Origin of the sequence: Streptomyces sp. NPDC001194, assembly GCF_042896985.1 — a bacterium.
Taxonomy (GTDB): domain Bacteria; phylum Actinomycetota; class Actinomycetes; order Streptomycetales; family Streptomycetaceae; genus Streptomyces.
This window is the reverse complement of sequence record NZ_JBIAXU010000001.1, coordinates 281507-338352: the sequence shown is the minus strand read 5'-3', so window position 1 is coordinate 338352 and position 56846 is coordinate 281507. Positions and strand designations below refer to the sequence as shown.

The window sequence follows — 56846 nt, the reverse complement described above, 5'->3', positions numbered from 1 at the left end:
TTGCGGCGGCTGTACGCGTACACCCCGAGGGCCCCCGCCGCGCCGACGACCACCACCGGGAGCACGTAGTCCCCGGCCCCGCCGCCCTCGTCCGGGCCGCCTCCGGGGTTCGCGACGCCGGGGGTGACGGCCGGCACGGGTACGGGCTTGCCGTCGAGCACGGCCCCGTACCCGTCGGCGGCGCCGATCGCGGCCCCCGCCCAGTCGTTCTGCCGCAGCGCGGGCTCGATGGCGGTACGGGCGACGTCCGCGAGCTGCGCCTGCGTGAAACCGGAGTCGACATCGGCCGAATAGGCGTACTGGCGGGCCCCGGTCGCCACCGCCAGCAGCACGTCGTCCTGGCCGAGGCCGTTCTTCTGGGCGGTGGCGTCCGCCCAGCTCTGCGCGGAACGCCCGGAGAAATCGTGCACGTACGTCACGAAGAGCTGGATCCGGTGGCCCGCGTACAGCCGCTCCAGCGCGGCGGTGACGGCGGCCGTCCGGTCGCCGAGGGCGCCCACGCGGTCGGTGATCTGCCCCTGCTGTGACAGCGTGACGGGATCCTCGGCCCGGGCGGCCGGCGCCCCGGCCACCCCCCAGCCGCCGAGCCCCAGCAGAGCGGCGGCCAGGACGAGCCCGGCCCGTACGGTTATCCCGGCGGTGGTGCGTCGCTTCGACCTGCTCCTGGGCGGCATCACATTTGGGAGGGTATGGGCCCTTCCACCCAGCCGCACCCGGAGCGGACGGCGCCCCTACGGGAGTGCGTACGCCGACAGTTCCGGGCGGGCGAGGACCAGGTGGTCGCCGGTCAGCAGGACCTCCCCCGGACCGGATGCCGGCGGCTCCCACCGGCGGCGCTGTTTGCCGGTGGCAGGGTCCAGGACGGCGACGAAGGGCTCGGCGGAGCGGTTCAGGAGGCCGCGCCGGCCCCCTTCGGGCACCTGGACGTACAGCCCGCCCGGGCGCAGGCCCAGCAGTTCGATCGCGCGCGGCGCCGAGTCCCGCCGGGTCAGCGCCCGCTGCCAGCGCAGCGCCCCCGACCGCGCGTCGAGCGAGCACACCAGGTCCCCCTGGCCCGGGCGGTACGCCGTCACGTACACCGCCCCGCGCTCGACCAGCAGCCGCGGCGCCGGGGCGCCCGGGGCGAACCGCCACAGCTCCCGCCCGGTGGCGCGGTCCAAGGCGCGCAGGTGCCCGCCGTCCAGCACGTGGACCGCAGGCGAGTCGCCGGACGTGCGGTGGGCGGTCTCCGGGCCCCGCAGCCGGGACCACAGCCGCCGCCCGGACGGCAGGTGCAGGGCCTGGACCCGCCCGGCGTCCGCGAGGACCAGGCAGTCCCCCTCCGCCGCCAGGGACCGGGTGGCGGGCGGCAGGGAGCGCCGCCACTCCACCTCGCCCGTCGTCGCGCGCAGTACGGTCAGCTCGCCCCGCGCGTCGTGCACGAGCACCGGCCCGGCGTTGCGCAGCAGCCCGTCCCGCGGCAGGTCCCGCCACCAGCGCACCCGACCGTCGCGCGGCTCCCGCGCCACGATCCGCATCCCCGGCTCGCCGGTCCGCTCCACGACGACGTACACCGTGGCGGCGTCGGCCACGCAGTACACCCGTACGTCCCGCCCGGCCCCGGGCAGCGGCGGCGCGGCCGCGCCCTCGTCGGCGTACGCCGTCCAGCGGACCGCGCCCGCTTCGGCCCGTACGCAGCCCACCTCGGCGCCCGACCGCCACACCAGGGCGTCCCCGGCCCGGTACAGGGCGTCCGGGCGGACCCCCTGCCGCCAGCGGAGGTCGCCGCCTGCCGCCGGCCGGGGCGCCGCGAGGGGCTCGGCGAGCGCCGTGGCCCCGGCCGGCGGCGGGCTCCCGGTGCCGGCCGCCGGCCCGGACAGCCAGGGCGTACCGGCCCCGGCCACGCAGTCCCGGGCGACCAGCGCCAGCGCCCGGGCCCGGTCGGCCGGCCCGGGCAGGGCGCGGGCCGCCGCGGCGCGTTCGCGGGCCCGTGCCGGGTCGAGCGCCGGCGCGGCGGCCCGGGCCACCCGCTCGCGGGCCGCCGCGAGGGAGGCCAGGGCATGGCCGGCCTTGTCGTCGCCGGCCGTCTCCGGGCTGTCGCGCAGCAGGGCGCCGGCCAGCGTGCGCAGACGCTCCGCCTCGACCTGGCCGAGCCGGCCGCTCACGTCCTGCCCGGCCGCCTCCTCGCGCAGCCACGCGGCCCGCTCCCGCAGCACCTCGGGCAGCGCCGCCTCGGCCTGCTCCAGCGCGCGGGCCCCGCCCGCCGGATCCCCGGCCCCGGCCCGGTCCTCGGCCACCTGGCACAGCGCCAGCAGGCGGGCCCCGGCGGAGCCGATCCGCCCGCTCAGGCGCAGGGCCGTCTCCAGGTCCCGCGGGGCGACGGCCAGCACCGTGTCGTACGTGGCCGCCGCGCGCTGTCCCGGGTCCCGGATCAGGGACAGCCGGTGCTCGGCCTCCTCGGGCCGCGCCGCCACGAGGGCCGCCTCGATCCGGGCGCGGAGCCCGCCCGGCGCGGGGCGTCCGCCGAGGTGGTACCCGGCGATCTGGGAGGCCTGCTCGGGGGCCACCTTGACCAGTTCCTCCGCCAGCGCGCGCAGCGGAGCTTCCCGCCGGGAGCCGGAGACCGTGAACAGCGCCTGCTGCGCGTCGGTCAGCAGCCGCCGGGCCCGCGCCGGGGCGTGCGGGGCGGTGGCCCGGGCCAGCGCCGTCAGCAGCCGGGCCACGCGGGCCCCGTCGCCCCCGCCGTCCGTCCATGCCGCGGTCTCGGCTTCGGCGAGCAGCGAGGCCGCGAGCTCCGCGTCGAAGCGGGCCGCGGCGTCCGCGGCGACGGCCAGCACCTCGACGCGGGCGTCGTCGGCGCCGCGCAGCTGCCGCAGGGCGTCCTCCGCCTCGCCGAGCAGCCCCCGTACCAACTCCCGCACTCCGCAGGCCACGCCCGCGCCCGTCGCGGCGGCGCCCACCCGCTCGGCGGCCGGCCCGGCGCCGGAGCCGGAAACGGGCCCCGGAGCCCGACCGGCCCCCGCGCCGGTCCCGTGCACCTGCTCCGGACCGGCCTCGGGCCCTGGTCCGGGCGCCTGCCCGGCGCCGGCCTCCGGCCGGGCTCCCGGCGCCCGGCCGGCCCCGTCCCCCGGGTCTGGTCGCGGCGTTGCGCCGTCCCGGCCCTCCGGGCCCGTACCCGACCCCCGCTCGGCCCCGGCCTCGACCCCGGCCCCGCCCTCGGCGTCGACCCTGGCCCCGCCATCGCCGTACATCCCCCGGAGGGCCTTGCCCACGGCCTCCGCCGACTCCGGCCGGTCCGCCGGGTCCTTCGCCAGCAGGGCCAGCACCAGCCGGTCCAGCTCCACCGGGACCGGCGCCCCCGCCTCGCGCAGCGGGACCGGCGCCTCGGCGACGTGCCGGTGCATCAGCACGTACGGGGACTCGGCCTGCCCGAACGGCGGCGCCCCGCTCACCAGCGCGTACAGCACGCACCCCAGCGCGTACAGATCGCTCCGGGCACCCACCCGCTCGCCCCGCCACTGCTCCGGCGCCATGTACGCGGGGGTGCCGATGATCCGCCCCGTCACCGTCCAGCCCGCGGTCGCGTCCGCGGAGTGCGCGATCCCGAAGTCGCATATCTTGATCCGCGCACCCGGCAGCAGGAACAGGTTGCCCGGCTTCAGGTCCCGGTGGACCACCGCCTGTCCGTGTGCGACGGCCAGCGCCTGCGCCGTCTGCGCGGCCAGGTCCACCGCGAGGTCCACGGCGAGCCCGCCGTCCCGCGCCAGCACCGTGGCCAGGTCCTCTCCGGACAGGAGCTCCATGACGATGAACAGCCGGCCGTCCTGCTGTCCCACGTCGTGCACCACGGTGATCCCGGGGTGCTGGAGCCGCGCCCCGATCGTGGCCTCGCGTCTGAACCGCGCGACCACCTCGTCGTTCGTGACCGCCTCCAGCAGCACCTTGACCGCCACGGACCGGTCCAGCAGCAGGTCGTGCCCGCGCCACACCTCGCCCATGCCGCCCTGGCCGAGCCGCTGCTCCAGCCGGTACCGGCCGGCCAGTTCATCCCCCACCCGCACCGCAGAGCCCCCTGACATCACGTCATGCGACGTTTTCCCAGGGGGCATTGTGTCCTGCCGAGTGAACGGCCGGGGGTGCTACAGACCGGCACGCCTGCGGATCTTGGCGCCCAGCCACACCAGCGGGTCGTACTTGCGGTCCACCGCCCGCTCCTTCAGCGGGATCAGCGCGTTGTCGGTGATCTTGATGCCCTCGGGGCAGACCTCCGTACAGCACTTGGTGATGTTGCAGTAGCCGAGCCCGTGCTCCTCCTGGGCGGTGCGCTTGCGGTCCAGGCCCGCCTCGTCCGCCGCGTCCAGGGGGTGCATGTCCAGCTCCGCGACCCGCATCAGGAAGCGGGGACCGGCGAAGGCGGGCTTGTTCTCCTCGTGGTCGCGCACCACGTGGCAGGTGTCCTGGCACAGGAAGCACTCGATGCACTTCCTGAACTCCTGCGAGCGCTCCACGTCCACCTGCTGCATCCGGTACTCGCCCGCGGCCACCCCCTGCGGCGGCACGAAGGCCGGGACCTCGCGCGCCTTCTCGTAGTTGAAGGACACGTCCGTCACCAGGTCGCGGACCACCGGGAAGGCGCGCAGCGGCGTGACCGTGATCGTCTCGGACCGCTCGAAGGTGGACATGCGGGTCATGCACATCAGCCGCGGCCGGCCGTTGATCTCGGCACTGCACGAGCCGCACTTGCCCGCCTTGCAGTTCCAGCGCACCGCGAGGTCCGAGGCCTGCGTGGCCTGCAGCCGGTGGACGATGTCCAGGACCACCTCGCCGTCGTGCACCTCGACGGTGAAGTCCCTGAGGGATCCGCCCTCCGCGTCGCCCCGCCAGATCCGGAAGCTCGCGTCGTACGTACTCATTCGTACAGCTCCTCTTCGGCGAGGTACTTGACCAGCTCTTCCTTCTCGAAGAGCGCGAGCAGGTCGGGGCGGACGGGTTCGGTACGGGTGCGGACGAGGACGATCCGGTCGGCTGCGGGGTCCTCGGGCGCCGGCTCCACCGGACGGCACAGCAGGTTCACCGGACGCCAGGCGCGCTCCATCGACGGGCAGTCCTCCCGGGTGTGCCCGCCGCGGCTCTCGGTGCGCTCCAGGGCCGCGCGGGCCACGCACTCGCTGACCAGCAGCATGTTCCGCAGGTCCAGGGCGAGGTGCCAGCCCGGGTTGAACTGGCGGTGCCCCTCGACCCCGGCCCGGGCCGCCCGTACGCGCAGACCCGCCAGCTTCTCCAGGGCCTCGGCCATCTCGCCCTCGCGGCGGATGATCCCGACCAGGTCGTTCATGGTCGTCTGGAGCTCCTGGTGGAGCGTGTACGGGTTCTCCGCGCCCTCGGCGGCGTGGAACGGTGCCAGCGCCTCCGTCGCGGCCGCGTCGATCTCCGCCTGGGAGACCGCGGGCGGTGCGCCGGCGAGGCCCTCGGCGTACTCCGCCGCGTGCAGCCCGGCCCGCCGGCCGAACACCAGCAGGTCGGAGAGGGAGTTCCCGCCCAGCCGGTTCGAGCCGTGCATGCCGCCCGCGACCTCACCCGCCGCGAACAGGCCGGGGACGCCCACGGTCGCGGCGGTGTCGGAGTCCACCGCGATCCCGCCCATCACGTAGTGGCAGGTCGGGCCGACCTCCATCGGCTCGGCGGTGATGTCCACGTCCGCCAGCTCCTTGAACTGGTGGTACATGGAGGGCAGCCGCCGTTTGATCCGCTCGGCCGGCATCCGGGTGGACACGTCGAGGAACACCCCGCCGTGCGGGGAGCCGCGGCCGGCCTTGACCTCGGAATTGATGGCCCGGGCCACCTCGTCGCGGGGGAGCAGCTCGGGCGGGCGCCGGTTGTGGTCGGGGTCCTCGTACCAGCGGTCGCCCTCCTCCTCGGACTCCGCGTACTTCTCCTTGAAGACGTCCGGGACGTAGTCGAACATGAACCGCTTGCCCTCGCTGTTGCGCAGCACCCCGCCGTCGCCGCGCACCGACTCGGTGACGAGGATGCCCTTGACCGAGGGCGGCCAGACCATGCCGGTCGGGTGGAACTGCACGAACTCCATGTTCAACAGGGGCGCCCCGGCGAGCAGGGCCAGCGCGTGGCCGTCGCCGGTGTACTCCCAGGAATTGGAGGTGGTCTTGAAGGACTTGCCGATCCCGCCCGTGGCCAGGACCACGGCCGGGGCCTCCAGGACGAAGAACCGGCCGGACTCGCGCTCGTAGCAGAAGGCCCCCGAGACCCTCTCCCCGCCGTTCGGACCGCGATCCTTCAGCACCCTGGTGACCGTGCACTCCTGGAAGACCTTGAGCCGGGCCTCGTAGTCCCCGAACTCCTTGAAGTCCTCCTGCTGGAGCTGGACGATCTTCTGCTGGAGGGTGCGGATCAGCTCCAGGCCGGTCCGGTCGCCCACGTGAGCGAGGCGCGGGTACTCGTGCCCGCCGAAGTTGCGCTGGGAGATCCTCCCGTCCGGGGTGCGGTCGAACAGCGCCCCCCAGGTCTCCAGCTCCCAGACCCGGTCCGGGGCCTCCTTCGCGTGGAGTTCCGCCATCCGCCACTGGTTCAGGAACTTGCCCCCGCGCATGGTGTCGCGGAAGTGCACCTGCCAGTTGTCGCCCCCGTTGACGTTGCCCATGGAGGCGGCGATCCCGCCCTCCGCCATCACCGTATGGGCCTTGCCGAACAGGGACTTGCAGATCACGGCCGTACGCCTGCCCCGCTCGCGGGCCTCGATCGCGGCCCGCAGCCCGGCGCCGCCCGCGCCGACCACGACCACGTCCCACTGCTGCCGGTCGACTTGAGCCATCTCAGAAGAACCTCGGATCGGTGAAGGTGCCGCTGGCCAGCAGGTACACGTAGAAATCGCACAGGGCCACGCTGATCAGGGAGGCCCACGCGAGCTGCATGTGACGGGTGTTGAGCCGACTGACCCAGCCCCACAGCCGGTAGCGCACCGGGTGCTTGGAGAAGTGGCGCAGGCGGCCGCCCATGATGTGCCGGCAGGAGTGGCAGGAGAGCGTGTAGGCCCAGATCAGCGCGATGTTGACGAGGAACAGCAGCGTCCCGAGGCCCATGTGGCCCCACGCGTACCGGTCATCGCGGAAGGTCAGCACCGTGTCGTAGGTGAGGATGCCGGCGACCGGCAGCGCCGCGTAGAAGAAGTACCGGTGGATGTTCTGGAGGATCAGCGGGAAGCGGGTCTCGCCGGTGTACTTCGCGTGCGGCTCGGCGACGGCGCAGGCGGGCGGCGAGGCCCAGAAGCCCCGGTAGTACGCCTTGCGGTAGTAGTAGCAGGTCAGCCGGAAGCCGAGCGGGAAGACCAGGATCAGCAGCGCGGGGGACAGGCCCCACCAGCTGCCGAACAGGTCGAGGTTCGGGCCGCCGCGCATCTCCCGGCAGTTCTCCGCGAGACACGGGGAGTAGAACGGGGAGACGTACGGGGCCGCGTAGTAGTCGGCGTTGGCGAAGGCCCGCCACGTCGAGTAGACGATGAAGGCGAGCAGCCCGGCCGCGGTGACGGCGGGGGCCAGCCACCACCGGTCGGTGCGCAGGTGCCGGGCGGCGATGGCGGCCCGGGAGGCGTCGTGGACGCCGGTCAGCTGCCGGGGTGGTTCCGTGCCTGTGGCCAAAGGGGACTCCGGGTGGAGTGATGAGGGGTGCCCCACGGGGCCCGGCCGCGGACGGCCGGGCGGGGCGGGGCGCTGGGGTGGCGCGGGGGTGCGGGTGCTGCACGGGGGCCCGGGTGCGCGGCTGCGCCCGCCGGGCCGGGTCTCAGGGCGCCCGTCGGTCGCGGGCGCCGAGACCCTCGTCGTCGGCGTCCTTCCACAGCGAGCTGTCGTACGGGGTGTCCGGGACCAGGACCATCCCCTCCTGCCGTGGGGCCCGCGGGGTGGCCGGAGCCTGCCGGGCCGCGTCCTCGACGTCCCGCTCCAGCCGTTCCACCGAGCGGACCAGCTCGTTCAGATTGCGCCGTACGGCCGTCAAATCGTCCTGCAGGGACATGACTTGCCCTCACTTCCGCTGGTTGCGGTGGCAACGCTCATGTGCGCCTGCGAGTGTCGCGCCTCCCGTCCCCGGTTGTGAAGGGACGTGCAGCGATTGCGGGCGCGCAGGCGCGATCCGTGCGCCCTCCCCGCTCCCGGTTCGGTCCCCCTTACGAGCGAACGGCCGTCAGCGGTGCAAGCCGGATTGGTCCGCACGGGTGGGGTTCGCGGCGTGGCGAGGGTCGGCTGCGGGAGGTGCGGCGAGCTGTGGATTTCAGTGTGTTGCGGCACCCAGTGTGATCAGCTCCATATACCGCCAAACGTGATCAAGCTGCCCCTTTCGCGCCCCGCCCCGGAGGTACCACCCATGTCCCAGAGAAGGCGCAGGTCCTTGGCGCTGCTGACCTCGGGAGTCCTCGCACTGCCGCTGCTCGCGGGCTGCGGCTCTGGTGACGACGAGGGCGGCCCGGTGGCCGCCGGACAGGACATCGCGGCGACGGCCCGCGACAAGGTCGCCGACGGCGGAGTGCTGCGCTGGGCCGTGGACTCCCTCCCGGACACCCTGAACACCTTCCAGGCCGACGCGGACGCCACCACCAACCGGATCGCCGGGGCCGTGCTGCCGCAGCTGTTCGTCCTGGACGAGAAGGGCCGGCCGGTCGCCAACCCGGACTACCTGGAGAAGGCCGAGGTCGTCGAGCGGGAGCCCAAGCAGGTCGTCCTGTACAAGCTGAACCAGCAGGCGGTGTGGAGCGACGGCCGCGAGATCGGCGCCGCCGACTTCGTGGCGCAGTGGCGGGCCCTGAACGGCAAGGACTCGGCGTACTGGACGGCCCGCAACGCCGGGTACGACCGGATCGAGAAGATCGAGCGCGGCAAGACCGACCTGGAGGTCAAGGTCACCTTCGCCAAGCCGTACACCGACTGGCGCTCCCTCTTCTCCCCGCTCTATCCCAAGCAGGTCACCGGCACCCCGGACGCCTTCAACGAGGGCGCCCGCGGCACCATCAAGGTCACCGCCGGTCCGTTCAACCTCGGGGCCATGGACAAGAAGGCCGGCACCGCCGCGCTGACCCGAAACGCCCGCTGGTGGGGCCGGCCGGCCAAGCTGGACTCGCTGGTGCTGACCGCCGTGCCGCGGGCCCAGCGCCCGGCGGCGCTGGCCGCCGGCAAGGTGGACCTGGCGGAGGTCGACCGCGCGGGCGCCGACCGGATCGCGCTGGCCCACCGGGACGCGGCGCACGGCCCGGGCACGGGCGGGGCCCCGGCGCAGGGCCCCGACGCGGCGGTGACCCCGGCGCAGGCCACGCTCTCGTGGGCGCACGCGTACGGCTCCGACGAGGGCAAGGCGGCCACGGAGCGCGAGACGCGGGCGCAGAACGCCGAGGCGGCCGCGAAGTACGCGGACGAGCAGTCGGCCCTGCGGACCTTCACGGTCCGCAAGTCCCTGGAGCCGGCCTACACGCAGCTCGCCATGAACGGGGCCTCCGGCCCGCTGGCGGACGAGCGGGTCCGGCGGGCGGTGGCCCGGGCCCTGGACCGCAAGGAATTGGCCGAGATCGTACTGAAGCCCCTGGGCCTGCCGGCGAAGCCGGTCGGCAGCCACGTGGCGCTGGCCGGGCAGCGGGCGTACGCCGACAACAGCGACGCGCTCGGCGGCAAGGACCTCCAGGCGGCCCAGGCCCTGCTCGCGGACGCGGGCTGGCGCCGGGGCGGCAAGATCACCGAGCCGGCCGGCGCGAAGGCCGGCCCGGAGTCGGAGGAGGGCCAGGACGACTCGAAGACCCCGTCGGGCCCGGGCACCGGCAACGACGGCCTGTACATCGTGGGCGAGACCGACGGGAGCAACGGGGACGGGCTGGACCGGGGGCTCCCGGTGGTGAAGTCCGCGATCAAGACGGGTGCGGAAACGTCTCCCCAGGGCAAGCGGGGCGAGCGGATCGACCCGTCCGACCAGGAGGCCGAGGCCGCCGAAGGAGACGCCCGGGACGACGCCAAGCGCGGCCCCGCCCGCGACGGCGAGGCGCCCGGTCCCGGCAAGGCCGCCAGCGCCTCCCCGGCGCCGGCCCCGGCCAAGCAGACCCGTACCTCCGGGAACATGCTCGCCAAGGACGGCAAGGCCCTCAACCTGCGCTTCGTCCTCCCGGCCGGCCCCGGCTCGGAGGCCCTGCGCTCGGTCGGCGAGCGGATCGCCCAGATGCTCAAGAAGGTCGGTGTGAACACCGAGGTGACCAAGGTCGCCGACGAGAGCTTCTTCAAGGACCACGTGGCCTCGGGCCAGTACGACCTGGCGCTCTACTCCTGGCCCGCGACGGCCTACCCGGCCACCGACGCCCGTCCCATCTTCGCCAAGCCGGAGCCGGCCGCCGACGGCTCGCTCCTCGTCGAACAGAACTACACCCGCGTCGGCACCGACCACATCGACCAGCTCTTCGACCAGGCGCTCGGCGAGCTCGACGAGGAGGCCTCGCGCGACCTGATGCGCAAGGCGGACGCCCGGATCTGGGCCGCGGCCGGGTCCATCCCGCTCTATCAGCGCCCCGAGCTGGTGGCCGTCAAGCCGAACCTGGCCAACGCCGGCGCCTTCGGCCTCGGCACCCCCCGCTTCCAGGACATCGGCTGGAAGAAGCCGGCGGCCGCGAAGGAAGAACCGAAGAAGATGAAGTGACAAAACGGGGCCGGACAGGTTGAGCTTCGGCTCCCAAGCTCAGATGTGACTCAAGTCGCTTGCCCGCCGGAACTCCGGCGGGCAAGGTCGTTCCATACCCGTTGACCCGCGGCAATACCCGCACCATCCTCGGCCGGGACCCCCCCACCCCGTACCCGGCCTTGCTCAGCCTTCCGGCCTCTTGACAGACCCCCCGGCGGGCGGTTCCCGCCACGCGACGTACGATGGGGTAAGGCCGTGGCAGGTTTTCCGCCCGGTCGAGGCGCGCGTGCCGGACCGTACGCGCCGCCATCCACGATCCCGGGAGAAGCGCCGAAGTGCCCACGCGCCACGACATCCGTAACGTCGCCATCGTCGCCCACGTCGACCATGGCAAGACGACCATCGTCGATGCCATGCTCAAGCAGGCCGGTGCCTTCGCCGCCCACCAGCACCTCGACGACCGCATGATGGACTCGAACGACCTGGAGCGTGAGAAGGGCATCACGATCCTCGCCAAGAACACGGCGGTGAAGTACCACCCCAAGGACGGCGGGGCCCCGATCACGATCAACATCATCGACACCCCCGGCCACGCCGACTTCGGTGGCGAGGTCGAGCGCGGTCTGTCGATGGTCGACGCCGTCGTCCTGCTGGTGGACGCCTCCGAGGGTCCGCTGCCCCAGACCCGCTTCGTCCTGCGCAAGGCCCTGCAGGCGAAGATGCCGGTCATCCTCTGCATCAACAAGACCGACCGCCCGGACTCCCGGATCGACGACGTCGTCAACGAGACGTACGACCTCTTCCTGGACCTGGACGCGGACGAGGACCAGATCGAGTTCCCGATCGTCTACGCCTGCGGCCGTGACGGCGTGGCGTCGCTGACCAAGCCGGAGGACGGCACCGTCCCCGCGGACAGCGACAGCCTGGAGCCGTTCTTCTCCACCATCCTGGAGCACGTCCCCGCCCCGGTGTACGACGACGAGGCGCCCCTGCAGGCCCACGTCACCAACCTGGACGCCGACAACTTCCTCGGCCGCATCGCGCTGCTCCGCGTCGAGCAGGGCGAGCTGCGCAAGGGCCAGACCGTCACCTGGATCAAGCGTGACGGCACCCAGTCGAACGTCCGCATCACCGAGCTGATGATGACCGAGGCGCTCACCCGCAAGCCGGCCGAGGTGGCGGGCCCGGGTGACATCTGCGCGGTCGCCGGTATCCCCGACATCATGATCGGCGAGACCCTGGCCGACCCGGAGAACCCGATCGCGCTCCCGCTGATCTCGGTCGACGAGCCGGCGATCTCCATGACCATCGGTACGAACACCTCCCCGATGGTCGGCCGCGGCGGCAGCGGCAAGGGCGCGGACGCCAAGTCCGCGGTCAAGGACCGCAAGGTCACCGCCCGCCAGGTCAAGGACCGCCTCGACCGCGAGCTCATCGGCAACGTCTCCCTCCGCGTGCTCGACACCGAGCGCCCGGACGCCTGGGAGGTCCAGGGCCGCGGTGAGCTCGCGCTCGCCATCCTGGTCGAGCAGATGCGCCGCGAGGGCTTCGAGCTGACCATCGGCAAGCCGCAGGTCGTCACGCAGGAGATCGACGGCAAGACCCACGAGCCGGTCGAGCGCATGACCATCGACGTGCCCGAGGAGCACATGGGCGCCGTCACGCAGCTCATGGGCGTCCGCAAGGGCCGCATGGACAACATGTCGAACCACGGCTCCGGCTGGGTCCGCATGGAGTTCGTCGTCCCGTCCCGCGGCCTCATCGGCTTCCGCACGGAGTTCCTGACCAACACCCGCGGTACGGGTATCGCCCACTCGATCCACGAGGGCCACGAGCCGTGGTTCGGCCAGCTGGTCACCCGTAACAACGGCTCCCTGGTCGCCGACCGCGCCGGTTCGGTCACGCCGTTCGCGATGATCAACCTGCAGGAGCGCGGCGTCCTGTTCACCGACCCCGGCACCGAGGTGTACGAGGGCATGATCGTCGGCGAGAACTCGCGCTCCGACGACATGGACGTGAACATCACCAAGGAGAAGAAGCTCACGAACATGCGTGCGGCTTCGGCGGACAACACGGAGAACGTGATCCCGCCGCGCAAGCTCTCCCTGGAGCAGTCCCTGGAGTTCTGCCGCGACGACGAGTGCGTCGAGGTCACCCCGGAGGCCGTCCGCATCCGCAAGGTCGTCCTGGACCAGAAGGAGCGCTCGCGCACCGCGTCGCGCGCCAAGTCCGCGAAGTAACGGCAAGTCGGCCCGGCCGGGCCGACGTTCCGTCCGCAACCCCTTCACCACGGTTCCGTGGGGGAGGGGTTGTTGGCGTTTGTCAACCGGATTGTTGCGTTCCAGTGTCCACGGTGTCCGTATACCGACCGTGACACTCCGGAAGATGAACTAACAGTCCGTTTCGCACGTGTCTGTCTCCTATCTGTTTGTCCGGATTTCGGGTTTTCGCCATGAGGTGATGTTGTGAAAACGAGACCAGTTAAGTGTGGTTTACGGTCAAGGCGTCCCTGAGGATGGCTCCATTGAGCTCGGGTCAATGGGTCACACGCTGTGGGGAGCGTCGACTCACGAGCACACTCGGGGCACTGTTCAACTCGCCGTCAGGGGTGTCGGCGAAACGTCCATGTGTCCCGCACATCAAACAGTGGACTCATGAGGAGGAAACCCATGCGCGGTGCCAAGAGCGCCAAGTGGGTAGCGGGCGCGATTGTCGTCGCCCTGGCTGCGACCGCCTGCGGTGGCAACGACAAGGGCGACGCCGCCGGCAAGGGTGAGGTTGACCCGAACGGCATCTACTCCGTCGAGGTGGGCGAGCCCGAGAAGCTCCTCCAGCCGGCCGACACGATGGAGTCGAACGGCTCGATCGTCATGTCCGGGCTGTTCTCGCAGCTCGTCGACTACGACGCCGACGGCAAGCTGACCATGGTCAACGCCGAGTCGGTCGAGTCCAAGGACAGCAAGCTCTGGACCGTCAAGCTCAAGCCGGGCTGGACCTTCCACGACGGCACCAAGGTGACCGCCGAGTCGTACGTCAAGGCCTGGAACTGGGCCGCGAACATCAACAACAAGCAGGGCAACGCGTCCTGGTTCGCGGACATCAAGGGCTTCGACGCGCTCCACCCCGAGGCCGAGGGCGCCAAGCCCACCGCCGAGGCGCTGGAGGGCCTGAAGGTCGTCGACGAGAACACCTTCACCATCGAGCTCGGCAACGCCGTTCCGTACTTCGCGTACAAGCTCGGCTACGAGGTCTTCTCCCCGCTGCCCGAGTCCTTCTACAAGGACCCGAAGGCCGCCGGTGAGAAGCCGGTCGGCAACGGCCCGTACAAGTTCAAGTCGTGGGAGCACAAGAAGCAGATCGAGCTCACGCGCTTCGACGACTACAAGGGCGAGAACAAGGCGAAGAACGGTGGTGTGATTCTCAAGAACTACTCCACCCTCGAGACCGCCTACGAGGACCTGAAGTCGGGCAACGTCGACGTCCTGCGTCAGATCGGCCCGAAGGACCTCCCGGTCTACCGCAACGACCTCGGCGACCGCGCCGTGGACCAGGCGTACTCCGCGATCCAGACCCTGGCCATCGCCTTCTACGCCGACCAGTGGAAGACCCCGAAGCCGGTCGACCCGAAGGTCCTGCAGGGCCTGTCGATGGCGATCGACCGCGACACCATCACCAAGACGGTGCTCCAGGGCACCCGCGAGCCGGCCACGGGCTGGGTCGCCAAGGGCGTCCTCGGCTACACGCCGAACGCCACCGGTGACGTCACCAAGTACAACCCGGCCAAGGCCAAGGAGCTCATCACCGCCGGTGGTGGCGTTCCGAACAACGAGATCTCCATCCAGTTCAACTCGGATGGCGGTCACAAGGAATGGGTCGACGCTGTCTGCAACAGCATCACCCAGGCCACCGGCGTCAAGTGCACCGGCGACGCCAAGCCGGACTTCCAGGCCGACCTCCAGGCCCGCAAGTCCAAGCAGGTCAAGTCGATCTACCGCTCCGGCTGGGTCCTCGACTACCCGGTGAACGCCAACTTCATCAGCGACCTGTTCCGCACGGGCGCGGGCGGCAACCAGGGCGGCTTCTCGAACCCCGACCTGGACGCCAAGATCGCCGCTGCCGACACGGCCGCGTCGCTCGACGAGTCGGTGAAGGCGTACCAGGCCGTTGAGAAGGACCTGGTCAACTACATGCCCTCGATCCCGCTCTGGTACTACAAGGTCAACGCGGGCTTCTCGGAGAAGGTCCAGAACGTGAAGTACGCCCAGGACGGCGACCCGATCCTCGAAGGCGTCGAGGTCAAGAAGTAAGTCCCACAGCGTAATTCCGCTCGACGGATGTGGGCCGGCGGGGAGCCGGCCCACATCCGGGCCTAAATGCAGAGCCCGGGGGGCCCTTTCGCGACGCAGTGACGATCCCGTCACGTGCGTGCGTGGCGAAAGGGCCCGTCCGGCTGCCTCTGCCGCATCTTCTACGGAGGCATGATGGGGCGCTATGTCGCACGACGACTGCTCCAGATGATCCCGGTCTTCTTCGGGACGACCCTGCTCATCTTCTTGATGGTTTACAGCCTGCCCGGCGACCCCGTGGCCGGACTCTTCGGTGACAAGGGCACAGACCCCGCCACGCTGGCCGCACTCCGGCACGAGCACGGGCTGGACCTGCCGATCATGCAGCAGTACTGGAACTACATCTCGGACATCCTGTTCCACTTCGACTTCGGCAAGCAGATCCGAAGCGGACGTGAGATCACGGACGTCCTCAGCAGCGCCTTCCCGGTCACGCTCCGCCTGGCCCTGCTGGCCTTCGCCATCGAGATGGTCGTGGGCCTCGGCCTCGGCATCGTCGCCGGCCTCAAGGCCGGCAAGCTGGCGGACAACCTGGTGCTGATCCTCACGCTGCTGATCATCTCGATGCCGGTCTTCGTGCTCGGCTTCATCATCAAGACGGTGTTCGCCTTCCAGCTCGGCTGGATCGAACCCAACGTCAGCAACAACGAGACCTGGGGCGAACTGCTGACGCCGGCCATCGTGCTCGGCTCGCTGTCCCTCGCCTACGTGGCCCGTCTGACCCGCACCTCGATGGCCGAGAACCTGCGCGCCGACTACGTGCGCACCGCCGTCGCCAAGGGTCTCCCGAAGCGCCGCGTCATCGGTGTGCACCTGATGCGCAACTCGATGATCCCCGTCGTGACCTTCCTGGGTACCGACATCGGCGCCCTCATGGGCGGCGCCGTCGTCACCGAGGGCATCTTCAACGTCAAGGGCGTCGGTGGTCTGATCTACGACTCGATCATCCGTCGCGAAGGCCTGACCGTCGTCGGTGTCGTCACCGTCCTCGTCGTGGTCTACCTCGTCGCCAGCCTTCTCGTCGACCTCCTCTACGCGGTCCTGGACCCGAGGATCCGGTATGCCTGACATGACCAAGACCGAAGCCCTGTCGACCGAGGGCGCTGTCGCCCCCGTCGACGCGATCGCACCCGTCACCCACGAGAAGCCCCGCAGTCTGTGGGGCGACGCCTGGGCCGACCTGCGCCGCAACCCGTACTTCCTCGTGTCGTCGGTGCTGATCTTCGTACTCCTGCTGATCGCCGCCTTCCCGGGCCTGTTCACCAGCGCCGACCCCACCAAGGGCGACCTGGTCCACCACTTCCTGACCAAGCCGGAGCTGGGCAGCATAGGTTCGCCCGACTGGTTCGGTTACGACGGCCAGGGCCGCAGCGTGTACGCCCGCCTGATCTACGGCACCCGTGCCTCGATCATCGTCGCCGTCGCGGTGACGCTGATCGTGACGGTCATCGGATCGATCACGGGCATGATCTCCGGCTACTTCGGTGGCGCCACGGACGCGATCATCTCCCGCATCACCGACATCTTCTTCGGCATCCCGTTCCTGCTCGGCTCGATGGTCGTCCTCCAGGCCTTCACCAAGCGCACGGTGTGGACGGTCGTCTTCGCCCTGGCCTTCCTGGGCTGGACCCAGATCACCCGCGTCATGCGCGGTTCGGTGATCACCGTGAAGCAGGCCGACTACGTGCACGCCGCGAAGGCGCTGGGCGCCGGCACCGTCCGGATCCTGTTCCGGCACGTCCTGCCGAACGCCATGGCGCCGGTGATCGTGGTCTCCACGATCGCGCTCGGCGGCTACGTCGGCGCCGAGGCGACCCTGTCCTACCTGGGTCTGGGCCTCGCGTCCCCGACCATCTCGTGGGGTGTGGACATCTCCGCCGGTGCCGCCCAGATCCGCGTGGCCGAGCACATCCTGCTCTACCCCTCGCTGATGCTCAGCGTGACCGTGCTCGCCTTCATCATGCTCGGCGAAGCGGTCCGCAACGCCCTCGACCCCAAGCTGCGCTGAGGAGGGCGTACGTGATCACCATGGACAACACCAGCACCGTTCCCTCCCCGCGTGACGGGAACCCGCAGACCCCGCTCCTCGAAGTGCGCGACCTGCACGTCGAGTTCCACACCCGCGACGGCGTGGCCAAGGCCGTCAACGGCGTCAACTACAGCGTGAGCGCCGGCGAGACCCTCGCCGTCCTCGGCGAGTCCGGCTCGGGCAAGTCCGTGACGGCGCAGGCCATCATGGGCATCCTCGACATGCCCCCCGGCAAGATCCCGCAGGGCGAGATCCTCTTCCGCGGTCAGGACATGCTCAAGATGAGCTTCGAGGAGCGGCGCAAGCTGCGCGGCCGGAAGATCGCCATGATCTTCCAGGACGCCCTCTCCTCCCTGAACCCGGTGCTCTCCGTCGGCTACCAGCTGGGCGAGATGTTCCGCGTCCACCAGGGCCTGTCGAAGAAGGAAGCCCGCCTCAAGGCCATCGAGCTGATGGACAAGGTCAAGATCCCGGCGGCGAAGGAGCGTGTGGACGACTACCCGCACCACTTCTCCGGCGGTATGCGCCAGCGCATCATGATCGCCATGGCGATCGCGCTGGAGCCGGACCTGATCATCGCGGACGAGCCGACCACGGCTCTCGACGTGACCGTCCAGGCCCAGGTCATGGACCTGCTCGCGGAGCTCCAGCGCGAGCTCAACATGGGCCTGATCCTGATCACCCACGACCTCGGCGTCGTCGCCGACGTCGCGGACAAGATCGCGGTCATGTACGCCGGCCGGATCGTCGAGACGGCCCCGGTGCACGAGATCTACAAGCGCCCGGCGCACCCGTACACCCGCGGTCTGCTGGACTCGATCCCGCGCCTGGACCAGAAGGGCCAGGACCTCTTCGCGATCAAGGGTCTGCCGCCCAACCTCCTGCGGCTGCCGACCGGCTGCTCGTTCAACCCGCGCTGCACCGTTGCGCAGGACATCTGCCGTACCGACGTGCCCCTGCTCCAGGTGGTCAGCGAGCAGGACGGCTCCGAGCTGCCCGGCCGCGCCAGCGCCTGCCACTTCTGGAAGGAGCAGCTCCATGGCTGAGCTCACCAAGACCGCCCCCCAGGGCGAGCCGATCCTCCAGGTCCGCAACCTGGTCAAGCACTTCCCGCTGACCCAGGGCATCCTGTTCAAGAAGCAGGTCGGCGCGGTCAAGGCCGTCGACGGCATCAGCTTCGACCTGTACCAGGGCGAGACGCTGGGCATCGTCGGTGAGTCCGGCTGTGGCAAGTCCACCGTCGCCAAGCTGCTGATGAACCTGGAGCGGGCCACCGCGGGCGAGGTCTTCTACAAGGGCCAGGACATCACCAAGCTGTCCGGGCGCGCGCTGAAGGCCGTCCGCCGCAACATCCAGATGGTGTTCCAGGACCCGTACACCTCGCTGAACCCGCGCATGACGGTCGGCGACATCATCGGGGAGACCTACGAGATCCACCCCGAGGTGGCTCCCAAGGGCGACCGGCGCCGCAAGGTCCAGGAGCTCCTGGACGTCGTGGGCCTCAACCCGGAGTACATCAACCGGTACCCGCACCAGTTCTCCGGCGGCCAGCGCCAGCGCATCGGCATCGCCCGCGGCCTCGCGCTCAACCCGGAGATCATCATCTGCGACGAGCCGGTCTCCGCGCTCGACGTGTCGGTGCAGGCGCAGGTCATCAACCTGATGGAGAAGCTGCAGCAGGAGTTCAACCTCTCCTACATCTTCATCGCGCACGACCTCTCGATCGTCCGGCACATCTCGGACCGCGTGGGCGTCATGTACCTGGGCAAGCTGGCCGAGATCGGCACCGACACCCAGATCTACGACCACCCCACGCACCCGTACACCCAGGCGCTGCTGTCGGCCGTCCCCGTCCCGGACCCGGAGGCCCGCGAGGGCCGCGAGCGGATCATCCTCACCGGTGACGTCCCCTCCCCGGCCAACCCGCCGTCGGGCTGCCGCTTCCGCACCCGCTGCTGGAAGGCCGAGGAGCGCTGCTCCACGGAGGAGCCGCTGCTGGCGATCCCGACGCGCTTCCAGGGCGTGAACACCCTGGCCGCGCACGAGTCGGCGTGCCACTTCGCGGAGGAGAAGGCCGTCCTGGCCGTCTGATCCCGCCGGAACGGCAGGAGGGGGCCCAGCCGATCGCGGCTGGGCCCCGTCCGTTTTTCCCGCCCCATCGAAAGCGACTCCCGAGGAGACACCACCCATGCGCACAGCGAGCGCCCAGTGGATCGTCGGTGCCGTCGTCGTGGCGATGGCCGCCACGGCGTGCAGCGCCGGTGAGGACACGGAGGCCGGCCGCACCGGCGGGCACATCACCGTGGTCCTCGGAGAGCCGCAGCACGGGCTGGTGGGGCAGGAGACGGCCGAGACCGAGGGCGCGGAAGTCCTCCACGCCCTCTTCACCGGCCTGGTCACGTACGACACGAAGACCAACGAGCCCAAGCTGGCGATCGCCGAGTCCGTCGACACCACGGACTCGAAGACCTGGACGATCAGGATCAAGGACGGGTACACCTTCCACAACGGCGAGAAGGTCGACGCGCAGTCCTTCGTCCGGGCCTGGAACTGGGGTGCCAACCAGGAGAACACCGCCGAGGCGATGGGCTTCTTCTCGAAGATCGAGGGCTCGGAGGAGCTGGCCCCGGGCAAGGGCAGGACGCCCACCGCCAAGGAGCTCAAAGGCCTGCGGGTCATCGACGACCGGACGTTCACCGTCACCCTGAAGGCGCCGTTCTCCCAGTTCAGGACCGTGCTGGGATACGACGCCTTCTACCCGCTGCCCAAGGCGTTCGAGGCCGACCCGAAGGGCTTCGGCGAAGCGCCGATCGGAAACGGCCCGTTCCGCATGGACGGCAGGTGGGAGCACCACAAGCAGATCAAGGTCAAGAAGTACGACAAGTACCCGGTCGAGGGGCGCGCCAAGCTCGACGGCGTGACCTTCAAGATCTACGACGACCTGGACGAGGCCTACGGCGACCTGCACAGGAACGCCCTGCAGATCACCGACAAACTGCCGGTCTCCGCGCTCGCCACCGTCTCCGAGGAGTTCGGCGACCGCTACATCTACAAGCCGGAAGCCTCCGTCGGCTACCTCGGCCTCCCGCTGGAGGCCAACCCCGAGACCTTCGGCAAGGTCGAGATCCGCAGGGCGATCTCGATGGCCATCGACCGCGAGGCCATCTCCAAGAAGATCTTCCAGGGCACCCGCAAGCCGGCCGACGACTTCATCAGCCCGATCGTCCCCGGCTACCGCAGGGGCGCCCTGGGCGAAGCGGGCACGTACAACCCGAGCAAGGCGAAGGCGCTGTTCCAGCAGGCGGGCGGCGTACCGGGCAACAAGCTGGAGCTCGGCTACAACGAGGACGGCGGCCACAAGGAGTGGATCGAGGCCGTCGCCGCGCAGCTGAAGGCGAACCTCGGCGTCGAGGCCACCGCGAAGCCCTACCCGAGCTCCGCCGCGCTGATCGACGACGTGAAGTCGCAGAAGTTCAAGGGCGCCTTCCGCATGGGCTGGGCCATGGACTACCCGGCGGCGGAGAACTACCTGCGCCCGGTCTTCTCGAAGGAGGCCATCGCCAACGGCTCCAACTTCGGGCGCTACGGGAACGACGAGTTCGAGGCGGTCCTCGCCGCCGCCGACCGGGCGACCGACCCGGCCGAGAGCCTGAAGCTCTACCAGCAGGCCGACGACATCGTCATCAGGGACCTCCCGTACATCCCGGTCTTCACCTACATGTCGGCCGTGGCCTACTCCAAGACCGTGAAGAACGTCGGGGTCGACGCGCAGGGCCGCATCGACCTGGCGCACGTCGAGCTCAACTGACGCCCGCCGGGGCCGCGCCGAAAGGCGGTTGCGGCGGCCCCCGCGGCGGGCGGAGAGTGGTCGGGTGACCGCGACACCGTACGCCCGCCGCAGCCGGAGCACACTGACCGTACGGCCCGCCGGGCCCGGGGACGCGTCCGACATCTGCGCCCTGCTCAACGCCGTCGACCTCATCGAGATCGGCAGACCGGAGAGCGATCTCGCCGCGGTCGAGGCCGACCTCCACCACCCCGGGATCGACCTGGCCAAGGACTCCTGGCTGGCCTTCGAGGGGGGCGGACTCGTGGCCTACGCCCAGGTGTGGGCCGACTCCGGGCCCGGCAGGGTCGACTCCGAGCACTACGTGCTGCCCGGCCGTCGCGCCGCCGCCGTCCGGCTGCTGGAGCTGATGGAGGCCCGGGCCCGCGAGCTCACCGCCGGAGCGGTGGACGCCGTCATGCGGCTCCAGCTCCACGCGAAGCCCGTCCTCGACGCCGACGTGCTGCCCGGCCGCGGCTACCGGCCCGTACGCCACCACCAGGTGATGACCCGGTCCCTGTCCCCGGCCGCCGACCTGCCGCCCTCCGCTCCCGGCGGGCTCCTCCTGCGCGACTGCGCCGCCGACGAGGCCGACCGCCGCCGGGTCCACGCCCTGGTGGAGGACACCTTCTCCGCCCACTTCGGCCACGTGCACCGCCCCTACGAGGCGTGGCTGGACCACCTCGACGCCCGCGCCCTCGACTGGTCCCTGGTCTGGATCGCGAGCCTGCCCGGCGCCGGCGACGCGGGCGTCCTGCTCACCCGCGACGACCGCACCAGCATGGCCTGGCTCAGCCACCTCGGTGTCCGCTCCGACCTGCGGGGCCGCGGCATCGGCGGCTTCCTGCTGCGCCACGCCTTCGCCGCCTACGCGGCCCGCGGCCGGGACACCCTGGGCCTCGGCGTCGACACCCGCAACGAGACCGGCGCGCTCGCGCTGTACGAGGCGCACGGCATGCGCCTGCACTACGCGGTGGACACCTGGGAGCTGAGTTTGCACTCGCGCGGGTGACAGCCGCGGGACGCGAGGGTGCAATCGGTCCAACGACGGGTGTTCCGGCCCCCACATAGGGTGACATTGGGCCCTAAGTGAGTCTTGGGAGCCATAGGAGGCACTCCATGCGCGGAGCCACCCACGCCAAGTGGGCCGCATGTGCGGTGGCCGTCGCCCTCGCGGCGACGGCCTGCGGCGGTAGCGACAGCGGCGGAGGCGGCGGCGGCGCGGGAATCGTCAGCTCCTCCTGGGGTGACCCGCAGAACCCGCTGGAGCCGGCCAACACCAACGAGGTGCAGGGCGGCAAGGTCCTCGACATGATCTTCCGGGGCCTCAAGCGGTACGACCCGAAGACCGGCGAGGCCAAGAACATGCTCGCCGAGAAGATCGAGACGACCGACAGCCAGAACTTCACCATCACGCTGAAGGACGGCTGGAAGTTCAGCAACGACGAGCCGGTCACCGCGCAGTCGTTCGTGGACGCCTGGAACTACGGCGCGGACGTGCGCAACAAGCAGAACAACTCGCCGTTCTTCTCCGACATCGTGGGCTACGCGGACCTCCACCCCGCCTCCGGGGAGCCCAAGGCCAAGACGATGTCCGGACTGGTCGTCAAGGACCCCAAGACCTTCACCGTGGCCCTGAAGAACAAGTTCTCCACCTGGCCCGAGACCCTCGGCTACCAGGCCTTCTCCCCCCTGCCCAAGGCCTTCTTCACCGACCACGCCGGCTGGCTGAACAAGCCCATCGGCAACGGCCCGTACGCGGTGGACTCGTACACCAAGGGCACCGGCATGAAGCTGCGCACCTGGGACGGCTACCCGGGGGAGGACAAGGCGCAGAACAGCGGCGTCGACCTCAAGGTCTACACCGACAACAACACCGCCTACACGGACCTGATCTCCGGCAACCTCGACCTCGTCGACGACGTCCCCGCGCAGCAGCTGAAGAACGTCAAGAACGACCTCGGCGACCGGTACATCAACCAGCCGGCCCTCATCATCCAGACCCTCACCTTCCCGCTGTACGACCCGCAGTGGGGCAAGGAGGGGATGGAGAACGTCCGCCGCGGCATCTCCATGGCCATCAACCGCGACGAGATCACCAAGCAGATCTTCCGCGAGACCCGCACCCCGGCCAAGGACTGGACCTCCCCGGCCCTCGGCGAGAAGGGCGGCTTCAGCGCCACGCTCTGCGGCGACGCCTGCAAGTACGACCCGGCCGCGGCGAAGAAGCTCATCCAGGACGCCGGCGGGCTGCCCGGCGGCAAGGTCACCCTGACGTCCAACGTGGACACCGGCTCGCACCGCGAGTGGATGGACGCCGTCTGCAACAGCATCAACAACGCGATCGGCGAGGGCCCGGTCTGCACGGTCAACCCGATCGGCACCTTCGCGGACTTCCGCAACCAGCAGAGCGCCTTCAAGCTGACCGGCCCCTTCCGCTCCGGCTGGCAGGCCGACTACCCGCTGATCCAGAACTTCCTCCAGCCGCTCTACTACACGGGCGCCTCCTCCAACTACGGGAAGTTCAGCAACGCGGACTTCGACAAGCTCGTCGACGAGGCGAACCAGGAGAGCGACGCGGCCAAGGCCATCGCGAAGTTCCAGGACGCCGAGAAGATCCTCGTCGCGCAGATGCCCTCCATCCCGCTCTGGTACCAGAACGGCAGCGCGGGCTACGCGGAGCGCCTCTCGGACGTGGCGCTCAACCAGTTCAGCGTCCCCGTCTACAACGAGATCAAGGTCAGCTGACCCTCCGTCGGATCGATCCTGGAGCAGTCCATGGGACGTTATGTGATCCGGCGGCTGCTCCAGATGATCCCGGTGTTCATCGGCAGCACGTTCCTGATCTTCTTCATGGTGTACGCGCTCGGCGACCCGGTCGCCGCCCTCTTCGGCGACAAGGCGCCCGACCCCGCCACCGCCGCGCGCATCCGCAAGGACCTCTACCTCGACCGCCCGCTGTGGGAGCAGTACCTCCACTACATGGGCCAGATCTTCAAGGGCGACTTCGGCACGGCCTTCAACGGCCAGCCCGTCACCGAGCTGATGGCCTCGGCCTTCCCCGTCACCCTGCGCCTGACCATCGTCGCGATCTTCTTCGAGGTCGTCATCGGCATCACCCTCGGTGTGATCAGCGGCCTGCGCCGCGGCAAGTCCGTGGACACCGGCGTGCTGGTGCTCACCCTCGTCGTCATCTCCGTGCCGACGTTCGTGACGGGCTACCTGCTCCAGTATCTCTTCGGCGTCAAGTGGGGCTGGGTCCGGCCCACCGTCTCCCCGGACGCCCCCTTCAACGAGCTGATCCTGCCCGGCATCGTGCTCGCGCTGGTCTCCCTCGCCTACGTCACCCGGCTCTCGCGCACCTCCATCGCCGAGAACGTCAAGGCCGACTACGTGCGCACCGCCGTCGCCAAGGGCCTGCCGCGCCGCCGGGTCGTCACCCGCCACCTGCTGCGCAACTCGCTGATCCCCGTCGTCACCTTCATCGGCACCGACATCGGCGCCCTGATGGGCGGCGCCATCGTCACCGAGCGGATCTTCAACATCCACGGCGTCGGATACCAGCTCTACCAGGGCATCCTGCGCAACAACTCCCCGACGGTGGTCGGATTCGTGACCATCCTCGTCATCGTCTTCCTGGTGGCGAACCTGCTCGTCGACCTGCTCTACGCGGTCCTGGACCCGAGGATCCGTTATGCCTGAGCGCAGCGAGCCCCTCTACGACCCATTGGAACCCGGAAAGGGAGAGGCCATCGCCCCCACCGGCCAGGGCGGGCCCATGGATCTGGCGCTCGACGAGGCGGAGAGCCTCGAGAAGGCGCTGGGCGACCAGCCGCCCGGGCCCGGCCCGCAGGAGAAGGCCCGCTCCCTGTGGTCCGACGCCTGGCACCAGCTGCGCCGCAACCCCGTCTTCATCATCTCCTCCCTGATGATCCTCTTCCTGGTGATCATCGCGATCTGGCCGCAGCTCATCGCCAGTGGCGATCCGCTCCAGTGCGACCTGTCCAAGTCCCAGCAGGGCTCCTCGCCCGGCCATCCCTTCGGCTACGACACCCAGGGCTGCGACGTCTACACCCGCACCGTCTACGGAGCCCGCGCCTCCATCACCGTCGGCGTCTGCGCCACCCTCGGCGCGGCCCTGCTCGGATCGGTGCTCGGCGGGCTCGCCGGGTTCTTCGGCGGCTGGGGCGACTCGCTGCTCTCCCGGGTCGCGGACATCTTCTTCGGCATCCCCGTCGTCCTCGGCGGCCTGGTCTTCCTCTCCGTGGTCACCAGCACCACCGTCTGGCCGGTCGTCGGCTTCATCGTGCTCCTCGGCTGGCCGCAGATCGCCCGCATCGGCCGCGGCTCCGTCATCACCGCCAAACAGAACGACTACGTCCAGGCCGCCCGGGCGCTCGGCGCGGGCAACGGCCGCATGCTGCTGCGGCACGTCGCGCCCAACGCCGTCGCGCCGGTCATCGTCGTCGCCACCATCGCGCTCGGCACGTACATCGCCCTGGAGGCCACCCTGTCCTTCCTCGGCGTCGGCCTGCGCCCGCCCACCGTCTCCTGGGGCATCGACATCTCCAACGCGGCCCCGCAGATCCGCAACGCCCCGCACATGCTGCTCTGGCCGGCGGGCGCGCTGAGCCTGACGGTGCTCGCGTTCATCATGCTCGGCGACGCGGTGCGCGACGCCCTCGACCCCAAACTGCGCTGAGGAGTGGGCACATGCTGCTCGAAGTCCGCGACCTCCATGTGGAGTTCCGTACGCGGGACGGAGTCGCCAAGGCCGTCAACGGCGTCAACTACTCGGTGGGCGAGGGCGAGACGCTCGCCGTGCTCGGCGAGTCCGGCTCGGGCAAGTCCGTGACCGCCCAGGCCGTGATGGGCATCCTCGACATCCCGCCCGGCCGGATCGCGGGCGGCGAGATCCTCTTCAAGGGCAAGGACCTGCTGAAGATGAAGGAGGAGGAACGGCGCAGGATCCGCGGCGCCGACATGGCGATGATCTTCCAGGACGCCCTGTCCTCCCTGAACCCGGTGCTCAGCGTGGGCGCACAGCTGGGCGAGATGTACGAGGTCCACCGCGGCATGTCGCGCAAGGACGCCAAGGCCAGGGCCGTCGAGCTGATGGACCGGGTGAAGATCCCGGCGGCGCGGGAGCGGGTGGGGGACTACCCGCACCAGTTCTCGGGCGGCATGCGCCAGCGCATCATGATCGCGATGGCGCTGGCACTGGAGCCTTCGCTGATCATCGCGGACGAGCCGACGACGGCCCTCGACGTGACCGTCCAGGCCCAGGTCATGGACCTGCTCGCGGAGCTCCAGCGCGAGCTCAACATGGGGCTCATCCTGATCACCCACGACCTCGGCGTCGTCGCCGACGTCGCCGACAAGATCGCGGTCATGTACGCGGGACGGATCGTCGAGGCGGCCCCCGTCCACGAGATCTACGCCGCGCCCGCGCACCCGTACACCCGCGGCCTGCTCGAGTCCATCCCGCGCCTGGACCAGAAGGGCCAGGAGCTGTACGCGATCAAGGGCCTGCCGCCGAACCTGCTGGCCATCCCGTCCGGCTGCGCCTTCAACCCGCGCTGCCCGATGGCCCAGGCGGTCTGCCGCACCGACGTACCGCCGCTCGCGCAGGTGGGCCAAGGCCGCGAGAGCGCGTGCTTCTTCTGGAAGGAGTGCCTCGGTGGCTGAGACCATCCTGGAGGTCAAGGACCTCGTCAAGCACTACCCGCTGACCCAGGGAATCCTCTTCAAGAAGCAGGTCGGCGCGGTCAAGGCCGTCGACGGGGTCTCCTTCGGCCTCGCCCGCGGCGAAACGCTCGGCATCGTCGGCGAGTCCGGCTGCGGCAAGTCCAGCGTCGCCAAGATGCTGGTCAACCTGGAACGCCCGACGGCCGGTGCGATCTCCTACAAGGGCGAGGACATCACCAAGCTGTCCGGCCGGGCCCTCAAGGCCGTCCGCCGCAACATCCAGATGGTGTTCCAGGACCCGTACACCTCGCTGAACCCGCGCATGACGGTCGGCGACATCATCGGGGAGCCGTACGACATCCACCCCGAGGTGGCCCCGAAGGGCGACCGGCGCCGCAGGGTCCGGGAACTCCTCGACGTGGTCGGACTCAACCCGGAGTACATCAACCGGTACCCGCACCAGTTCTCCGGCGGCCAGCGCCAGCGCATCGGCATCGCCCGCGGCCTCGCCCTGCGGCCGGAGGTCATCGTGGCGGACGAGCCGGTCTCCGCGCTCGACGTCTCCGTCCAGGCCCAGGTGATCAACCTCCTGGAGCGGCTCCAGAACGAGTTCGACCTGTCGTACGTGTTCATCGCGCACGACCTCTCGATCGTGCGGCACATCTCCGACCGGGTCGGTGTGATGTACCTGGGCCGGGTGGTGGAGATCGGCACCGACACCCAGATCTACGACCACCCCACCCACCCGTACACCCAGGCCCTGCTGTCGGCCGTGCCCGTCCCGGACCCGCAGGCGCGGGCCCACCGGGAGCGGATCATCCTGACCGGCGACGTGCCCTCCCCGGCCAATCCGCCGTCCGGCTGTCCGTTCCGCACCCGCTGCTGGAAGGCGCAGCAGCGCTGTACGGACGAGGTCCCGCTGCTGGCCGTTCCGGAGGCCTTTCCGTCGGGCCCGGCGGCCCACCCCTCGGCCTGTCATTTCGCAGGCGAAATCCGGCCACCCCGCGCGGATTCGCTCCGTTAGGGTCACCTTCCCGCCAACCCGGTTTACGTGCAGGCAACTTGACCGTTTCTGTCCCGAGATCTGGGGCGTGCAGCCTGGGTTCCGTGCGGCCGTGCGGGTGCCGACAGCCGGCCGGGGAGGCGTACAGGCTCCCCGGCCGGCCCACCCCGTGACCCTGCGCATGCGCGGCGTGCGCCCCTCGTGCTGCCGGAATTCGATCGATGCGCTGGTACGGATAGTTATGATCCGTAGCGCACGGTGGGTATGTACTCCGCCGAGCAGTGAGTACGAGTACGCGTACCGATGTCCGCTCGACGTGGAGGTGAAACGCCGTGGCACTCTCGATCTCGGCCGTGGTGCTGCTGGCGATCGTCGTCTTCCTGCTGGTCCGCCGGTCGGGCCTGAAGGCGGGCCACGCCGCTGTCTGTGTGCTCCTCGGGTTCTACTTGGCGAGCTCGACCATCGCGCCGACCCTCAGCCAGCTGACCACGAACGTGGCCAGCATGATCAGCGGCCTCAAGCTGTAGGACGCCCGCCGCTTGATCGTAGGCTTGGCCCCATGAACGGTCTTCCCGCCCGTCGGCTGCTCCTGGTGCACGCGCACCCGGACGACGAGTCGATCAACAACGGCGTCACCATGGCCAAGTACGCGGCCGAGGGTGCCCACGTCACGCTCGTGACCTGCACCCTCGGCGAAGAGGGCGAGGTCATCCCGCCGGACCTCGCCCACCTGGCGCCCGACCGCGACGACACCCTGGGCCCCCACCGCATCGGCGAGCTCGCCGACGCCATGGCGGAACTCGGCGTCACCGACCACCGATTCCTCGGCGGCCCCGGCCGCTTCCGGGACTCCGGGATGATGGGCGCCGAGCAGAACCGCCGGCCCGGGTCCTTCTGGTCCGCGGACGTGGACGAGGCCGCCGCCCACCTCGTCGAGGTGATCCGCGAGGTCCGTCCGCAGGTGCTCGTCACGTACGACCCGGACGGCGGCTACGGGCACCCCGACCACATCCAGGCCCACCGGGTCGCCATGCGCGGCGCGGAGCTGGCCGCGGAGCCCACGTACCGCCGGGACCTCGGCGACCCGTGGCGGATCGGGAAGATCTACTGGAACCGCGTGCCGCGCTCCGTGGTCGAGGAGGGCTTCGCCCGGCTGAAGGCGGCGGGGACCAAGACGCCCTTCCCGGGGGTGGCTTCGCCGCAGGACGTGCCCGGGGTCGTCGCCGACGACCGGATCACCGCCGAGATCGGGGCCGGCGAGGCGTTCGTGGCGGCCAAGGCCGCCGCGATGCGCGCCCACGCCACGCAGATCGCCGTGGACGGACCCTTCTTCGCGCTCTCCAACGACCTCGCGCAGCCGCTGTTCGCCCACGAGTACTACGAGCTGGTCGCGGGCAGCCCCGGCGCTGCGCAGGGGACGCGCGAGCACGACCTGTTCGCGGGGGTGGAGGCGTGAGCGGCACCCTGACCCCCGGGCGGATCGCCACCCTGCTCGGCCTGTTGGCCGTCGGCGTGCTGACCGGCGCGGCCGGCTGGCTCGTCGTGGACCTGTGGTTCCCCGGCGGGCTGCTGCTGGGACTGCTGGCGCTCTTCGGGCTGTTCCTCGGCGGCCGGATCGCGGTCGGGTCCGGGCTCGGCGTGGGCGCCGGGGCGCTCGGCTGGTTCCTCGCCTACGTGGTGCTCGGCGTGCCGCGACCCGAGGGCGACTTCCTGCTCGGTTCGTCCGGAATCGGCATGTACGCCTACCTTTTGGGTGGGACGATCCTGGCTGTGATGTGTGCCACGCTGCGAGGCCCGTTCGAGGGGCCGGTTTCGGCCGCGCAGTCCGGCAAGTGACGTGCCGTTGAACTCGGTCGGGGTGTGCGTTCACGGGGGTTGGGCGGGGGTCCGCGGGCTGCTCGGAGGGGGCGTGGGGGGGTTGAAGGGGAACCCCTGATTCCCCTAGGACAGTTGCGTGCGGGCCCCGGCCAGTATGGTGGTCGGGCCGCCGAGCTGCCCGCGCACGGCACGCGGGCGGCGGAGCCAACCGGGAGAACCTGCCTTGAGTCGTGAAACCGACAGTTCGTCCTCCGGGCCCCAGGGGCGCGGTGGAGCCGCTTACCCCTCGGGTACACCGCCGTATGGAACCGGCCGGAACCCGTCCTTGCCTGTGCCGCCTGGGCCTGGCGCGGCGACTGCCTCGGAGGAGAACCCTGTGACCTCGAACCCGTCCACGCCCGACACCGACGGGCCGAAGACCGAGACCACCCTGACGACCCGGATCCGGATCAACATCCCGGGTTCGCGGCCGATCCCGCCGGTGGTCGTACGCAAGCCGGTGGCGGCCGCCGAGCCGGAGCCCGAGGCCGCGGCGGAGCCCCCCGCCGTCGCCGGGCCGGACGTGGCGGAGCCCGCGCCCGCCGCCGAGCCCGAGGAGCCGGCCAGCAACTGGTTCGCCCCGCGCAAGTCGGCCGCTCCGGCGCCCGCGCCCGCCGCCGCTCCGGCCCCGGCGCTGCCGACCCGCACCCCGGCCGCGGGCCCCGCGCCCGTGCTGCCCACCCGCACTCCGGCCGGCCCCGGCCAGGTCCCGCCCCCCGGCCCGGGCGCCGGCTTCGCCCAGGGCGGCCCGGCGGGCCCCGGCCCTCGTACGGGCGCCCCGGCGGGCCCCGGCTACGGCCAGGGCCCCGGCCCCCAGGCACCGCTCGCCCCCCGGATGCCCGGCGGCCCCGGCGTCGGCACGCCCCCGGCCCGCCCCGGCTACGGAGACACCGACGGCGGACCCGCCACCGAGGCCTTCCCCGCGTACGGCGGTCCGGCCGCCGGCGCCCCCGCGGGCCCCACCGGCGGCCCCGCGCTCGGCTCGGTCCCCGGCGGCCCGCTCCCGGGCGGCGACCCGCGGGGCGCCGAGGCCCCCCGCTGGCCCGGCCCCGACCTGGACGACCCCTTCCCGCCGGTCCCCGGCCCCGGCCCCGGCGGCCCCGGCCCGGTCGTCCCGACACCGGTCCCGACGCCGGCCCCCGCCCCGGCGGCGGCCGCCCCCGCGCGCCCGAAGCCGGCCTCCATGAAGCCGACCAAGGTCAAGAAGGGCCGCTCCAAGCTGGTCCTCGCCGGCAGCGGCATCATCGCCCTGTTCGGCGTGGCCTACGGCGCCGGGCTGCTCCTCAACCACTCCGACGTCCCCAAGGGCACCACCGTCATGGGCGTCGACATCGGGGGCACCCGCGACGAGGCCGTCGGCAAGCTCCAGACGGCCTTCGCCAACCGCGCCGCCACCCCGCTCACGCTCACCGTGGGCGGCAAGCAGGTCGAGCTCAAGCCCGAGAAGGCCGGCCTCAGCCTGGACTCCCAGACCACCGTCCGCAACGCGGCCGGCAGCGACTACAACCCGGTCACGGTCATCGGCTCCCTCCTCGGCAACGAGCGCATCGCGGAGGCCGTGCTGCCCGTCGACGAGGAGAAGCTCCAGGTCGCGCTCCAGGAGCTGGCCGGCACCGCCGGCACCGCCACCGAGGGCACCATCACCTTCGACACCGGCAAGGCCGTCGCCGTCCCCGGCAAGCCCGGCAGCTCCCTGGACCCGGGCGCCTCCGCGGAACTGGTCAAGAAGGCCTTCCGCGAGCTGGTCGCCACCGGCAAGACGGCCCCGGTCGAACTCCCGGTCGCCACCAAGAACCCGGTCGTCGACCAGGCCGAACTGGACCGGGCCATGAAGGAGTTCGCCGAGCCCGCCATGTCCGGCGTGGCCACCGTCAAGGCGGGCGGCAAGTCCCTCCCCTTCGGCGCCAAGTCCCTCCCCAAGATCCTCAGCATGCAGGTCGTGGACGGGCACCTGACCGAGAAGTACGACCTGGAAGCGCTCAAGGCGACGTACGGCAACTCCTTCGACGGCGTCCTGATCACGCGCGGTACGGGAGAGAAGACCGCGGTCACCCCGCAGGACGTCGTCGGCGCCCTGCGCCAGGCGCTGCGCGGGAAGACCACGGCCGAGCGGACCGTCACGATCAACACCAACGGCAGCTGACGACCGGTTCGCGGGAGCCCCCGTCCGTTCCCCGGACGGGGGCTCCGCCGCGTCCGCCGCCGCGTCCGCCGCCGGGCCGGCGGCAGGGCCCGTCATGCCGGTCGCATGACATCTGTCATCCGGCAGTCACGACTGAGGGCACTGCCGCGCGCACCCCCGTACGGGGGAGTCTTCGGTCATGACGACGACGACCCCGGCGCACACCACCGCCGCGAAGGACACCGGCCCCGGCGCCGGCCCCGTGGTGGCCTTCCGGAACGTGACCAAGAGCTACGGCGCGGTCCGCGCCGTCGACGGGCTCTCCCTCGAACTCCACCCCGGCGAGACCGTCGCACTGCTCGGCCCCAACGGCGCCGGCAAGTCCTCCACCCTCGACCTGCTGCTGGGCCTGCGCCCCGCCGACTCCGGCACCGTCGAGCTCTTCGGCACCACCCCCCGCGAGGCCATCGCGGCCGGCCGGGTCGGCGCGATGCTCCAGAGCGGCGGCCTGATGGAGGACGTGACCGTACGGGAGGTCGTCGCCCTCGGCTGCGCCCTGCACCCCCGCCGGTACCCGGTCGAGGAGGTGCTCGGCCGCGCCGGGATCACCGAGATCGCCGACCGCATGGTGAACAAGCTCTCCGGCGGCCAGGAGCAGCGCGTCCGCTTCGCCCTCGCCACCGCGGGGCACAACGACCTGATCGTCCTGGACGAGCCGACCACCGGCATGGACGTCACCTCCCGCCAGGCCTTCTGGGCCACCATGCGGGAACAGGCCGCCCAGGGCCGCACGGTCCTGTTCGCCACCCACTACCTGGAAGAGGCCGACGCGATCGCCGACCGCGTCCTCGTCCTCAACAAGGGCCGGCTGCTCGCCGACGGCACCGCCGCCGAGATCAAGGCGAAGGCCGGCGCCCGCCGGATCGCCTTCGACCTGGCCCCGGACGCCCCGGCGGACGAGACGGCGCTGCGCGCCCTCCCGTACCTGACGTCCTACGAGCGCCACGGCGACACGGTCAGGCTCCAGTCGCGCGACGCCGACGCCACCGTCCACGCCGTGTACGCGCTGGGGCTCTACCCCCGGAACCTGGAAGTCGCCGGGCTCGGCCTGGAGCAGGCCTTCATCGCCCTCACCGAGGCCGAGGAGGCCAAGTAAAGATGCCGACCACCGGAACGATCCAGCTCGTCAAGCTCGAGATCAGCCGAGCCCTGCGCAACAAGAAGTACCTGTTCTTCACCGTGCTCTACCCGGCCGCGCTGTTCCTGATGCTCGGCGGCACCCTGAACGGCACCACGAAGGTCATGGGCACGGAACTGACCATGCCGGCCTTCTACATGGTCGCCATGGCCTCCTTCGGCGCCCTGACCGCCGTCCTGATGGGCAACAGCGAGCGCATCGCCAAGGAGCGCGAGAAGGGCTGGGTCCGCCAGCTGAGGCTGACCGCCCTGCCCGGCCGCGGCTACGTCCTCGGCAAGACCGCCAGCGCCGGCGTCCTCTCGCTGCCCGCCATCCTGGTCGTGTTCGCGGTCGCCGCGCTCGTCAAGGGCGTACGGTTCGACGCCTGGCAGTGGCTCGCCCTGACCGGTTCCATCTGGGCCGGCAGCCTGGTCTTCGCCGCCCTCGGCGTGGCGATCGGCTACCTGGCGAGCGGGGACACCGTCCGCCCGATCACGATGCTGTTCTACTTCGGCCTGTCGATCCTCGGCGGCCTGTGGATGCCGACCGCGAACTTCCCGCAGTGGCTCCAGAACATCTGCGAATGGCTGCCGACCCGGGCGTACGCGGGCCTCGGCCAGGCCATCGAGCTCGGGGGTGCGCCGCACCTGAAGGACGTGGCGATCCTGGCGGGTTACTTCGTACTGTTCACCGGTGCCGCCGCATGGCTGTACCGCAAGGACTCGCTGAAGGCATGACGGGTGTGACGAGCGTGATGGGTGCGACGGGAGCGACCGGTAGGACCGGCGCGACGGAGCCGATGACCGAGACCGGTCCGATGGGAACGAAGGGCGGCCCCCGGGTCGGCCTCCGCCCCGAGAACCGCCGGCAGAAGATCGTGAAGTCGCTGTGGATCAGCGTCTGGCTGTTCTACCTCAGCGCCCCCGTCACCGACCTCGTCAGCGGCGGACACAGCCTCGGGGCCCGGCTGCTCGGCGGCCTGGGCCTCGTGGCCTTCGTCGCCTGGTACCTGGTCCTGGTCTTCCGCACCGCGCGGCAGACCGAGACGCGGCGCGTGCTGCTCTCGGTCGCCGTCCTCTCCGCGCAGGCCACCATCCTCTCGCTCAGCCTGGGACGCGAATGGCTCGTCCTCTTCGTGTACGTGGCGATCGCCTCCGGCGCCGCGCTGCCGGGGGAGATCTCCCGGTTCACGGTGCCCGGCGCCACCGCGCTCCTCGCACTGACCGCCTTCGCGGTGCCCGGCGGCGACGCCTACCTGGCCGGGCTGCTGATCCCGGCCCTGATGGGCGGGTTCGCCATGGTCGGCATCCGCGCGATGATCCGCACGACGATGGAGCTGCGCGAGGCGCGGGCCACGGTGGCGCAGCTCGCGGCGAACGAGGAACGGCTGCGGATGGCCCGGGACCTGCACGACCTCCTCGGCCACTCGCTGTCCCTGATCACGCTCAAGAGCGAGCTGGCGGGGCGGATGCTGCCCGACCACCCCGAGCAGGCGGCCCAGCAGGTGGCGGACATCGAACAGGTCAGCCGGCAGGCGCTGGTCGACGTACGGGAAGCCGTGAGCGGCTACCGGCGGCCGACCCTGCCGGGCGAACTGGCGGGCGCGCGCACCGCGCTGACGGCGGCGGGCGTGGTGGCCGACCTCCCGGCCGAGCCGGTGGAAGACCTCCCCGAAGAGGTGGAGTCGGCGCTGGCCTGGTCGCTGCGCGAGGCGGTGACGAACGTGGTCCGCCACAGCGGCGCGCAGCGCTGCACCGTCCGGCTGGAGAGGTCGCAGACCCTCGCCGGGCCGGTGGTGGAGCTGTCGGTCGCCGACGACGGCGGGGGAGGCCCCGCGAAGGCGGGCAACGGCCTGACCGGCCTGACGGAACGGCTGGAGGCGGTCGGCGGCACGCTGACGGCCGGTTCGGCGGGCAAGAAGGGCTTCCGCCTGCTGGCCCGCATCCCCCTAGGATCGGGATCATGAGCACACGCCCCATCCGGATCCTCCTGGCGGAGGACCAGTCCATGGTCCGGGAAGCCCTCGCGGCCCTCCTCGGGCTGGAGCCGGACATCGAGGTGCTGGCCCAGGTCGCCCGCGGGGACGAGGTGGTGCCGGCGGCCCGGGCCCACGACGTGAACGTCGCGCTGCTCGACATCGAGATGCCGGGCATGACGGGCATCGAGGCGGCGGCGGCCCTGCGGACCGCCGTCCCGGACCTCAAGATCGTGGTCCTGACCACCTTCGGCCGCCCCGGCTACCTGCGCGGCGCGATGGAGGCGGGAGCCTCGGCTTTCCTCGTCAAGGACGCCCCGGCCGCGCAACTGGCCGAGGCGGTGCGCAAGGTCCTGGCGGGCGAGCGCGTCATCGACCCCACCCTGGCGGCGGCGGCCCTGGCGGAGGGCGCCAACCCGCTGACCGACCGCGAACGCGAGGTCCTGCGCGCGGCCGAGGACGGAGCCACGAACGCCGAACTGGCGGCCCGGCTCCACCTCTCCCAGGGCACGATCCGCAACTACCTCTCGACGGCCATCCAGAAGCTGGCCTCCCGCAACCGCGCGGAAGCCATACGCGTGGCCCGCGAAAAGGGCTGGCTGTGACCGGAGCGGCCGCGCGCGCCGCCGCCCGCCCCGGGCCGGGTCAGTTCAGCAGCGCCCTGGCGGACAGGGCCTCGCTCCGGATCCGCGCCGCGGCGGGCGGATCGATCGCGTCGACCACCTGCGCGTAGGACTCCATCTCGGCAGCGCCGAAAGCGAACTCCCCCCGCTCCACCAGCAGCTTCGCCCGCTCGTACCGCAACGACGCCGGATGCGAGGGCAGCAGCAGTGACAGCTCCAGCGCCCACAGCGCCACCGCCGAGTGCTCCGGCCGCGCCGAGGCCCACGCCCTGATGTTGTTCAGGATCCGCAGCACGATGTCCAGCGTCCGGGCCGGCGTCCGCGGCTCCGCGGCCTGCTCCGCCGGCCCGGCCCCCAGCGAGGCGCCCCCGGCGAAGGGGTCCACCACCAGCCCCTCGTCAGGGTCCCCGAAACCCACCACGAAGTGCCCGGGCAGCCCCAGCCCGTACACCGGCGCGCCCGCGCGCCGGGCGACCTCCAGCCAGACGACGGACAGGAGGATCGGCAGGCCCCGGCGCCTGCGCAGCACCTCGTGCAGCAGCGAGGACGACAGCCGGTCGTAGTCGGCGGGCGTGCCGTGGAAGCCCATCCGGCCCCCCAGCAGCTCCGTCACCGCCGAGGCCCACGCCTTCCCGCCGCGCAGCCCGTACGGCAGCATCCCCGCCAGCCGGTCCAGCTCGATCTGCGCCCAGTCCACGGCCCGTTCGTCCAGCTCCGGATCCGCCTCCGCGGCCAGCAGCAGGCACAGCAGCGCCAGGTCCGGCCGCTCCGAGCGGGCCTCCTCCGCGAACCGCGCCCGGGACTCCGCGCTCATCGCGAGCCCCCCGCGGCCGGGCCCGCGCCGGACCGGAGCCGGAAGTGGTGGTACGCGTGGTGCCGCGCGAAACCCAGCCCGTCGTACAGCGCCAGCGCTCCCGCGTTGTCCGCCTCCACCTGGAGCCAGGCCGCCGACGCGCCTTCCTCCAGCGCCTGCCGGGCCAGTACGGCCATCACGGCCGTGCCCAGGCCGCCGCGCCGGTGCTCCGGATCCACCTCGACCGCCGCGAAGCCGGCCCACCGGCCGTCCACCACCAGCCGCCCTATCGCCCGCCCGGGCAGCGTCGCGAACCACACCGACGGCCCCGCGACCAGCACCCGCCGGGCCACCTCCGGGTCCTTGACCCGCCCGTACATCCCGAGCCACTCCTCGTCCGGGGCGCGGGTCAGCCGCACCTCGCGGGCGCCGGCGCCCGTGTCCACGTCCGCGATCGGCGCCAGCGCCGCGATCCGGACCTCCGCCGACACCTCGTTCACCCAGCCCCGGCGCTCCAGCTCCGCGCCCAGCAGCTCCTGTGTGCCGGCCGCGCCGGTCGCCGTCTGCACGTACGCCGGAAGTTCACGTTCCGCGTACCAGGACGTCACTCGCGCGAGTGCTTCGTCCAGCGGCACCCCCGGGTCGCCGAGCGGCAGCACGGAGTTGGCCCGCCGGGTGAAGCCGCCGGCCGCCCGCAGCGTCCACTCGCCGAGCGGCTCGCTCTCCAGGGGCTGCCAGGCCCGCGCGCCGATCCGCGCCAGCTCCTCGAAAGAGGCCGCGGGACCCCGCCGCCGGGCCGGCGCCGGGGGGACGACCTTGCCCGCCACCAGCGACGATTCCGAGATGTGGACGCTCACACCGCTCTTTCGTGTGATCGTCAGCACACCTTGGTCCCAGGATGTGAGAACCCCTACCGTGTCAGTGAACGAGGGCGCCTCGCTCGACCCACTCTCCACCCGTCGTACAGAGACTCGTTTACCCACGTCAGCCGGGGTAATACGGATCTCCAGCAGCCCACCGGCAGTGATTTCCACAGCTCTGTCCGCCCCTCCTGTTCGGATCGTGCCCGGGAACGGAGATACTAGGCGTGGGCATCGACGACGCCGCGCTCCCGCGCGATATGGAAAGCCCTACCGAGGAGGAACGAGAGCGTGACCTACGTCATCGCGGAGCCTTGTGTCGACGTCAAGGACAAGGCATGCATCGAAGAGTGCCCCGTCGACTGCATCTACGAGGGCCAGCGGTCCTTGTACATCCACCCCGACGAGTGCGTCGACTGTGGTGCGTGTGAGCCGGTCTGCCCGGTCGAGGCCATCTTCTACGAGGACGACACTCCGGAAGAGTGGAAGGACTACTACAAGGCGAACGTCGAGTTCTTCGACGAGCTCGGTTCGCCCGGTGGTGCCTCCAAGCTGGGCCTGATCGAGCGCGACCACCCCTTCATCGCGGCGCTTCCGGCGGACATCAACCCGAGTCACTGACGACGGTCGGCACCGCCAGAACCGCCCCTCGGTCCCGTACGGCCCCGTGCCGCGCGGGACCGAGCCGTTTGCCCGTACGGCCGGCGGGCCCCGCACGCCCCGCCCGCCCGTACAGCCAGTACGTCCAGCACCAGTAGAGAGCAGAGAACACCGTGGCCGCAGTATCCGCACGTCTTCCCGCCTTCCCCTGGGACAAGCTGGAGCCGTACAAGAAGACGGCGGCGGCCCACCCGGACGGCATCGTCGACCTGTCCGTCGGCACGCCCGTGGACCCGGTCCCGCAGCTGGTCCAGGACGCGCTCGTCGCGGCCGCCGACTCCCCGGGCTACCCCACGGTGTGGGGCACCACCGCGCTGCGCGACGCGATCACCGGCTGGCTGAGGGGCCGCCTCGGCGCGAGCGCAGCCGGCCACCGCAACGTCCTGCCGGTTGTCGGCTCCAAGGAGCTGGTGGCCTGGCTGCCGACCCAGCTGGGCCTGGGCGCCGGGGACAAGGTCGCGTACCCGCGTCTCGCGTACCCCACGTACGAGGTCGGCGCGCGGCTGTGCGGCGCGGAGGCGGTCGTCTACGACGACCCGACCGATCTCGACCCGTCCGGCGTGAAGCTGCTGTGGCTCAACTCCCCGTCCAACCCCACCGGGAAGGTCATCCCGAAGGAAGACCTGGTCCGGATCGTGGCCTGGGCGCGCGAGCACGGGATCCTGCTCTTCAGCGACGAGTGCTACCTGGAGCTGGGCTGGGAGGCCGAGCCCGTCTCCGTCCTGCACGACGACGTCTGCGGGGGCTCGTACGAGGGCATCGTCGCCGTCCACTCCCTCTCGAAGCGCTCCAACCTGGCGGGCTACCGGGCCGCGTTCATCGCCGGTGACGCCGAGGTGCTCGGCGAGCTGCTGGAGATCCGCAAGCACGGCGGGATGATGACCCCGGCGCCGGTGCAGGCGGCCACGGTCGCCGCGCTCGGCGACGACGCGCACGTCGCGGAGCAGCGCGGGCGCTACGCGGCGCGGCGCGAGGCGCTGCGGGCGGCGCTGGAGGCGCACGGCTTCCGGGTCGAGCACAGCGAGGCCAGCCTGTACCTGTGGGTGACCCGGGACGAGCCCTGCTGGGACACGGTGGCCCACCTCGCGGAGCTGGGCGTCCTGGTCGCGCCGGGCGATTTCTACGGTGAGGCGGGCGCGCGGTTCGTCCGCGTCGCGTTCACGGCCACGGACGAGCGCGTCGAAGCGGCGGTCAAGCGCCTCGCCGTCTGATCCGCAGCGGACCCGGTGAACGGCCCGAGGGGCCGGGAGTTCGTGCTCCCGGCCCCTCGGTGTTCCTGCGTGCGGCGGGTCAGCCGCCCAGCGGGAGGCCGCCCAGCGCCTGCGTGGGGAGCGCGCCGGTCAGGCTGTTGGTGGGGACGGCACCGGTCGGAAGACCATCCGTGGGCAGCGAGCTCGTGGGCAGCGAGCTCGTGGGCAGCGAGCTCGTGGGCAGCGAGCTGGTGGGCAGCGAGCTGGTGGGCAGGGTGTCGGTCGGCAGGGCGCCCTTGGACAGCGCGTCGGTCGGCAGACCCTTGGCCGCGGGCAGCCCGCCGAGCAGGCCGGTCGCGGCGTCGGTGACCTGGGCGGGGGCGCCGGGTACGGCCTGGGCGGCGGTGTCCGTCGCGCCCGCGGCGGCGGCTTCGCCGGTGCCGACCACGTCGCCCGCGGGAGCGGCGGCGTCCGTGCTGGTGAGCGCACTGCCCAGCTGCGGCACGGACTCCAGGCCCGCGGCGCTGGCCGCGCCGGCCGCACCGACCACGGGAGCTGCCCCGGCTGCGAGCAGCAGCGCGGTACGGGCGATCCGGCGGGTCAGGGGGAGGGACATGATGCTCCTAAGCGGTAGCGGCTGAGTACGCCGTGTACAACCGCTCGGGGGGCGGGTGGAGTTGCGGAGGCCCCGGGTAAAGGATCGGTAACGCATCGTTTAATCGGCCTGCGCGGCAAGCGCGTCGAACGCGCGCCGACCAGGGATTCCGCCTTCCCCGAGGCGGATCGGGCCGCCGCCCGGTCACCCCCGCGCGGGGGACCCCTCGTACAGGCGACCCCATGGCCGGGGGTGGCTCACTGGGCCACGAAGATCCGTACCGAGCCGGCCTCCGCGCGGTGGGGATCGACCGCCCCGGACTTGCCCTGCGCGCCGGCGGGGGCCGGCTTCTGCCACTCGCCCCTCGCCTGGCCGGCCACCCAGCTCCCCGGGCCGTACGAGACCCGGACGACTCCCATCCCGCGCGAGTTGGCCACCGCCCAGCCCGCCATCACCTTGGTGCCGCGTGCCGCGGAGGCACCGCCGTCCTTCTTCTCGACGAAGGTCACCTCCGCCTCCTTGACCTTCCCGGCCGCGTCCTGGGTACGGCGCGGCTCGGCCGGAGCGGTGTGCATCTTGCTCTTGGCGAAGATCCGGGTGAGCTCGGTGCGCACCTTCTCCGGATCGCCCGGCGCGGTCGGCGCGGGTCCGCCGCAGGTCAGCTCGCCGTCCCCGGCGAACGCCGCCGCGATCACGACCGCTTCCGACTCGTGCTTCGCGTACGCCTCGGGGTAGCCGCTGCGCTGCACCTCCTGCGCGGCCTCCGTCAGCGGGAGATCGGCGTACCCCTTGACCTGGACGAGGTGGTCGTAGAACTTCCCGGCCGAGTACACCGGGTCCATGATCTGCTCCTCGGTGCCCCAGCCCATCGAGGTCCGCTGCTGGAACAGGCCGAGCGAATCCCGGTCGCCGTGCGGGAGGTTGCGCAGCCCCGACTCCTGCATCGAGGTGGCCAGCGCGATGGTCAGGGCCCGGTCCGGCAGGCCCTTGGCCACGCCGACCGCGGCTATCGTCGCGGCGTTGCCCGCCTGTTCCGGGGTCATGTCGACGCCGGTCGAGACCGTCGGCACGCTGGCCGTGCAGTGCGGCGCGCCGCCACCGCCGTTCGTCGTGTTGTACTGCACGGCGAAATAGCCGATCAGCGCGAGCAGCACCAACACACCGGCGGAGGTGAGCAGCGGCCGGCGTCGGCGACGAGGACGGGGGGGATCGTTCCGGGTCACGGCGCCCACCGTACTTGAGCCACGCGGCGCGTCCACCGGCCGGACGTGAGAGCTTCGCCGCAGTCCTGGGCGTTAGGGTCAGGGCCATGTCCGAATCCGAGCTGGACCTCACCCTGGACGCCGCCGAGCTGACCGCCCGGCTCGTCGACATCCCGTCCGTGAGCGGCGACGAAAAGGTCCTCGCCGACCTGGTGGAGCACGCGCTGCGCGCCCTGCCGCACCTCACGGTCGACCGGTACGGCAACAACGTCGTGGCCCGCACGAACCTCGGCAGGGCCGAGCGCGTCGTCCTCGCCGGCCACCTCGACACCGTGCCGATCGCCGACAACGTCCCGTCCCGCCTGGACGAGAACGACGTCCTGTGGGGCTGCGGAACGACCGACATGAAATCCGGCGTCGCCGTACAGCTGCGCATCGCCGCGACCGTGCCCGAACCCAACCGCGACCTCACCTTCGTCTTCTACGACCAGGAGGAGGTCGCCGCGGACCTCAACGGCCTGGGCAAGGTCGCCGCGGCCCACCCCGACTGGCTGACCGGCGACTTCGCGGTCCTGCTGGAGCCGTCCAACGCCGAGGTCGAGGGCGGCTGCCAGGGCACCCTGCGCGTCCTGCTCCGCACGACCGGCGAGCGCGCCCACTCCGCGCGCAGCTGGATGGGCTCCAACGCCATCCACGCGGCGGCCCCGATTCTCGCCAAACTCGCGGCGTACGAGCCCCGCAAGCCGGTGATCGACGGCCTGGAGTACCACGAGGGCCTGAACGCGGTCCGCGTCGAGGGCGGCGTCGCCAACAACGTCATCCCCGACGCGTGCACGGTGACGGTCAACTTCCGCTTCGCCCCTGACCGCAGCATGGACGAGGCGATCGCCCACGTCCGGGAGGTCTTCGCGGACTGCGGCGTCGACGAGTTCGTCATCGACGACTTCTCGGGCGGCGCCCTCCCCGGCCTCTCCCACCCCGCCGCGGCGGCGTTCATGGAGGCGGTCGGCGGCCGCGCCATGCCGAAGTTCGGCTGGACGGACGTCTCCCGCTTCAGCGCCCTCGGCGTCCCGGCGGTCAACTACGGCCCGGGCGACGCCCTGCTGGCCCACAAGGTCGACGAGCGTGTCGAAACGAAGGCCATCCTCCACTGCGAAGAACGACTCCGCGCCTGGCTGACCTCCTGAATTCCGCTTCTCGTCACCTTTGTGCGCCTAGTCTGATCCAACGATCAGCAGGAGGGAGCACATCATGGGCAACTCCGAAGGGTCCGCTCGTCGTCGGCCCGAAGAGCAGCAGCTCGGGCCGGTGCTGCGCAGGCGGAGCCAGGTGCAGGCCGGCAGTACGACGGACCAGCGGCTGCTGGACTCCGCCGGGCCTTCCGAGTGGGTGCACACCGATCCCTGGCGGGTCCTGCGCATCCAGTCGGAGTTCATCGAGGGCTTCGGCACGCTGGCGGAGCTGCCGCCGGCGATCAGCGTGTTCGGCTCGGCCCGTACGCCCGCCGGCTCGCCCGAGTACGAGGCCGGCGTACGGATCGGCAGCGCACTCGTCGAGGCGGGCTTCGCGGTGATCACGGGCGGCGGCCCGGGCGCGATGGAGGCGGCCAACAAGGGCGCCCGGGAGGCCAACGGGATCTCCGTGGGCCTGGGCATCGAGCTGCCGTTCGAGCAGGGGCTCAACCAGCACGTGGACCTCGGGCTGAACTTCCGGTACTTCTTCGTCCGCAAGACGATGTTCGTGAAGTACAGCCAGGGCTTCGTGGTCCTGCCGGGCGGACTCGGCACGCTGGACGAGCTGTTCGAGGCCCTGACCCTGGTCCAGACCCAGAAGATCACCCGGTTCCCGATCGTGCTGTTCGGGTCGGAGTACTGGTCGGGCCTGGTCGACTGGCTGAAGAACACGGTGATCGCGCAGGGCAAGGCCTCGGAGCGCGACCTCTACCTCTTCCACGTCACGGACGACGTGGACGAGGCGATCGCGCTGGTGACCAAGGAAGTCGGCAAGTAGCCGCAGCCGCCGCCGTCAGGCGAGCCCCCGGCGGGCCACCGCCGGGGGCCGGTGGCCCTGGATCGTGCGGACCATGTCCAGGATCTGCTTCGTCTCCGCGACCTCGTGGACCCGGTAGACCTGGGCGCCGAGCCAGGCCGAGACGGCCGTCGTGGCCAGGGTGCCCAGCAGGCGCTCCTTGACGGGCTTGTCCAGGGTCTCGCCGACGAAGTCCTTGTTCGACAGCGAGACCAGCACCGGCCAGCCGGTGTCCGTCATCTCGCCCAGCCGGCGCGTGGCCTCCAGCGAGTGGCGGGTGTTCTTCCCGAAGTCGTGGCCCGGGTCGATCATGATCGCGTCCCGGCGGACGCCGAGTGCGGCGGCGCGTTCGGCCAGCCCCACCGTGACCCGCAGGATGTCCTCCATCACGTCCTCGTACGCGATCCGGTGCGGCCGGGTACGCGGCTCGACCCCGCCCGCATGGGTGCAGACCAGGCCGACGCCGTGCCGGGCCGCGACCTCGGCCAGCTTCGGGTCCACCCCGCCCCAGGCGTCGTTCAGCACGTCCGCCCCGGCTTCGCAGACGGCCTCGCCGACCTCGTGCCGCCAGGTGTCGACGCTGATCACCACGTCCGGGTGGCGGCGCCGCACCTCGGCCACGAAGCCGACCGTGCGGCGGGCCTCCTCGGCCGCGTCCACGTGCTCGCCCGGGCCCGCCTTGACCCCGCCGATGTCGATGATCGCGGCGCCCTCGGCGACCGCCTGCTCGACCCGGTCCAGCGCGGGCTCGTCGCGGAACGTCGCGCCCTGGTCGTAGAAGGAGTCCGGAGTCCGGTTCACGATGGCCATGATCACCGGCTCGTGGGTGTCGAACTCGCGCCTGCCCAGTCGCAGCATCCCGTTCTTTCCTCCTCCGGCGGCCCTCGCGCCTCGTTGCGACCTTAACCTGGTGCCCGGTGGCCCGATGTCTCTCAGGGAGTTGCTCGTGTTCTGGTTCTTGCTGATCGCGCTGGTCGTGGTCGTCGCGGCGGTCACCCTGGCCGTGGTGGGCGGTGGTTCCGAGGCCGTGCTGCCGGAGGCGGAGCCGGACCAGGTGGCCGACGGGCTGCCGGAGAGCCGCCCGGTCGTGCGGGCCGACATCGACGCCCTGCGCCTGCCCGTCGCACCGCGCGGGTACCGGATGGCCGAGGTGGACGACGTACTGGAGCGGCTCGCGGCGGAGCTCGCCGAGCGGGACGCGCGGATCGCGGAGCTGACGGCCGCTGCCGTGCAGGGCCGCGCGCAGGCGGCGCCGGCCGCCGTCGACCTGCACAAGGACACCCCGGAGGAGGGCCGGTGACGGCGGTCGCGGGTCCGGACGGCGGGCTGCGCTGCCCCTGGGCGCTGGCCACCGAGGACTACATCGCGTACCACGACACGGAGTGGGGCCGCGCGGTGCACGGGGACGACGCCCTGTACGAGCGGCTGTGCCTGGAGGCGTTCCAGTCGGGGCTGTCCTGGCTGACGATCCTGCGCCGGCGGGAGGGTTTCCGTACGGCCTTCTCGGGGTTCGTGATCGCCGAGGTCGCGGAATTCGGGCCGGCCGACGCGGAGCGGCTGCTCGCCGACGAGGGCATCATCCGCAACCGGGCCAAGATCGACGCCACGCTCGCCAACGCGAAGGTCCTGGCGCAGTGGGAGCCGGGTGAACTGGACGCGCTGATCTGGTCGCACGCGCCCGAGCCGGGCCGCCCGGCACCGGCGACGATCTCCGAGGTGCCGGCGGTGACGCCCGAGTCCACGGCCCTGTCCAAGGCGCTGAAGAAGGCCGGGATCCGATTCGTCGGGCCCACCACCGCCTATGCGCTGATGCAGGCCTGCGGGCTGGTCAACGACCACCTGGCCGCCTGCGCCGCCCGCGAACCCGCCTGAGGTGGGGGAGGGCGGGGCGCGGGCGGCCGGGCGGCGGACTCAGCGGCCCAGGTACTTCGGCGGCTGCTTCGCGAGGAAGGCCTGGACGGCGATCGAGTGGTCCTCGGAGGCACCCGCGCGGGCCTGGAGGGTCTCCTCGTGGTCCAGCGCCTCGGACAGCGAGCGCGAGGCCCCGTGGGCCAGGGACTCCTTCAGGGCCGCGTAGGCCACCGTCGGGCCGGCCGCCAGGGTGCGGGCCACCGCCTCGGCCTCCGCGTGCAGGGAGTCCGAGGGGACCAGGCGGTTCACGATGCCGAGCTCGTACGCCTCCTGCGCCTTCACCGAGCGCGGGAAGAGCAGCAGGTCGCTGGCGCGGGAGGCGCCGATCAGGCGGGGCAGGGTCCAGGAGACGCCCGAGTCGGCGGTCAGCGCCACCCCCGCGAAGGAGGTGTTGAAGGAGGCCGTGTCGGCGACGACCCGGAAGTCCGCCGCCAGCGCGAAGCCGAAGCCCGCCCCGGCCGCCACGCCGTTGACGCCCGCCACCACCGGCTTGGGCATCTCGGTCAGGGCGCGCACGATCGGGTTGTAGTGCTCCGCGACCGTGTTCATCGTCAGGGAGGAGCCGGTCTCGCGGTCCGCCGCCAGGTTCCCGATGTGCTCCTTGAGGTCCTGGCCGACGCAGAACGCCCGGTCGCCGGCCGCCGTCAGCAGCACCGCGCGGACGGCCGGATCGGCGGCCGCCGCCTGGACCGCGTCGCGCAGCGCGACCTTGGCCTCGGTGTTCATCGCGTTCATGGCGTCGGGACGGTTGATCGTGATCTTCGCGAGTCCGTCGGTCACTTCGTAGAGCACGCTGTCGGCCATGGCAGGGGGTCCCCCTTCGTCGCGGGCTTGGCTACCGGCCGGTACCGGCCGGTGCAAGGGCCAGCATGGCGGACCGGACCGCTCCGGGGCATGTGATGTGCGTCAAAGAAAGACGAGGGCGGACCCCGGGTGCGACGGCGAAGTATCGCAGGCACGTCCCCGAAATGAGTGGTTTTGGTCGAGCGCGTTGCGCAAGCGTTCCCTGCCGATGTTGGTCATCGGGTCCTGACATGCGGGATAATGGCCAAGAAGCAATGTGTTCGATGCCGGGTTCCAGGCGCCTGAATGGGGCCGTCGGCTGACGATGAGCTGGTTTCAGGAAGGGGAACGAGCATGGCGGCCATGAAGCCGCGGACGGGCGACGGCCCGCTCGAGGTCACCAAGGAGGGGCGGGGCATCGTCATGCGCGTACCGCTCGAGGGCGGCGGTCGGCTCGTCGTCGAGCTGACTCCGGACGAGGCGGACGCCCTGGGTGACGCCCTGAAGAAGGTCGTCGGCTAACCCGTCGGCAGCAACGCAGTACCCGTATTCTCTGCGCCGCCCCGGCCGCTTCCCGCGGCCGGGGCGGCGTTGCGTCATGTCGGGGGAGCCCGTCCCCGACCGGTCCCCAGCGCCTCGCGGAGCCAGCCGTGCCCTTCTCCCCGCCCGCGCCGCCGGCCTTCGCCGACTGCACCCCCCGCCAGAAGGCCGCCCGCCTCGTCTCCGACGGACTGGCGCCGGCGAACATGGTCGTCGCCCTGCTGCTGCTCGTCGGATGGCACGCCGGTACGTCGTGGACCGGTCTCGGCTGGGGCCTCTTCGCCGCCCTCTTCTGCGGCGCGGGCCCGATCGCGATCATCGCCCTCGGCGTCCGGCGCGGGGCGCTGACCGACCAGCACGTCCGCGTGCGCAGGCAGCGGATCGTCCCGATGGCCCTGAGCCTGGTCTGCGTGGTCACCGGGGTCATCCTGCTGCGCGTCCTCGGCGCCCCGGGCGAGGTGTTCGCGCTCGTCGTCGCGATGCTCGTGGGCCTGGCGTCGGCCCTGCTCGTGACGGTCGGCTGGCAGATATCGATCCACATGTCGGTGGCCGGCGGCACCGTGATGATCCTGCTGCTCGTCTTCGGACCGCCCGTGCTCCCGGCGGTCCTGATCGCCGCCGCGGTCGCCTGGTCCCGGCTGGTGCTGCGGGCGCACACCCCGGCGCAGCTCCTCGCCGGGACGGCGCTGGGCGGTACGTCCGCCCTCACCTTCCTGCTGCTGGGCTGAGCCCGGGCCCCCGCGCCGGATCCCGCCGGGGCGTACGTGCGGTCAGCGCCGGACCGCGCACAGCAGGCCGTCGCCCACCGGGAGCAGGGCGGCCTCCAGCGCCGGGCTCTCGCGGACGCTGCGCAGCAGCTCCCGTACGCGCAGCACCTCGGTCTGCTGGGCCGCCCCGTCGACGGTGCGGCCGTCCGAGAAGACCCCCTCGAAGCAGACCAGGCCGCCGGGGCGCAGCAGGCGCAACGATTCGGCGAGGTAGTCGAGGGACTCGGAGGGGTCCCCGTCGCAGAAGACGAGGTCGTACCCGCCGTCGGCGAGCCGGGGGAGCACGTCGAGTGCGCGGCCGGGGATGAACCGGGCGCGGTTGCCCGCGAAGCCGGCGGCGCGGAAGGCCTGGCGGGCGAAGGCCTGCCGGTCGGCCTCGGGGTCGACGGTGGTCAGCACCCCGTCGGGGCGCATGCCGTGGAGGAGGTGGATGCCGGAGACGCCGGTGCCGGTGCCGATCTCGGCCACCGCCTTGGCGTCCGCGGTGGCGGCGAGCAGGCGCAGCGCGGCCCCGGTGCCCGGGGAGACGGAGCGAAGGCCCGCTTCCCTGGCCCGGTCGCGGGCCCACCGCAGAGCGTCGTCCTCGGCGACAAACGCGTCGGCGAACGCCCAGCTCGTCTGCCGGTTGCCGGTAATGACCCTCTCCTGTCCCCATAGTTGGCGCAACGGTGACTGTATCCGTTGACGTCGGGAACCCGCAGATGGGACCGGGCGTTGGAGAAAACAGCGGCGGACTGAACCAGCGAGGCGAAAAGGGGCGTATGGGCGGGCTGCGGCCGGGATAGATGGGGTGGCAGCGGGCAGATCGACGGCCCCGCCGGCCTCAGGCACGTGCAAAGTTACTGCAAAAACGCTTATCCGGAGCTGACGGGAGGGGTGGCTATGGTAGGGACTCCACTGGACACCACCAGAGCCGATAGGGGAGGTGCGGCTGCGCCTGTGGATCGTGGAGGCGTATTCAGACGCCTCTTCTGGTCGGCGGGTGAGCCGAAATCCGTGACCGACATTGCTGACCGCTTCCACACCGCTGCCACCGCAACCACCGCGACCTTTGCCGCCGATGCGGGCACCCAGGCGTGGACCCCTCCTTCATGGGAGGAGATCGTCAGCACGCACAGTGCGCGGGTCTACCGCCTCGCCTACCGTCTGACGGGCAACCAGCACGACGCCGAGGACCTGACGCAGGAGGTCTTCGTCCGGGTCTTCCGCTCGCTGTCCACGTACACGCCGGGGACGTTCGAGGGCTGGCTGCACCGGATCACCACCAACCTCTTCCTCGACATGGTCCGCCGCAAGCAGCGGATCCGCTTCGACGCGCTCGCCGACGACGCCGCCGAGCGGCTGCCGAGCCGCGAGCCGTCCCCGCAGCAGGTCCTGCACGACACCCACTTCGACGCGGACGTGCAGCAGGCGCTGGACACCCTCGCGCCCGAGTTCCGCGCCGCCGTGGTGCTGTGTGACATCGAGGGCCTTTCGTACGAGGAGATCGCCGCGACGCTGGGCGTGAAGCTCGGCACCGTGCGCAGCCGTATCCACCGCGGCCGCTCGCACCTGCGCAAGGCGCTCAAGCACCGGTCCCCCGAGGCCCGGGCCGAGCAGCGGGCGCTGGCGGGAGTGGCGGTGGGCGCACCGGGCGCCGGGGGAGAGGGCGGAACCGAGTGAGCGGAGTCAGTCCCTCTCCTGCCGAACAGCACCTGGGCGACCGGCTGGCCGCCCTGGTCGACGGGGAACTGAGCCATGACGCGCGCGAGCGGGTCCTGGCGCATCTGGCCACGTGCGCCAAGTGCAAGGCCGAGGCCGATGCGCAGCGCCGCCTCAAGAGCATGTTCGTCGAGAGCGCGCCGCCGCCGCTGTCCGCCGGGCTGCTGGCCCGGTTGCAGGGGCTGCCGGGCGGCGGTCCCGACGGTCCGTCCGGTCCGTCATCCCCGCTGGGTCCGCCCGGCGCGGATCTCTTCGGGTACGTGGCTCCGACCGCGCCGCAGCAGGGCTTCCCGATACACGAGGTGGGGCGGCCGCGCCGCCGCTTCGCGTTCGTGGCGGCCGGGGCGGTCTCGCTGGCCGCGATCGCGCTGGGCGGTTCGCTGCCGATGGACTCCCTGGACCCGACCGTACGGGGAGAGCCCCCGGCCTCCCGTCCGGGCCCGGCCGTGTCGGTGGCGGACGCGGTGGTCCGCGACCGCTCATCCGGCCCCGGCTTCGTGGCGGGCCCCAGACCCACGGCTCCCCTCCCCCCGGTGCATCCGTCGCTCTCTCCCCGCCCGGTCTCGCTGACCCGCTGAGGCCCGGGGCGACCGGGGGCGGGGCCCCCGGTCGCCGGAGGACCTGGTTGAATCGGCGGCAGATGCGCCGCCCGGCGGTGCCACAGGTACCCTCCCCCCGGCTCGGCCGGGGGCCCCCAGGGGAGCGCGCATGGCCGACCAGCAGCAGTCCGACACGGCCCCGAAGTGGTGGAGCCGCCCCGCCGCCCCGCACGCGGCACCCGAGGCGGCTCCGGAGACGGGTTCCGGCCCGGCGGCCGGGTCCGTACCCGGGCCGGACGGCGATCCGGCGGCCGGGCACGCGCCGCAGACCCCCGAAGCCGCGCCGGCGCCGCGGTACGACCCCTGGGGTGAACGGCCGCTGCAGGTGGCCGACCAGGGCAAGACGGCCGGCGGCGGCCCCGTGGTACGGATGCGGCACGCCCTCGCACTGGGCCTCGGCATCGCCCTCCTCGCCGGTGGCATCGGCGGGTGGCTCGGCGTGCTCGCGGAGCGGCAGAGCAGCACGCGCCTCGAACTGCCCCAGGCCGCCGTCGAGAACAAGGGCCGCGCCCCCGAGAGCGTCGCCGGGATCGCCGCCACCGCGCTGCCCGGAGTCGTCACCCTCCACGTACGCGGCAGCACCGGCAGCGGCACCGGCACCGGGTTCGTCCTCGACGGGCAGGGCCACATCCTCACCAACAACCACGTCGTCTCCGACGCCAAGGACATAACGGTCACCTTCAGCACCGGCGAGAGCGTCACCGCCGCGCTGGTCGGCCGCGACAGCGGCTACGACCTGGCCGTGGTCAAGGTCGACGGCGTACGGGGCCTGCACCCGCTCTCCCTCGGGAACTCCGAGAACGTGAAGGTCGGCGACCCCGTCGTGGCCATCGGCGCGCCCTTCGACCTCTCCAACACCGTCACCGCCGGCATCATCAGCGCCACCGGACGCCCCATCACCGCGGGCGGGGACAAGGGCGACGGCAGCGACATCAGCTACGTCGACGCCCTCCAGACCGACGCCCCCATCAACCCCGGCAACTCCGGCGGCCCGCTCCTCGACGCCAAGGCCCGCGTGATCGGCATCAACAGCGCCATCAGGGGAGCCGACGCCGGCGGTGACGGCGACGAGCGTGCCAAGCAGAGCGGCAGCATCGGGCTCGGCTTCGCCATCCCGGTCAACCAGGGCAAGCGCGTCGCCGAGGAGCTGATCCGCACCGGCCGCGCCACCCACCCCGTCATCGGCGTCACCCTCGACATGGAGTACACGGGCGACGGGGCCCGCGTGGGCACCAAGGGCGAGGGCGGCAAGCCCGCCGTCACCCCCGACGGCCCCGGAGCCCGGGCCGGGATCAAGGGCGGCGACGTGATCACCAAGGTGGACGGCGTACGCGTGCACGGCGGCGACGAGCTGGTCATCAAGATCCGCGCCCACCGCCCCGGCGACCCGCTCACCCTGACCGTGCTGCGCGACGGCCGGGAGCGCACCCTGGAGCTGGTGCTGGGTTCGGCGAACGGATCATGACCGGATGGGGAATCCCGGGCTGATGCGGCACCGATGTATGGGCCCGCGGACAACGCCGGGTACCGTGTGTCGTGGCCCGAAGTGAAAAGAGCCGAGGAGCGGCAAGGTGTTCAACGACATAGGCGCACTCGAGCTGGTCACGATCGTGGTGCTCGCCATCCTCATCTTCGGCCCGGACAAGCTGCCCAAGGTGATCCAGGACGTCACCGGGGTCATCCGGAAGATCCGCGCGTTCTCCGACAGCGCGAAGCAGGACATCCGGTCCGAACTCGGACCCGAGTTCAAGGACTTCGAGTTCGAGGACCTGAACCCGAAGACGTTCCTGCGCAAGCAGCTGGGCGAGAACGAGGACCTGAAGGAGATCCGGAGCACCTTCGATCTCCGCAAGGAGCTGAACGACGTCACCGACGCCGTGAACGGCCGCGAGGCGGACGCCACACCGACCGCCTCCGCCGCGCCCGCCGCCACCGGCCCGGACCTGCTGAAGAAGCCCGCGGCCCCGGCCGCCGAGCAGCGCACCCCCTACGACGCCGACGCCACCTGAGACACCCCCTCGTTCGAGCCTTCCCGGGCGATTCGGGGTCCTGTGGCTATCCTCCATGAGTCCGGACCCAGGACGCCCCAGGGTGGGGGTCCCCCCGACGACACGTGGGGGAGGGCGCGTTCCGGACCCCACGGAACGAGAGGCCGCATCGATGGAGACGACGAGCAGTAGCCGGGTAGGGGTGCAGCCCGCCGAGGCGCCCGCTCCCGCTGCCGCACCGGGTGCGCCGGCCGCGCAGCCGCAGCCCGCGCCGGCCGAGACCGCCGCCGCACCCCCGCAGCAGGCTCCCGCGCAGCCCGAGGAGGCTGCCGCGCCCGTCCCTGCGGCCCGCCGGACGGCGCAGGGGTACCTGCGGGCCGACTTCCCCTGGTACGGGCTGGACGGGGCCTTCACCGGCCCGCGCTGGCTCATGCAGGTGGGCACCGGGGCCGACGGCACCGTCGAGCACGGTTCCACCGGCCACGGCGACGAGCCGTCCGCGCGCGGGGAGCTCGCCACCGGCGAGAAGGAGCGCTTCGCGGTGGTCGTCACCGTCGCGAGCAACCCGCTGCGCCGCAGCAGCGACGGCACCGGCGTCCTGGAGGCCACCTCGGTCTCCTCGGCGGCCTGGCTGGCCGGCTCGGGTCTGCTGGCCTACAGCTGGCCGGGGCAGATGGACCACACCCTGCGCGACGACTGGCTCGACCAGCAGACCGAGGCGGCGTGGGAGCTCGCCGACGACCTCGCGGGGCCGGACTGGTCGACGCTGTCGCTCCCGGTCGACGGGGAGCCGACGACGTTCCACTACCGCGAGTCGGAGTTCGGCTGGGTCCTGGCCGGTTCGACGCCCGGCGGGGTCCACGTGGGCGCGTACGGCCGGGGGATGAGCGCGTACGGGCTCGGCTTCTCGGTGATCGCGGATCTCGCCGCGTACGAGTAACCCGGGTACGGGAAAGGGCACCGCCGGCCGGCGGTGCCCTCCTCGTTCAGGACGCTCAGAACTTGTTGCGCGGGGTGATGCCCAGCGACATGCCGGCCAGGCCGCGGGAGCGGCCGCCGAGCTTGCCCGCGATGGAGCGCAGCGCCGCGCCGGCCGGGGAGTCCGGGTCCGACAGGACGACCGGCTTGCCCTCGTCGCCGCCCTCGCGCAGCCGTACGTCGATCGGGATCGAGCCGAGCACCGGCACCGTCGCGCCGACCGTCTTCGTCAGGCCGTCGGCGACCTTCTGGCCACCGCCCGAGCCGAACACGTCGACCATCTCGTCGCAGTGCGGGCACGGCAGCCCGGACATGTTCTCGACGACGCCGACGATCTTCTGGTGCGTCTGCACCGCGATCGAGCCGGCCCGCTCCGCGACCTCGGCCGCGGCCTGCTGAGGCGTGGTCACGACCAGGATCTCCGCGTTCGGCACCAGCTGGGCCACCGAGATCGCGATGTCGCCCGTACCCGGCGGCAGGTCCAGCAGGAGCACGTCCAGGTCGCCCCAGAACACGTCCGCCAGGAACTGCTGCAGCGCGCGGTGGAGCATCGGGCCGCGCCACACCACCGGCGCGTTGCCGGGGGTGAACATGCCGATGGAGATGACCTTCACGCCGTTGGCCGAGGGCGGCATGATCATGTTCTCGACCTGGGTCGGGCGGCCCTCGACGCCCAGCATGCGCGGCACGCTGTGGCCGTAGATGTCCGCGTCGACGACGCCGACCTTCAGGCCGTCCGCGGCCATCGCCGCGGCCAGGTTCACCGTCACCGAGGACTTGCCGACGCCGCCCTTGCCGGACGCCACCGCGTAGACGCGGGTCAGCGAGCCCGGCTTGGCGAACGGGACCTCGCGCTCGGCGGTGCCGCCGCGCAGCGTGGCCGCCAGGTCCTTGCGCTGCTCGTCGCTCATCACGTCCAGCGTGACCGCGACCGAGGTCACGCCCGCGACCCGCTCGACGGCCTCGGTGACGTTCTTGGTGATCGTCTCGCGCATGGGGCAGCCCGACACCGTCAGGTAGACCGTGACCGCGACCTCGCCGCCGTCGCCGATCTCCACCGATTTGACCATGCCGAGTTCGGTGATCGGCCGGTGGATCTCGGGGTCGTTCACCGTCGCCAGCGCGTCGAGGATCGCGTCCTGCTCGGGCACGGCGGCGGAGCTTGTGTCGGTAGCCATGTCCCCGATGGTACGGCTCGGTAGCCCGCCGCAGGAAAGGCCGCTAGCGGTCGCCTTCGTCACTCTCGAGCGGGAACAGCCGCCGCTCGTCCATCTCCTTGATCAGGTCCTGGAACTCCGACCGGATCCAGTCGCGGGTCGCGACCTCGCCCAGGCCCATCCGCAGCGCCGCGATCTCCCGGGTCAGGTACTCGGTGTCGGCGATGGAGCGCTCGTTCTGCTTGCGGTCCTGCTCCAGGTTGACCCGGTCGCGGTCGTCCTGGCGGTTCTGCGCGAGCAGGATCAGCGGGGCCGCGTACGAGGCCTGCAGCGACAGCATCAGCGTCAGGAAGATGAACGGGTACTCGTCGAAGCGCAGGTGCGTGGGCGCGAAGATGTTCCACAGCACCCAGACGATGATCACCAGCGTCATGTAGACGATGAACCGGCCCGTGCCGAGGAAGCGCGCCACCCGCTCCGACAGCCGCCCGAAGGCCTCCGGGTCGTAGACCGGAAGCACCCGCCGCCGGTCCGCCCGGGGCTGGTCCAGGCGCACCCGCGGCGAGCGGCTCAGCGCGGTCGACCCTGTCGAGGAAGCGGTCGCCTTGGACCGCAGTCGCTCGGCGGACTCTTCCTCCCGGCCCGTGAGCCCCTGCTCGCGCGCGTACTCCCGGGCGTGCTCGCGCGCCAGCTCGCGCCGTACGCGGATCTGCTCGCGGCGCCGTTCGCGCGACGGCTCGCCCTTGCGCTCACTGCCCACCGGAGACCTCCTCGGAGTGGAAGTCCGTCTCCCGCCAGTCGTCCGGCAGCAGGTGGTCCAGTACGTCGTCCACGGTCACCGCGCCCAGCAGCGAGCCGCTCTCGTCCACCACCGGCACCGCCACCATGTTGTACGCGGCGAGATGGGTCGTCACCTGGGGCAGCGAGGCGTCCGGACGCAGCGGCGGCAGGTCCGTGTCCACGATCGAGCTCACCAGGGTGAACGGGGGGTCCCGCAGCAGCCGCTGGAAGTGCACCGTGCCCAGGTACTTGCCCGTGGGCGTCTCGTCCGGCGGCCGGCACACGTACACCTGGGCGGCCAGCGCCGGCGACAGGTCCGCCTGCCGTACGCGGGCCAGCGCGTCGGCGACCGTCGCGTCGGGCCTGAGCACGATCGGCTCCGTCGTCATCAGACCGCCCGCGGTGTTCTCCTCGTACGACAGCAGCCGGCGCACGTCGGCCGCGTCGTCCGGCTGCATCAGCGTCAGCAGCCGCTCCTTGTCGTCCTCCGGGAGCTCCGAGAGCAGGTCGGCCGCGTCGTCCGGGTCCATCGCCTCCAGGACGTCGGCGGCGCGCTCCTCCTTCAGCTTGCCGAGGATCTCCACCTGCTCGTCCTCGGGCAGCTCCTCCATGACGTCCGCGAGCCGGTCGTCGTCGAGGGCGCTGGCCACCTCGGCGCGCCGCTTCGGGGTCAGGTGGTGCAGGACGTTCGCCACGTCGGCCGGGCGCATCTGCTCGAAGGTGGCCACCAGGTTCTCGGCGCCCTGGCCCTCCTCCTCCAGCGAGAAGCCGGTCACCGCCGACCACTCCACGGTCAGGGTCTCGCCGCGCCGGCGCAGCGCGCCGCTCTTGCCCTTGCGCACGAAGATCCGGTCGATCTCCCAGTCGCGGCGGGCCGGCAGCTGCTGGATGGCCACGTCGAGGACGGTGACCTCCTCGCCGGTGGCGCCCAGCGTCACCCGGCGGTCCAGCAGTTCACCGAGGACCAGGCGCTCGGTGGGCCGCTGCTCGAAGCGGCGCATGTTGACGACCCCGGTGGTGATGACCTGTCCGGACTCCACGCCCGTCACCCGGGTCATCGGGAGGAAGATCCTGCGCCGGCTGACCACCTCGACCACCAGGCCCAGCAGCCGCGGCGGACGCCCGCCGACGCGCAGCATCGCGACGAGGTCGCGGACGCGGCCGACCTGGTCGCCGTTGGGGTCGAAGACGGGCACACCCGACAGATGCGAGACGAAGATCCGCGGGGCGCCACCAGCCATGCGAGCGCCTCCTAGAGCGTCGGTCCTCAGTCCTGCCGCCCCTCAGGCTAGCCCGTGCCCCGCGAGACCGTCCTGGTGGGGCGGCCGCCCGTGGGTACGGGCGGACCACCCTCCCGGCGCGGAGGCTACGGGCGGGTACGCTGCCTGCTGCTCCACGACGTACGACGACACGCACGACGAGAGGTACCTGCCCGTGACCGCCCACCTCCCCGCCGTTCGGCTGCGCCGGGCGGCCTTCGCCGGTGTCCTGTTCGCGGGCCTGGCCGTCGCCGGCACGGGCTGCGGCGCGGACCCGGACGAGGGCACCAACGGGGTCGGCAAGCTCTCCGCCGACCAGATCGAGGACAAGGCGAAGGCGGCCGCCGGCGCCGCCGACTCGGTCCACCTGTCCGGCACGCTCGTCAGCGGCGGCAAGTCCTTCTCGATCGACATGCGGCTCAAGAAGGACGGCGGCTCCGGCGAGGTGAAGTCGCAGGAGGACACCTTCCAGGTGCTGCGGGTGGGGGAGCAGCTCTACCTCAAGGCGAGCGCGGCCTTCTGGGGCAAGTCCGATTCGGCCGGAAAGCTCGGCGACAAGTACGTGAAGGTGCCCGAGGGCGACCCCACCTACAAGCAGTTCCGCGGGTTCACCGACATGCACGTGCTGCTCGACGGGCTGCTGGGGCTCGACGGCAAGCTCGCCAAGGAAGCCGACTACACCAAGGTCGGGCAGACCCGCGCGGTCCAGGTCACGGCCGGCAAGGGCAAGGGCGGCAAGCTGTCGGTCTCCCTGGAGGGGACCCCGTACCCGCTGCGCCTGGAGCGGGCCGGCGGGGCCGGGCAGGTCCAGCTCGCGGAGTGGGGCAAGGCCTTCCCGCTGGAGGCGCCCGCGCAGGACCAGACCGTCGACTACGGCAGCCAGATGCCGACGACGAAGGAGACGAAGGAGTCGGGCGGGGGCTCCGGCCCGTCACCGAGCCCGGGCAAGGGCACCGGTCAGGGCTCGGACCCGACGAAGTAGGCGTACGAGCACCCGCGGGCGCGGGACCTTCCGGGCGGTGTCGCCGACGCACCGCCCTGGAGGGTGTCCTAGCGGGCCGCCTTCTTCCGCTTGAGCAGCAGCTTCGGCAGCCCGGCCGGGACGGGCCCGCGGGTGACCGCGGGCGAGCCCAGCGGGGTCGCGGCCAGGGAACCGGCGGGCAGCTCCGTGCTCGCCGCCACCGGCTCCAGCCGCAGCAGCCGGCACTCGCGCGCCCACCGCTCGGTCATCTGCTCCGAGTCGGGAGCGTTCAGCCGCTTCCCCTTCAGCTCGGCCACCGCCGCCCGCCACTGCTCGCTGCCGGGCGCCAGCTCCCGTACGGCCGCCGTCCAGGCGACCAGCCGGCCGCCCTTGTCCTTGCTGCGCACGGTCACCTCGGCGGTCCCGCCGTCCGCGAGCCCCGGGAACGGCTGCTCCCCGGGCCCGTCGCCCAGGACGTGGGCGGCGCCGTCGACCCAGGCGTGCCACAGGGCCCGGTCGGCCCCGGAGCCGCGGACCCAGATCAGGCCGGACTTCTTGGTGGCCTCCTCGACGAGGGCCAGGTCGAGCGCGCTGAGAGTCATGCGCAACAGAGTAGGGGGTGGGCGCCGCCCCTCTAGAGCCAGCCGTGGCGGCGCAGTGCGCGGTGGATCGTGAAGCAGGATCCGGCGATCGCGGCCATCACCATCGGGTAGCCGTAGCGCCAGTGGAGCTCGGGCATGTGCTCGAAGTTCATCCCGTAGACCCCGCAGATCATCGTCGGGACGGCGATGATCGCCGCCCACGAGGTGATCT

The 56846-nt window shown here is 71.7% G+C and carries 54 protein-coding genes (2 of these 54 running past the window's edge); 36 read left to right on the top strand and 18 right to left on the bottom strand.

Features of this window, described 5'->3' with window-relative positions:
- The 6 genes from ACFY1T_RS01585 to ACFY1T_RS01560 form a co-directional block, all read right to left on the bottom strand.
- Window positions 1-674, bottom strand: partial view of a TPM domain-containing protein gene (locus ACFY1T_RS01585; RefSeq protein WP_390786940.1) — the beginning only. 1459 nt of this gene lie to the left of the window's left edge; only the first 674 of its 2133 coding nucleotides appear in the window; its start codon is at window positions 672-674; its stop codon lies off the left edge, out of view.
- Window positions 675-731: 57 nt separating this feature from the next.
- On the bottom strand, window positions 732-4040 hold the full coding sequence (locus ACFY1T_RS01580) for a protein kinase (protein ID WP_390786519.1): 3309 nt from the start codon (window positions 4038-4040) through the stop codon (window positions 732-734).
- Window positions 4041-4118: 78 nt separating this feature from the next.
- Window positions 4119-4892: a succinate dehydrogenase/fumarate reductase iron-sulfur subunit gene (locus tag ACFY1T_RS01575; protein WP_390786518.1), complete on the bottom strand. Its 774-nt coding sequence runs from the start codon at window positions 4890-4892 to the stop codon at window positions 4119-4121.
- Window positions 4889-6808, bottom strand: a complete 1920-nt coding sequence (locus ACFY1T_RS01570) for a fumarate reductase/succinate dehydrogenase flavoprotein subunit (RefSeq protein ID WP_030868435.1) — start codon at window positions 6806-6808, stop codon at window positions 4889-4891. The genes ACFY1T_RS01575 and ACFY1T_RS01570 overlap by 4 nt, the downstream gene beginning before the upstream one ends.
- 1 nt (window position 6809) lies before the next feature.
- Window positions 6810-7631 carry a hypothetical protein gene (locus ACFY1T_RS01565; protein WP_390786517.1) on the bottom strand — a complete coding sequence of 274 codons (822 nt, stop codon included), beginning with the start codon at window positions 7629-7631 and terminating at the stop codon, window positions 6810-6812.
- A 142-nt stretch (window positions 7632-7773) separates the two neighbouring features.
- Window positions 7774-8004 carry a hypothetical protein gene (locus ACFY1T_RS01560; RefSeq protein ID WP_390786516.1) on the bottom strand — a complete coding sequence of 77 codons (231 nt, stop codon included), beginning with the start codon at window positions 8002-8004 and terminating at the stop codon, window positions 7774-7776.
- A 348-nt stretch (window positions 8005-8352) separates the two neighbouring features.
- Here ACFY1T_RS01560 and ACFY1T_RS01555 point away from each other — a divergent pair, with 348 nt between their 5' ends.
- The 22 genes from ACFY1T_RS01555 (at window position 8353) to ACFY1T_RS01450 (ending at window position 35263) form a co-directional block, all read left to right on the top strand.
- The gene (locus ACFY1T_RS01555; protein WP_390786515.1) at window positions 8353-10653 is read left to right on the top strand and encodes an ABC transporter family substrate-binding protein; all 2301 of its coding nucleotides are present in this window, start codon (window positions 8353-8355) and stop codon (window positions 10651-10653) included.
- Window positions 10654-10970: 317 nt separating this feature from the next.
- Complete coding sequence (typA, locus tag ACFY1T_RS01550; protein WP_229336657.1) at window positions 10971-12875, top strand: translational GTPase TypA; 1905 nt, start codon at window positions 10971-10973, stop codon at window positions 12873-12875.
- A gap of 429 nt (window positions 12876-13304) precedes the next feature.
- A complete protein-coding gene (locus ACFY1T_RS01545; protein WP_030868426.1) occupies window positions 13305-14942 on the top strand; it encodes an ABC transporter substrate-binding protein in 1638 nt (545 codons plus the stop codon).
- 174 nt (window positions 14943-15116) lie between these two features.
- On the top strand, window positions 15117-16049 hold the full coding sequence (locus ACFY1T_RS01540; RefSeq protein ID WP_030868423.1) for an ABC transporter permease: 933 nt from the start codon (window positions 15117-15119) through the stop codon (window positions 16047-16049).
- A complete protein-coding gene (locus tag ACFY1T_RS01535) occupies window positions 16042-16989 on the top strand; it encodes an ABC transporter permease (protein WP_390786514.1) in 948 nt (315 codons plus the stop codon). The genes ACFY1T_RS01540 and ACFY1T_RS01535 overlap by 8 nt, the downstream gene beginning before the upstream one ends.
- Window positions 16990-17009: 20 nt before the next feature.
- Complete coding sequence (locus tag ACFY1T_RS01530; protein ID WP_390786939.1) at window positions 17010-18056, top strand: ABC transporter ATP-binding protein; 1047 nt, start codon at window positions 17010-17012, stop codon at window positions 18054-18056.
- The gene (locus tag ACFY1T_RS01525; protein ID WP_030868397.1) at window positions 18049-19101 is read left to right on the top strand and encodes an ABC transporter ATP-binding protein; all 1053 of its coding nucleotides are present in this window, start codon (window positions 18049-18051) and stop codon (window positions 19099-19101) included. The genes ACFY1T_RS01530 and ACFY1T_RS01525 overlap by 8 nt, the downstream gene beginning before the upstream one ends.
- 97 nt (window positions 19102-19198) lie before the next feature.
- The gene (locus tag ACFY1T_RS01520) at window positions 19199-20818 is read left to right on the top strand and encodes an ABC transporter substrate-binding protein (protein WP_390786513.1); all 1620 of its coding nucleotides are present in this window, start codon (window positions 19199-19201) and stop codon (window positions 20816-20818) included.
- A gap of 64 nt (window positions 20819-20882) precedes the next feature.
- Window positions 20883-21848: a GNAT family N-acetyltransferase gene (locus tag ACFY1T_RS01515; protein ID WP_390786512.1), complete on the top strand. Its 966-nt coding sequence runs from the start codon at window positions 20883-20885 to the stop codon at window positions 21846-21848.
- Between the two features lie 107 nt (window positions 21849-21955).
- Window positions 21956-23584 (top strand): ABC transporter substrate-binding protein, encoded by a 1629-nt coding sequence (locus tag ACFY1T_RS01510; protein ID WP_390786511.1) that lies wholly within the window; start codon window positions 21956-21958, stop codon window positions 23582-23584.
- A gap of 30 nt (window positions 23585-23614) precedes the next feature.
- Window positions 23615-24538 (top strand): ABC transporter permease, encoded by a 924-nt coding sequence (locus ACFY1T_RS01505; RefSeq protein WP_390786510.1) that lies wholly within the window; start codon window positions 23615-23617, stop codon window positions 24536-24538.
- Window positions 24531-25538: an ABC transporter permease gene (locus ACFY1T_RS01500; protein ID WP_384705238.1), complete on the top strand. Its 1008-nt coding sequence runs from the start codon at window positions 24531-24533 to the stop codon at window positions 25536-25538. Before ACFY1T_RS01505 ends, ACFY1T_RS01500 begins: the two co-directional genes overlap by 8 nt.
- Window positions 25539-25549: 11 nt before the next feature.
- On the top strand, window positions 25550-26524 hold the full coding sequence (locus tag ACFY1T_RS01495) for an ABC transporter ATP-binding protein (protein ID WP_390786509.1): 975 nt from the start codon (window positions 25550-25552) through the stop codon (window positions 26522-26524).
- Window positions 26517-27548: an ABC transporter ATP-binding protein gene (locus ACFY1T_RS01490; RefSeq protein ID WP_390786508.1), complete on the top strand. Its 1032-nt coding sequence runs from the start codon at window positions 26517-26519 to the stop codon at window positions 27546-27548. Before ACFY1T_RS01495 ends, ACFY1T_RS01490 begins: the two co-directional genes overlap by 8 nt.
- A 311-nt stretch (window positions 27549-27859) precedes the next feature.
- Window positions 27860-28054 (top strand): hypothetical protein, encoded by a 195-nt coding sequence (locus ACFY1T_RS01485; RefSeq protein ID WP_030153401.1) that lies wholly within the window; start codon window positions 27860-27862, stop codon window positions 28052-28054.
- Between the two features lie 32 nt (window positions 28055-28086).
- A complete protein-coding gene (mshB, locus tag ACFY1T_RS01480; protein WP_390786507.1) occupies window positions 28087-28983 on the top strand; it encodes an N-acetyl-1-D-myo-inositol-2-amino-2-deoxy-alpha-D-glucopyranoside deacetylase in 897 nt (298 codons plus the stop codon).
- On the top strand, window positions 28980-29363 hold the full coding sequence (locus tag ACFY1T_RS01475) for a DUF6113 family protein (protein ID WP_390786506.1): 384 nt from the start codon (window positions 28980-28982) through the stop codon (window positions 29361-29363). Before mshB ends, ACFY1T_RS01475 begins: the two co-directional genes overlap by 4 nt.
- Before the next feature lie 358 nt (window positions 29364-29721).
- Window positions 29722-31527, top strand: a complete 1806-nt coding sequence (locus ACFY1T_RS01470) for a hypothetical protein (RefSeq protein WP_390786505.1) — start codon at window positions 29722-29724, stop codon at window positions 31525-31527.
- Between the two features lie 178 nt (window positions 31528-31705).
- Window positions 31706-32662, top strand: a complete 957-nt coding sequence (locus tag ACFY1T_RS01465; protein WP_390786504.1) for an ABC transporter ATP-binding protein — start codon at window positions 31706-31708, stop codon at window positions 32660-32662.
- A 2-nt stretch (window positions 32663-32664) separates the two neighbouring features.
- Window positions 32665-33420 (top strand): ABC transporter permease, encoded by a 756-nt coding sequence (locus ACFY1T_RS01460; protein WP_030868366.1) that lies wholly within the window; start codon window positions 32665-32667, stop codon window positions 33418-33420.
- Window positions 33421-33482: 62 nt separating this feature from the next.
- Window positions 33483-34649, top strand: coding sequence for a sensor histidine kinase (locus ACFY1T_RS01455; RefSeq protein WP_390786938.1), 1167 nt, complete (start codon window positions 33483-33485; stop codon window positions 34647-34649).
- Complete coding sequence (locus ACFY1T_RS01450; RefSeq protein ID WP_030868363.1) at window positions 34646-35263, top strand: response regulator transcription factor; 618 nt, start codon at window positions 34646-34648, stop codon at window positions 35261-35263. The genes ACFY1T_RS01455 and ACFY1T_RS01450 overlap by 4 nt, the downstream gene beginning before the upstream one ends.
- Window positions 35264-35303: 40 nt before the next feature.
- On the opposite strand, the gene ACFY1T_RS01445 is transcribed toward ACFY1T_RS01450, so the two are convergent.
- Window positions 35304-36095 (bottom strand): transglutaminase-like domain-containing protein, encoded by a 792-nt coding sequence (locus ACFY1T_RS01445; RefSeq protein ID WP_390786503.1) that lies wholly within the window; start codon window positions 36093-36095, stop codon window positions 35304-35306.
- Window positions 36092-37108: a GNAT family N-acetyltransferase gene (locus ACFY1T_RS01440; protein WP_390786502.1), complete on the bottom strand. Its 1017-nt coding sequence runs from the start codon at window positions 37106-37108 to the stop codon at window positions 36092-36094. The genes ACFY1T_RS01445 and ACFY1T_RS01440 overlap by 4 nt, the downstream gene beginning before the upstream one ends.
- A gap of 117 nt (window positions 37109-37225) precedes the next feature.
- Here ACFY1T_RS01440 and fdxA point away from each other — a divergent pair, with 117 nt between their 5' ends.
- Complete coding sequence (fdxA, locus tag ACFY1T_RS01435; RefSeq protein WP_030868357.1) at window positions 37226-37555, top strand: ferredoxin; 330 nt, start codon at window positions 37226-37228, stop codon at window positions 37553-37555.
- 152 nt (window positions 37556-37707) lie between these two features.
- The gene (gene dapC, locus ACFY1T_RS01430) at window positions 37708-38805 is read left to right on the top strand and encodes a succinyldiaminopimelate transaminase (RefSeq protein ID WP_390786501.1); all 1098 of its coding nucleotides are present in this window, start codon (window positions 37708-37710) and stop codon (window positions 38803-38805) included.
- A gap of 79 nt (window positions 38806-38884) precedes the next feature.
- Here dapC and ACFY1T_RS01425 read toward each other — a convergent pair whose 3' ends face one another.
- Window positions 38885-39400, bottom strand: coding sequence for an ATP-binding protein (locus ACFY1T_RS01425; RefSeq protein ID WP_390786500.1), 516 nt, complete (start codon window positions 39398-39400; stop codon window positions 38885-38887).
- 236 nt (window positions 39401-39636) lie between these two features.
- A complete protein-coding gene (locus tag ACFY1T_RS01420; RefSeq protein ID WP_390786499.1) occupies window positions 39637-40602 on the bottom strand; it encodes a hypothetical protein in 966 nt (321 codons plus the stop codon).
- Between the two features lie 86 nt (window positions 40603-40688).
- On the opposite strand from ACFY1T_RS01420, the gene dapE reads away from it, so the two are divergent.
- Together dapE and ACFY1T_RS01410 are read left to right on the top strand one after the other, a co-directional pair.
- A complete protein-coding gene (dapE, locus tag ACFY1T_RS01415) occupies window positions 40689-41768 on the top strand; it encodes a succinyl-diaminopimelate desuccinylase (RefSeq protein WP_390786498.1) in 1080 nt (359 codons plus the stop codon).
- Window positions 41769-41832: 64 nt separating this feature from the next.
- Window positions 41833-42591, top strand: coding sequence for a TIGR00730 family Rossman fold protein (locus ACFY1T_RS01410; protein WP_229336636.1), 759 nt, complete (start codon window positions 41833-41835; stop codon window positions 42589-42591).
- A 15-nt stretch (window positions 42592-42606) separates the two neighbouring features.
- Here the strand turns inward: ACFY1T_RS01410 and folP are convergent, their stop codons facing one another.
- Entirely contained in the window at window positions 42607-43467 is an 861-nt protein-coding gene (folP, locus tag ACFY1T_RS01405) for a dihydropteroate synthase (protein ID WP_390786497.1), read from the bottom strand.
- 82 nt (window positions 43468-43549) lie between these two features.
- Between folP and ACFY1T_RS01400 the strand changes: the two genes are divergently transcribed.
- A complete protein-coding gene (locus tag ACFY1T_RS01400; protein WP_390786937.1) occupies window positions 43550-43909 on the top strand; it encodes a DivIVA domain-containing protein in 360 nt (119 codons plus the stop codon).
- Window positions 43906-44481: a DNA-3-methyladenine glycosylase I gene (locus tag ACFY1T_RS01395; protein WP_390786496.1), complete on the top strand. Its 576-nt coding sequence runs from the start codon at window positions 43906-43908 to the stop codon at window positions 44479-44481. Before ACFY1T_RS01400 ends, ACFY1T_RS01395 begins: the two co-directional genes overlap by 4 nt.
- A 39-nt stretch (window positions 44482-44520) precedes the next feature.
- Here the strand turns inward: ACFY1T_RS01395 and ACFY1T_RS01390 are convergent, their stop codons facing one another.
- Window positions 44521-45324: an enoyl-CoA hydratase/isomerase family protein gene (locus ACFY1T_RS01390; RefSeq protein ID WP_390786495.1), complete on the bottom strand. Its 804-nt coding sequence runs from the start codon at window positions 45322-45324 to the stop codon at window positions 44521-44523.
- 333 nt (window positions 45325-45657) lie between these two features.
- Between ACFY1T_RS01390 and ACFY1T_RS01385 the strand changes: the two genes are divergently transcribed.
- On the top strand, window positions 45658-45825 hold the full coding sequence (locus tag ACFY1T_RS01385; protein ID WP_003966491.1) for a DUF3117 domain-containing protein: 168 nt from the start codon (window positions 45658-45660) through the stop codon (window positions 45823-45825).
- Between the two features lie 128 nt (window positions 45826-45953).
- Window positions 45954-46571: a hypothetical protein gene (locus ACFY1T_RS01380; protein ID WP_390786494.1), complete on the top strand. Its 618-nt coding sequence runs from the start codon at window positions 45954-45956 to the stop codon at window positions 46569-46571.
- A 42-nt stretch (window positions 46572-46613) separates the two neighbouring features.
- Here ACFY1T_RS01380 and ACFY1T_RS01375 read toward each other — a convergent pair whose 3' ends face one another.
- On the bottom strand, window positions 46614-47276 hold the full coding sequence (locus ACFY1T_RS01375) for an O-methyltransferase (protein ID WP_030153432.1): 663 nt from the start codon (window positions 47274-47276) through the stop codon (window positions 46614-46616).
- Window positions 47277-47492: 216 nt separating this feature from the next.
- Between ACFY1T_RS01375 and sigE the strand changes: the two genes are divergently transcribed.
- From sigE to ACFY1T_RS01350, 5 genes are all read left to right on the top strand, one after another.
- Window positions 47493-48272 carry an RNA polymerase sigma factor SigE gene (gene sigE / locus ACFY1T_RS01370; protein ID WP_078621824.1) on the top strand — a complete coding sequence of 260 codons (780 nt, stop codon included), beginning with the start codon at window positions 47493-47495 and terminating at the stop codon, window positions 48270-48272.
- Complete coding sequence (locus tag ACFY1T_RS01365; RefSeq protein WP_390786493.1) at window positions 48269-48889, top strand: zf-HC2 domain-containing protein; 621 nt, start codon at window positions 48269-48271, stop codon at window positions 48887-48889. Before sigE ends, ACFY1T_RS01365 begins: the two co-directional genes overlap by 4 nt.
- 130 nt (window positions 48890-49019) lie before the next feature.
- The gene (locus tag ACFY1T_RS01360; protein WP_390786492.1) at window positions 49020-50375 is read left to right on the top strand and encodes a S1C family serine protease; all 1356 of its coding nucleotides are present in this window, start codon (window positions 49020-49022) and stop codon (window positions 50373-50375) included.
- Between the two features lie 106 nt (window positions 50376-50481).
- Window positions 50482-50919 (top strand): sec-independent translocase, encoded by a 438-nt coding sequence (locus ACFY1T_RS01355; RefSeq protein WP_390786491.1) that lies wholly within the window; start codon window positions 50482-50484, stop codon window positions 50917-50919.
- 151 nt (window positions 50920-51070) lie between these two features.
- On the top strand, window positions 51071-51838 hold the full coding sequence (locus ACFY1T_RS01350) for a hypothetical protein (protein ID WP_030868325.1): 768 nt from the start codon (window positions 51071-51073) through the stop codon (window positions 51836-51838).
- Window positions 51839-51893: 55 nt separating this feature from the next.
- Here the strand turns inward: ACFY1T_RS01350 and ACFY1T_RS01345 are convergent, their stop codons facing one another.
- The 3 genes from ACFY1T_RS01345 to ACFY1T_RS01335 form a co-directional block, all read right to left on the bottom strand.
- Window positions 51894-53009, bottom strand: a complete 1116-nt coding sequence (locus tag ACFY1T_RS01345) for an Mrp/NBP35 family ATP-binding protein (protein WP_383340283.1) — start codon at window positions 53007-53009, stop codon at window positions 51894-51896.
- A gap of 88 nt (window positions 53010-53097) precedes the next feature.
- Entirely contained in the window at window positions 53098-53649 is a 552-nt protein-coding gene (locus ACFY1T_RS01340) for a DUF1003 domain-containing protein (protein ID WP_030868320.1), read from the bottom strand.
- Window positions 53650-53782: 133 nt separating this feature from the next.
- Window positions 53783-55054: a magnesium transporter MgtE N-terminal domain-containing protein gene (locus ACFY1T_RS01335; RefSeq protein WP_385476618.1), complete on the bottom strand. Its 1272-nt coding sequence runs from the start codon at window positions 55052-55054 to the stop codon at window positions 53783-53785.
- A 193-nt stretch (window positions 55055-55247) separates the two neighbouring features.
- Here ACFY1T_RS01335 and ACFY1T_RS01330 point away from each other — a divergent pair, with 193 nt between their 5' ends.
- Window positions 55248-56054, top strand: a complete 807-nt coding sequence (locus ACFY1T_RS01330; RefSeq protein WP_390786490.1) for a hypothetical protein — start codon at window positions 55248-55250, stop codon at window positions 56052-56054.
- A 68-nt stretch (window positions 56055-56122) separates the two neighbouring features.
- Here ACFY1T_RS01330 and ACFY1T_RS01325 read toward each other — a convergent pair whose 3' ends face one another.
- Both ACFY1T_RS01325 and ACFY1T_RS01320 read right to left on the bottom strand, forming a co-directional pair.
- Window positions 56123-56635 (bottom strand): hypothetical protein, encoded by a 513-nt coding sequence (locus tag ACFY1T_RS01325; protein ID WP_390786489.1) that lies wholly within the window; start codon window positions 56633-56635, stop codon window positions 56123-56125.
- Between the two features lie 32 nt (window positions 56636-56667).
- Window positions 56668-56846 carry the 3' portion of a magnesium and cobalt transport protein CorA gene (locus ACFY1T_RS01320; protein WP_390786488.1) on the bottom strand. It continues 937 nt past the right edge of the window, so the window shows 179 of its 1116 coding nt (coding positions 938-1116); its start codon lies beyond the right edge, outside the window; it ends in the stop codon at window positions 56668-56670.

What these genes read in the sequence shown, in the direction of transcription:
- ACFY1T_RS01460 (WP_030868366.1), top strand. Translation starts at nt 32,665, where the DNA reads ATGCCGACCACCGGAACGATCCAGCTCGTCAAGCTCGAGATCAGCCGA.
- ACFY1T_RS01545 (WP_030868426.1), top strand. Translation starts at nt 13,305, where the DNA reads ATGCGCGGTGCCAAGAGCGCCAAGTGGGTAGCGGGCGCGATTGTCGTC.
- sigE (WP_078621824.1), top strand. Translation starts at nt 47,493, where the DNA reads ATGGTAGGGACTCCACTGGACACCACCAGAGCCGATAGGGGAGGTGCG.
- ACFY1T_RS01555 (WP_390786515.1), top strand. Translation starts at nt 8,353, where the DNA reads ATGTCCCAGAGAAGGCGCAGGTCCTTGGCGCTGCTGACCTCGGGAGTC.
- ACFY1T_RS01465 (WP_390786504.1), top strand. Translation starts at nt 31,706, where the DNA reads ATGACGACGACGACCCCGGCGCACACCACCGCCGCGAAGGACACCGGC.
- ACFY1T_RS01360 (WP_390786492.1), top strand. Translation starts at nt 49,020, where the DNA reads ATGGCCGACCAGCAGCAGTCCGACACGGCCCCGAAGTGGTGGAGCCGC.
- ACFY1T_RS01560 (WP_390786516.1), bottom strand. Translation starts at nt 8,004, where the DNA reads ATGTCCCTGCAGGACGATTTGACGGCCGTACGGCGCAATCTGAACGAG.
- mshB (WP_390786507.1), top strand. Translation starts at nt 28,087, where the DNA reads ATGAACGGTCTTCCCGCCCGTCGGCTGCTCCTGGTGCACGCGCACCCG.
- ACFY1T_RS01525 (WP_030868397.1), top strand. Translation starts at nt 18,049, where the DNA reads ATGGCTGAGCTCACCAAGACCGCCCCCCAGGGCGAGCCGATCCTCCAG.
- ACFY1T_RS01425 (WP_390786500.1), bottom strand. Translation starts at nt 39,400, where the DNA reads ATGTCCCTCCCCCTGACCCGCCGGATCGCCCGTACCGCGCTGCTGCTC.
- dapE (WP_390786498.1), top strand. Translation starts at nt 40,689, where the DNA reads ATGTCCGAATCCGAGCTGGACCTCACCCTGGACGCCGCCGAGCTGACC.
- ACFY1T_RS01495 (WP_390786509.1), top strand. Translation starts at nt 25,550, where the DNA reads ATGCTGCTCGAAGTCCGCGACCTCCATGTGGAGTTCCGTACGCGGGAC.
- ACFY1T_RS01390 (WP_390786495.1), bottom strand. Translation starts at nt 45,324, where the DNA reads ATGGCCGACAGCGTGCTCTACGAAGTGACCGACGGACTCGCGAAGATC.
- ACFY1T_RS01540 (WP_030868423.1), top strand. Translation starts at nt 15,117, where the DNA reads ATGGGGCGCTATGTCGCACGACGACTGCTCCAGATGATCCCGGTCTTC.
- ACFY1T_RS01505 (WP_390786510.1), top strand. Translation starts at nt 23,615, where the DNA reads ATGGGACGTTATGTGATCCGGCGGCTGCTCCAGATGATCCCGGTGTTC.
- ACFY1T_RS01385 (WP_003966491.1), top strand. Translation starts at nt 45,658, where the DNA reads ATGGCGGCCATGAAGCCGCGGACGGGCGACGGCCCGCTCGAGGTCACC.
- ACFY1T_RS01445 (WP_390786503.1), bottom strand. Translation starts at nt 36,095, where the DNA reads ATGAGCGCGGAGTCCCGGGCGCGGTTCGCGGAGGAGGCCCGCTCGGAG.
- ACFY1T_RS01410 (WP_229336636.1), top strand. Translation starts at nt 41,833, where the DNA reads ATGGGCAACTCCGAAGGGTCCGCTCGTCGTCGGCCCGAAGAGCAGCAG.
- ACFY1T_RS01450 (WP_030868363.1), top strand. Translation starts at nt 34,646, where the DNA reads ATGAGCACACGCCCCATCCGGATCCTCCTGGCGGAGGACCAGTCCATG.
- ACFY1T_RS01325 (WP_390786489.1), bottom strand. Translation starts at nt 56,635, where the DNA reads ATGACTCTCAGCGCGCTCGACCTGGCCCTCGTCGAGGAGGCCACCAAG.
- ACFY1T_RS01530 (WP_390786939.1), top strand. Translation starts at nt 17,010, where the DNA reads ATGGACAACACCAGCACCGTTCCCTCCCCGCGTGACGGGAACCCGCAG.
- ACFY1T_RS01575 (WP_390786518.1), bottom strand. Translation starts at nt 4,892, where the DNA reads ATGAGTACGTACGACGCGAGCTTCCGGATCTGGCGGGGCGACGCGGAG.
- ACFY1T_RS01570 (WP_030868435.1), bottom strand. Translation starts at nt 6,808, where the DNA reads ATGGCTCAAGTCGACCGGCAGCAGTGGGACGTGGTCGTGGTCGGCGCG.
- ACFY1T_RS01510 (WP_390786511.1), top strand. Translation starts at nt 21,956, where the DNA reads ATGCGCGGAGCCACCCACGCCAAGTGGGCCGCATGTGCGGTGGCCGTC.
- ACFY1T_RS01520 (WP_390786513.1), top strand. Translation starts at nt 19,199, where the DNA reads ATGCGCACAGCGAGCGCCCAGTGGATCGTCGGTGCCGTCGTCGTGGCG.
- ACFY1T_RS01335 (WP_385476618.1), bottom strand. Translation starts at nt 55,054, where the DNA reads ATGGCTGGTGGCGCCCCGCGGATCTTCGTCTCGCATCTGTCGGGTGTG.
- folP (WP_390786497.1), bottom strand. Translation starts at nt 43,467, where the DNA reads ATGCTGCGACTGGGCAGGCGCGAGTTCGACACCCACGAGCCGGTGATC.
- ACFY1T_RS01455 (WP_390786938.1), top strand. Translation starts at nt 33,483, where the DNA reads ATGACCGAGACCGGTCCGATGGGAACGAAGGGCGGCCCCCGGGTCGGC.
- ACFY1T_RS01350 (WP_030868325.1), top strand. Translation starts at nt 51,071, where the DNA reads ATGGAGACGACGAGCAGTAGCCGGGTAGGGGTGCAGCCCGCCGAGGCG.
- ACFY1T_RS01535 (WP_390786514.1), top strand. Translation starts at nt 16,042, where the DNA reads ATGCCTGACATGACCAAGACCGAAGCCCTGTCGACCGAGGGCGCTGTC.
- ACFY1T_RS01500 (WP_384705238.1), top strand. Translation starts at nt 24,531, where the DNA reads ATGCCTGAGCGCAGCGAGCCCCTCTACGACCCATTGGAACCCGGAAAG.